The 57,671-nt window shown below is 74.6% G+C and carries 31 protein-coding genes and 4 pseudogenes (2 of these 35 cut by a window edge); 23 read left to right on the plus strand and 12 right to left on the minus strand.

Going from position 1 to position 57,671, the window contains the following annotated elements; translation table 11 throughout:
• A pseudogene (locus ACH4F6_RS15535) lies at positions 1-29 on the plus strand (IS630 family transposase); its annotated part reaches 175 nt to the left of the window's first position; the annotation flags it as partial.
• A gap of 246 nt (positions 30-275) precedes the next feature.
• On the opposite strand, the pseudogene ACH4F6_RS15540 reads toward ACH4F6_RS15535, so the two are convergent.
• Together ACH4F6_RS15540 and ACH4F6_RS15545 are read right to left on the minus strand one after the other, a co-directional pair.
• Positions 276-488: pseudogene (locus tag ACH4F6_RS15540) on the minus strand (IS5/IS1182 family transposase); the annotation flags it as partial.
• A 47-nt stretch (positions 489-535) separates the two neighbouring features.
• Positions 536-667: a hypothetical protein gene (locus ACH4F6_RS15545; RefSeq protein ID WP_397960663.1), complete on the minus strand. Its 132-nt coding sequence runs from the start codon at positions 665-667 to the stop codon at positions 536-538.
• 647 nt (positions 668-1,314) lie between these two features.
• Between ACH4F6_RS15545 and ACH4F6_RS15550 the strand changes: the two are divergent.
• Positions 1,315-1,461, plus strand: a pseudogene (locus ACH4F6_RS15550) (IS701 family transposase); the annotation flags it as partial.
• A gap of 172 nt (positions 1,462-1,633) precedes the next feature.
• On the opposite strand, the gene ACH4F6_RS15555 reads toward ACH4F6_RS15550, so the two are convergent.
• Complete coding sequence (locus tag ACH4F6_RS15555) at positions 1,634-2,278, minus strand: hypothetical protein (RefSeq protein ID WP_397960664.1); 645 nt, start codon at positions 2,276-2,278, stop codon at positions 1,634-1,636.
• A gap of 439 nt (positions 2,279-2,717) precedes the next feature.
• On the opposite strand from ACH4F6_RS15555, the gene ACH4F6_RS15560 reads away from it, so the two are divergent.
• Positions 2,718-3,824 (plus strand): hypothetical protein, encoded by a 1,107-nt coding sequence (locus ACH4F6_RS15560; protein ID WP_397960665.1) that lies wholly within the window; start codon positions 2,718-2,720, stop codon positions 3,822-3,824.
• A gap of 46 nt (positions 3,825-3,870) precedes the next feature.
• Positions 3,871-4,257 (plus strand): SRPBCC family protein, encoded by a 387-nt coding sequence (locus ACH4F6_RS15565; RefSeq protein ID WP_397960666.1) that lies wholly within the window; start codon positions 3,871-3,873, stop codon positions 4,255-4,257.
• A gap of 108 nt (positions 4,258-4,365) precedes the next feature.
• On the opposite strand, the gene ACH4F6_RS15570 is transcribed toward ACH4F6_RS15565, so the two are convergent.
• Positions 4,366-4,863 (minus strand): TspO/MBR family protein, encoded by a 498-nt coding sequence (locus ACH4F6_RS15570; protein WP_397960667.1) that lies wholly within the window; start codon positions 4,861-4,863, stop codon positions 4,366-4,368.
• A gap of 434 nt (positions 4,864-5,297) precedes the next feature.
• Positions 5,298-6,464, minus strand: a complete 1,167-nt coding sequence (locus ACH4F6_RS15575; RefSeq protein WP_397960668.1) for an NAD(P)/FAD-dependent oxidoreductase — start codon at positions 6,462-6,464, stop codon at positions 5,298-5,300.
• Positions 6,465-6,721: 257 nt separating this feature from the next.
• Here ACH4F6_RS15575 and ACH4F6_RS15580 point away from each other — a divergent pair, with 257 nt between their 5' ends.
• From ACH4F6_RS15580 to ACH4F6_RS15615, 8 genes are all read left to right on the plus strand, one after another.
• Positions 6,722-7,378, plus strand: coding sequence for a hypothetical protein (locus tag ACH4F6_RS15580; RefSeq protein ID WP_397960669.1), 657 nt, complete (start codon positions 6,722-6,724; stop codon positions 7,376-7,378).
• Between the two features lie 463 nt (positions 7,379-7,841).
• Entirely contained in the window at positions 7,842-8,372 is a 531-nt protein-coding gene (locus ACH4F6_RS15585; protein WP_397960670.1) for a 2'-5' RNA ligase family protein, read from the plus strand.
• 378 nt (positions 8,373-8,750) lie between these two features.
• On the plus strand, positions 8,751-11,303 hold the full coding sequence (locus tag ACH4F6_RS15590) for a discoidin domain-containing protein (RefSeq protein ID WP_397960671.1): 2,553 nt from the start codon (positions 8,751-8,753) through the stop codon (positions 11,301-11,303).
• Positions 11,304-11,695: 392 nt separating this feature from the next.
• Positions 11,696-16,177 (plus strand): peptidoglycan-binding protein, encoded by a 4,482-nt coding sequence (locus tag ACH4F6_RS15595; RefSeq protein WP_397960672.1) that lies wholly within the window; start codon positions 11,696-11,698, stop codon positions 16,175-16,177.
• 87 nt (positions 16,178-16,264) lie between these two features.
• Positions 16,265-20,116: a DUF6603 domain-containing protein gene (locus ACH4F6_RS15600; RefSeq protein WP_397960673.1), complete on the plus strand. Its 3,852-nt coding sequence runs from the start codon at positions 16,265-16,267 to the stop codon at positions 20,114-20,116.
• A complete protein-coding gene (locus tag ACH4F6_RS15605) occupies positions 20,113-25,170 on the plus strand; it encodes an FG-GAP repeat domain-containing protein (protein WP_397960674.1) in 5,058 nt (1,685 codons plus the stop codon). Before ACH4F6_RS15600 ends, ACH4F6_RS15605 begins: the two co-directional genes overlap by 4 nt.
• Positions 25,167-29,651: a hypothetical protein gene (locus ACH4F6_RS15610; RefSeq protein ID WP_397960675.1), complete on the plus strand. Its 4,485-nt coding sequence runs from the start codon at positions 25,167-25,169 to the stop codon at positions 29,649-29,651. Before ACH4F6_RS15605 ends, ACH4F6_RS15610 begins: the two co-directional genes overlap by 4 nt.
• A 95-nt stretch (positions 29,652-29,746) precedes the next feature.
• On the plus strand, positions 29,747-31,396 hold the full coding sequence (locus ACH4F6_RS15615; RefSeq protein WP_397960676.1) for a hypothetical protein: 1,650 nt from the start codon (positions 29,747-29,749) through the stop codon (positions 31,394-31,396).
• Positions 31,397-31,490: 94 nt separating this feature from the next.
• Here the strand turns inward: ACH4F6_RS15615 and ACH4F6_RS15620 are convergent, their stop codons facing one another.
• Together ACH4F6_RS15620 and ACH4F6_RS15625 are read right to left on the minus strand one after the other, a co-directional pair.
• Positions 31,491-32,726 carry an epoxide hydrolase family protein gene (locus ACH4F6_RS15620; RefSeq protein WP_397960677.1) on the minus strand — a complete coding sequence of 412 codons (1,236 nt, stop codon included), beginning with the start codon at positions 32,724-32,726 and terminating at the stop codon, positions 31,491-31,493.
• 84 nt (positions 32,727-32,810) lie between these two features.
• Positions 32,811-33,521, minus strand: coding sequence for an HPP family protein (locus ACH4F6_RS15625; RefSeq protein WP_397960678.1), 711 nt, complete (start codon positions 33,519-33,521; stop codon positions 32,811-32,813).
• A 909-nt stretch (positions 33,522-34,430) separates the two neighbouring features.
• Here ACH4F6_RS15625 and ACH4F6_RS15630 point away from each other — a divergent pair.
• Both ACH4F6_RS15630 and ACH4F6_RS15635 read left to right on the plus strand, forming a co-directional pair.
• The gene (locus tag ACH4F6_RS15630) at positions 34,431-34,889 is read left to right on the plus strand and encodes a hypothetical protein (RefSeq protein ID WP_397960679.1); all 459 of its coding nucleotides are present in this window, start codon (positions 34,431-34,433) and stop codon (positions 34,887-34,889) included.
• Between the two features lie 101 nt (positions 34,890-34,990).
• Positions 34,991-35,305 (plus strand): WhiB family transcriptional regulator, encoded by a 315-nt coding sequence (locus ACH4F6_RS15635; RefSeq protein ID WP_397960680.1) that lies wholly within the window; start codon positions 34,991-34,993, stop codon positions 35,303-35,305.
• Positions 35,306-35,449: 144 nt separating this feature from the next.
• On the opposite strand, the gene ACH4F6_RS15640 is transcribed toward ACH4F6_RS15635, so the two are convergent.
• Positions 35,450-37,801 carry an ABC transporter permease gene (locus ACH4F6_RS15640; protein ID WP_397960681.1) on the minus strand — a complete coding sequence of 784 codons (2,352 nt, stop codon included), beginning with the start codon at positions 37,799-37,801 and terminating at the stop codon, positions 35,450-35,452.
• Positions 37,798-38,505 (minus strand): ABC transporter ATP-binding protein, encoded by a 708-nt coding sequence (locus ACH4F6_RS15645; protein WP_397960682.1) that lies wholly within the window; start codon positions 38,503-38,505, stop codon positions 37,798-37,800. Before ACH4F6_RS15645 ends, ACH4F6_RS15640 begins: the two co-directional genes overlap by 4 nt.
• Positions 38,506-38,666: 161 nt before the next feature.
• Between ACH4F6_RS15645 and ACH4F6_RS15650 the strand changes: the two genes are divergently transcribed.
• Positions 38,667-40,037: a sensor histidine kinase gene (locus ACH4F6_RS15650; protein WP_397960683.1), complete on the plus strand. Its 1,371-nt coding sequence runs from the start codon at positions 38,667-38,669 to the stop codon at positions 40,035-40,037.
• On the plus strand, positions 40,034-40,756 hold the full coding sequence (locus tag ACH4F6_RS15655; RefSeq protein ID WP_397960684.1) for a response regulator: 723 nt from the start codon (positions 40,034-40,036) through the stop codon (positions 40,754-40,756). Before ACH4F6_RS15650 ends, ACH4F6_RS15655 begins: the two co-directional genes overlap by 4 nt.
• Before the next feature lie 74 nt (positions 40,757-40,830).
• Here the strand turns inward: ACH4F6_RS15655 and ACH4F6_RS15660 are convergent, their stop codons facing one another.
• Complete coding sequence (locus tag ACH4F6_RS15660) at positions 40,831-41,580, minus strand: AraC family transcriptional regulator (RefSeq protein WP_397960685.1); 750 nt, start codon at positions 41,578-41,580, stop codon at positions 40,831-40,833.
• A 54-nt stretch (positions 41,581-41,634) separates the two neighbouring features.
• On the opposite strand from ACH4F6_RS15660, the gene ACH4F6_RS15665 reads away from it, so the two are divergent.
• From ACH4F6_RS15665 to ACH4F6_RS15685, 5 genes are all read left to right on the plus strand, one after another.
• The gene (locus ACH4F6_RS15665) at positions 41,635-42,876 is read left to right on the plus strand and encodes an MFS transporter (protein WP_397960686.1); all 1,242 of its coding nucleotides are present in this window, start codon (positions 41,635-41,637) and stop codon (positions 42,874-42,876) included.
• Positions 42,877-43,599: 723 nt separating this feature from the next.
• On the plus strand, positions 43,600-47,916 hold the full coding sequence (locus tag ACH4F6_RS15670) for a CHAT domain-containing protein (protein WP_397960687.1): 4,317 nt from the start codon (positions 43,600-43,602) through the stop codon (positions 47,914-47,916).
• Positions 47,917-47,928: 12 nt separating this feature from the next.
• Positions 47,929-48,918, plus strand: a complete 990-nt coding sequence (locus ACH4F6_RS15675) for a hypothetical protein (protein ID WP_397960688.1) — start codon at positions 47,929-47,931, stop codon at positions 48,916-48,918.
• Positions 48,915-52,754 (plus strand): CHAT domain-containing protein, encoded by a 3,840-nt coding sequence (locus ACH4F6_RS15680; RefSeq protein ID WP_397960689.1) that lies wholly within the window; start codon positions 48,915-48,917, stop codon positions 52,752-52,754. Before ACH4F6_RS15675 ends, ACH4F6_RS15680 begins: the two co-directional genes overlap by 4 nt.
• 70 nt (positions 52,755-52,824) lie before the next feature.
• On the plus strand, positions 52,825-53,637 hold the full coding sequence (locus tag ACH4F6_RS15685; protein WP_397960690.1) for an alpha/beta fold hydrolase: 813 nt from the start codon (positions 52,825-52,827) through the stop codon (positions 53,635-53,637).
• A gap of 273 nt (positions 53,638-53,910) precedes the next feature.
• Here ACH4F6_RS15685 and ACH4F6_RS15690 read toward each other — a convergent pair.
• A pseudogene (locus ACH4F6_RS15690) lies at positions 53,911-54,282 on the minus strand (TetR family transcriptional regulator); the annotation flags it as partial.
• 112 nt (positions 54,283-54,394) lie between these two features.
• On the opposite strand from ACH4F6_RS15690, the gene ACH4F6_RS15695 reads away from it, so the two are divergent.
• Positions 54,395-55,099 carry an antibiotic biosynthesis monooxygenase gene (locus ACH4F6_RS15695; RefSeq protein ID WP_397960691.1) on the plus strand — a complete coding sequence of 235 codons (705 nt, stop codon included), beginning with the start codon at positions 54,395-54,397 and terminating at the stop codon, positions 55,097-55,099.
• A 540-nt stretch (positions 55,100-55,639) separates the two neighbouring features.
• On the opposite strand, the gene ACH4F6_RS15700 is transcribed toward ACH4F6_RS15695, so the two are convergent.
• Positions 55,640-56,542: a GNAT family N-acetyltransferase gene (locus tag ACH4F6_RS15700; protein WP_397960742.1), complete on the minus strand. Its 903-nt coding sequence runs from the start codon at positions 56,540-56,542 to the stop codon at positions 55,640-55,642.
• 334 nt (positions 56,543-56,876) lie between these two features.
• On the opposite strand from ACH4F6_RS15700, the gene ACH4F6_RS15705 reads away from it, so the two are divergent.
• Positions 56,877-57,671 carry the 5' end (the start) of a subtype B tannase gene (locus tag ACH4F6_RS15705; RefSeq protein WP_397960692.1) on the plus strand. The gene runs 945 nt beyond the window's last position, so 795 of the gene's 1,740 nt are visible here — the first part of the coding sequence; its start codon is at positions 56,877-56,879; its stop codon lies beyond the right edge, outside the window.

A 57,671-nucleotide genomic window follows, 5' to 3' on the forward strand; every position in this document is an offset into this window, starting at 1 on the left:
TGGTGCAGGCCGACGAGGGCATCGTCCGGGTCCGGACCTCGGACCAACGGCACGCCTTGATCCGGCTCGGCCGGGCAGTCCAGTTGCGGAACGCATCGGTCCTCGCCGACGAGCGGCTGCTGTCCCGAGGTGCGCCCGCTGCAGGGGAAGTTCGTGGAGATCGCTCCACCGTCGCACTTCTGACCCGTGCGGACCTGGGCCAGGTGTGGCCCGGGCGCAGCGTTCGCATGCACATCGGAGATGCCGGCTTCTCCGGAGACGAACCGCGCCCATCGTCATTCGGCTGACCGCAGCCGGACGGCAGCGGCTGTGACCGTGCCGTGGAATACGTACGCGCGCTTGTCGTGGCACGTCGCCACGGCGCGGAAGCCCTTCCGTCTGTTGGTCATCCGCTCGACTTTGTTACGGCGCTTGTACGCGGTGCGGTCGAATCCGGGTGGTTGTCCGCCCACTGAATCCCGGGCCGGTCGGCGGACGGCCTGGTCCTTCAAGGGGAGCGGAGAGCAACCGTGTCATACAATTCTTGATCCTATTTTCACCAGCACGGCTCTGCGGTGTCCCAGATGACGTTCCTCGAGTAGATCCAACCGCGGGTCCAGTTCGGATACGCGCTGACGTAGAACCACGTACTGCCGACCTCGTTGTTGTAGTAGCAGTAGATGGTCATGGGATAGTCCTTGTACAGGGTCTCCCTGGTGCCGCAGTCCGCGTACGGGCCCGGCCGCAGCGGAGCAGTGGCGTTCTGGACTTTGCCGTAGCCCCAGTCGTCGTAGGAATCGATGTTCGGTGTCCCGGTCGCCCAGCATGTCTGAGCGGTGGCGTCACCCGGGGTGGTGGCCGATGCTGTGGTCGCCGACGCAACCAGCGAAAAGGCTGCCGCCGCGACGATCGTTGCCATTCTTGGCCTGTTGAACAACCTCCGCATTGTTCCTCCCCAGCAAAACTCACCCCGGTCCTCTTTCGACCGAGTTTCCTGAACGCGGCTGCTTCGTCCGTGCATATCCTTCCCGAAGGCCGAAGGGGCGGGTAGGGCAACAATTGGCCATCGGAAGAAGAAGGAGATTCGGTCGACGTTTTTCGCCACCACCGATCGGCCGATCGCCGAGCTCGAGCTCCGTCACCGGCTGCGAGCGAGAGCCGAGGACCGTATCCGGGCCTTCTGGTACTCCAGCCGTAGAACCTGATCTTGTGGGCGGGGCGGGGCGGGGCTGGGCTGGGCTGGGCGGGGCTGGGCTGGGCTGGGCGGGGCTGGGATCGGGCGGCCGGATCGGTATCGGATCGCGTGAGGTGGTCGCCCGCTGGCACGCTGCCCCCAACGAGATCCAGCACCTGTTCACCGCACTCGTCACCCGGCCCACCCACACAGCCGCACACCGGCTCCGCTGGTCCGACTGGCGACGCCGCCATCAAGCCCGGGCCCGCACCTGCCACTACCAGCGCCAGGCCGCCCACCAACCATGAAGATCACGATCTACGGCTGGAGTACTGGTTTGACCGGCTCCACGGCCGCTCGAATTCTTCCCACACCCATCCAGCCGGTCCGAGCAACGACGTCGTCACCCCGGCGAACCCGTGCGGTCAGAGCACCAGATCACGCTGGACCAAGGTGTGCAGTTCCTCGTGCCGGCCGACGTCAGAGCCGGAACGCCGTGGTCACCTGCTCGGCGAGATCGTCTTCTGTCATCGTGGTGTCGACCCGGACGGTGCGCAGTCGGAGACGCGCGGTTTCCTCCTCGAGGCGTCTTGTGAACATGCGGTCACGTTCGGCAGTGTTGCGGCCGGCCTTCGCCGGATCACTGGTCTTCCCCACGAACCCTTCCCCCGGTACCGACCGACTGCGGAGGGCGGCCTGGCGGAAATCGGGTGTGGGAAGAAGCCAGACGGCGTGCTCAGGAGCAGCAAGCAGAGGCTTGACGAGGTGCGGCAGCAACCGGAATCCCTCGACGACGACGCACGGCTCCGGCGGCAGACGAAGGAGGTCTTCAACGATCAGACCGAAGCCCTCACCTCGAAACCAATGGAACGTCTCGAGCATGACTTCCGGAGACCGGTTCACCCATCGCTCGTCCATGTCCATGGCGATGAACTCGTGCAGAAAGGGGGCCTCCTCGGGGGTGGTCCGCCCCGCGTGATCCCGCATCACGTCGTCGGTCGCGTAGAGGCGCCAGCCGTGGCGGTCGGCCAGTCGGCGGGCGGTCGTCGACTTGCCCGCACCACTCCCGCCACCGATCCAGAAAACGTGCCGCAGCCGTGCCGGAAGTCCTGCGGTGTCGGCCACCTCTTCGTACTGTCCGGGCTGCATCTGTCTCCGATCCCATGGGATGACCAAGGCGAACCTCATGGTGGTCGTCGTCGTTGGCGGCTTTCTCCGCTTTCCCTGAAACTACCGGCCGGAGGCCGGCCAGGAAGGCCGGGCACAGCACACACGACGTCAGCGGGCACGCTCCGGGCGCACTGGGCAGCGGCGCGCTCTTCCACCGCGAGGACTGGCCGTGCTGGTGGCACAACGGCTGATTCACGCTCGGCCGGATCGGGAGAATCGATGCTCCGAGCCCGGGAGCCGGTTGTAGGATCAGCCGACTTGATGAGGCGAGTGCGACGACCGGGGGGCCAGGGGCACCGGATGTGACGGTGCGGGTCCCGCCTCGCGTCCCGGGGAGGGTCTTCTTGGCCGTCATGTCTCTGCACGCCTGCGTCTTCTCGCGGCCTGTGCGGTCGTGTCCGTGCCGTTGGTCTTCGGCCCGGCCGCCTGGACGGCGTCGGCCGACGGCGGGACGTTCGACGAGACCGTCGTCGCCCCGGCCCTGCGCGTCACACCGGGCTCCGGCTCCGTGATGAGCGTCGGCCCTTCCGGGTTCCTGCACCGCGCCACCACCCTTGACGGTCCTTCCGGACCGGAGTGGACGGGCGTGGACGGCTCGACCAGGAAGCTCGTGGGCCTGGAGCCGCGCGACCCGGAGCACTACGGGGCGGCGTCGGACGTCGTGGCGGTGCCGCCCAGCGGCGGCACCGGCGACGTACAGCTGCGGAACATGGTCACCGACGAGACCACGACGGTCACGGTTCCGGTCGGTCAGCGCTGCAACGACGTCCTCGTCCGGCTGAGCACCGGCGCGCTGCGCCTGTACGAGCCGGCCTGCGGGGCGGCGCTGAAGCCGACCACGCCGTACACGGCCCAGGACACCTCCGACAACCTCTACCGCTGCATCGGCAGGGGCAACGGCACCTTCGGCGCCCGCGTGAAGCTCTTCACCGGCTGGGGCGGGACCTGCAACGCCGTCGTCGGAGTCGGGGACATCACCGGTGACGGCAGGGCCGATCTCGTCGCCCGCGACACCGCCGGAGTGCTCTACCGACTCAACGGCACCGGTACCGGCACCTTCGGCGCGCGCGTGAAGATCGGCACCGGCCGGCAGAACTACAGGGACCTCTCCTGGAGGCGAACAGGTGAACGGTCGATCGTCCGACCGAGGCGGGCGTCAGGAGATGCGGCCGGTCCGGCCTGCCGCGATGGTGGAAGTGTCGAAGCACCGCCACCAGGACGCGACGGGAACATTGACGTGGACAAGTCGCAGCTCACCGAGATGACCGCTCGCCGTGCCGCCGATGGCTCCGACGGCCGGCAGTTCAGCGCGGACGACATCAGCCGGATCCTCGACCTGCTCTTCGGCACCGTGGAACAGGCGGGGACCATCGCCGAAGCGCTCAGGGCCCGGGAGGCCGTCACCCTCGGGAGCTTCGGAAGCTTCCAGGCCGCTGACGGCGTCACCACCTTCCGGCCGGGTATAGCCCTCACCGAATACCTGCAGGACCAGACCCGGTGACCAGCACGCGGACCGCCGGGCCGGCACGGCGGCCGCCGGAATCGTCATGGGGCACCTGACCCTCCACGCCACCGGCGCGGCCGGCCCGGAGACGGTCTGGCAGCGCTACGCCTGCGTCGACGAGTGGGCCTCGTGGTCCCCGCAGGTCAAGACCGTCCGGGCCGCCGAGCGCCGCCTGAGGGCCGGCATGCGCGGGACGGTGGAGTCGAGAGCGGGCGTGCGCGCCGCGTTCGTCGTGGAAGCCGTCGACCACGACCGCCGCACGTGGACCTGGCGGGTCCGGTGGGGGCCGGTCCTGCTCCGCCTGCACCACGTGGTGCGCGCACACGCGCGCGGCTGCACCACGAGCCTGACGATGGACGGCCCCGGACTCGCGCTCCTGGCCTATGCCCCCCTCGCACGCCTGGCCCTGCGCCGTCTCGTACGGCCCTGATGCGGCCGGCTGCCCCCCTCGCCCGGCCCGCACCCCGTGTCACCGTTCGACAGCGGCAGCACGACGGCCACGCCCCTGCGACGACACGCCACCCCGTTCCCGGCGCCGTCAGGCGTTGCGACGGGCGAGGGAAGCGTTCAGCGCCGTCGCGAACGCACACCACGCGGCGTAAGGGACCAGGACGGCTGCCGCCTGCCGGTCGACGCGAGCAGTGCGACGGATGAGATCGACGGTGCTGAGGTCCAGCAGCAGCGTCCCCGCCAGCCCCGCCCTCGGGCTGCGGTGGTGGAAGAACAGCCGGTTCCATCCCGCGTCGAGCGTCAGGTTCACCGCCAGACTCGCCGTGAGCGCAGCCCGTCGCCGCTGCGCCGGCACTCCCCACGCACGGCCGGCCGCATAGGCGATCGAGGCGTACAGCGGCGTCCACACCGCACCGAACGCCCACGACGGCGGCTGCCAGGACGGCTTGCGCAACGACCTGTACCAGGCACTGTCCGCATCGACCGCCCGCGCCCCCGTCACGGCCGAGACCGTCACCGCGGCGGCGGCGGAGCCGTAGCGCAGCCACGGCCCACCGCGTCGGCTCCTGGCGTCACGTCCACCCATCAGTCTCATGCCACACGCGTTCCCCCACCACGTCCCCGCCACCGTCGCAGGCGTCGAAAGAACGGGACGGAACCTGAAGCGTGCTGGAGAAGGCCGTGACCAGGCAGGCTGAGCGGCTCCGCGGATGATGGCAGGTCTTGTGATCGGCTTCCCGGCCCAGCCCGGCCCGGCCCGGTCGGTCCGCCGTCGAGAAGGCGGGCCGGATCGGGTCTGCGCAGGCGTCCGCCCTCCCGTGGGGAGGCCGGGAGGGGCGGCGCGGCTCCGCCCAGGTGACAGCACGCGGACGGGGCCAGGGGGCGGGAGCCTCCGCCGGGGGAGAGGAAGAGGATCACCGCGGTCACAGGATGGCACTGGATTCGGCCACGCAACAGGGTGGTGACGGGAATCGGTCGTCGGTGGGTCGGCCGTGGCGTCCGGCCGCAGAGGGCTGTCGGCTACTGCTCGCCCAGACCGGTGGCGTGTTGGTCCACCTCGATCTCCGAGCGCCGTGCGCCGGCGAACCGGGTGGGCCGGAAGGCCCGGAGGAGGTCCTGTTCCTGATCGGTGGTGAGTTCGGCCGCGACCAGGCGTCCCAGGATCGGCGCCAGGGTGATCCCGCTGTGCGAGACGAGGCAGTAGACGCGGGACCCTGCGAAGGCGTAGCCGGCGACGGTGCGGCCGTCCGCGGGCAGGGAGCGGAAGCCGACGCGCAGGTCGATCCTCGGTGGCCGGCCCGGGTCGGTCAGCAGCGCGGAGAACCGCCGTGCCAGGGTGCTCGCCAGGTCCCCGTTCACGGTCGGAGGGTCTGCCGGGTCGACGTCGGCGTTCAGGTCGAGAGCCTGCAGCACGGTGTGCCCACCGGCCGCGGGGCGGAGATTGAGACCGGGGCTGTGGATCACGCAGCGCAGGTCGAGTCGCGGGGACCGGGCGTACCCGAGCAGACCGACGGTCGGCGCTCCGCGGCCGACGTCCGTCACCAGGGGAATGTCGATCCCGGCCAGTGCGGCGAGCCGCTGTGTCCAGCGGCCTGCCGCCAGGACGGCTCGATCGCCCGTGCGGACCTCGCCGTCGGCCAGGGTGACGGCTACGTGGTCCGGCCCGTCGTCGATGGCCACGACCTCGCCGATCGCGCACGTGGCGCCGTGCTGCTCGGCATCCGTCAGCAGCTCGTTCACGAAGAGGTCCGGCAGAACGTACCCCTCGCCGGGGAAGTGCGCGAGGGAGGTGATGGTCGCCGGGATGCGGAGGTCGCCCGCGATCCGTGTCGCTTCCTCGGGCGTGACCCAGCGGGCGGGGTAGCCGAGCGACCGCAGTCGTTCCACGTTGTCGGCGAGCCGCTGCTCGTTCGCGGCGTCCGCCCACTGCAACGCCCCGCTGGGGAAGTACGACGGCGCACCGCGCAGGTGCCCGGCGAGTCTGGCGTGCTCCTCCATCCCCGCGAGGTTCAGCCGGTGGTAGTCCGCGTCGGGCTTCCGGCTGGAGTTGGTCCAGGCGAAGGTGGTCGCCGTCGTACCGGCGCCGGCCCCCCACTGATCGAGCAGGAGAACGTCCTCACCGGCGAGGGCGAGCTGCCTCGCGACGCTCACGCCCAGCACGCCGGCGCCGATGACGATGACCTTCACGCGCGTCTCCTTTCCGGCAGCGACACGCTGCCCACCTGGCGGGGACCGGAAGCTCCGGGAGGAACTCGGCGGTTCCCCGGACGGACGGGGGTGCGACCCCCTCCACGGTGCTTCCGCCGTCGGCACGCGACAACTCCCCGCGCGCCGGTGGGCCCGCGCTGCCCGTCGTGGTGCCGTGACCGCACGGGTGCGCCGGACCGCCGGGCCGGTGCATCAACCGGAGGGGCGGCTTCTTCCGGTCGCGGTACGGTCCTGCCATGTCCCGATCAGCCGATGCCGGCTTCCTCCCGCCCCCCGTCACCGCGGACGACCTCGACTTCGCCGTGCAGCTCGCTGTGGCAGTCCTTCGCGAGGCGCCCCCGACTGCCTGGGAGGGCAAGGCCGGGTCGCTGGAATGGGACTGCTGGGAAACCGTCGAGCACCTCAGCGACGACCTCTTCGCCTACGCTGCGCAACTGGGTCCCAGAACACCGCCCCTGGACGGTGAGGTGCCCTTCGTGTGGGAGAGCCGGCGGCCCGGCGGCCCGGCGAACGCCATCCACGCGAACCGTGCGGCGGGGCCCGCCGGCCTGCTGCAGGTCCTGGAAGCGAGCGGCGCGCTGCTGGTCGCCATGGTGCGCACGACGCCTCCGCGGATCCGCGCTCATCACGTCTTCGGTGTCTCGGACCCCGAGGGTTTCGCCGCGATGGGGATCGTGGAAACCCTGGTGCACACGTACGACCTGACGCAGGGGCTCGGTCTCGCATGGAGCCCGCCCGCCGATCTGTGCTCCCGGGTGCTCGCCCGCCTGTTCCCGGACGCACCGTCGTCCACGGACGCCTGGCTCACCCTCCTGTGGGCCACCGGCCGCGCCGAACTGCCCGGCCACCCTCGTCCGACCACATGGCGCTGGGACGGCACACCCCGGGCGTAGGGCTCAGGCGCCTCCGCGGCGAAGGGGAGGTCCGGCCGGGGCCGGCCGGTCGGACTGTTGCCGGGACCGGTCGGCCCCGGGGCGGGCACACCGGTGAGCGCCGGCCTGCCCTGCTTCCGCCGCCACCCCGAACCCGTCACCGGCGGACCCCTCCGCGAGCGCGCCGAGCCCCTCACGCATGCCCGGCGCGTCGAGGACCGGGGGAGTACCGGCGCCGGGAGCGGCGCACCGCGCCCGGGCCGGGGGTCGGACCGGGGTTCTCGCGGACGGCGACGGCCTGGGGGGAGGGGACGGTCCTGCGAGCTGTCGGTGGCCTGTTCTAGGCTGCTGCACATGCCCCGTCCTCGGACCGGGCCGGCCGACCCGACAGGCTCTGCTGCTCCAGGCCCGCTCCCGGTCGCGGGCCCCGGGGCCGTGTGCTGCTCGTCCGCGAACGCCTCGCGCGGCCTGCGGGGGTGAAGCGATGAACACGGTCGAGCTGCTCCTGGACCCCGGCACGGAGGACGAGGTCCGGCACGTCTGGGAGCATCTGGCCGCGCGAGGAGAGCCCAGTCAGAGGCACCACAGCCATCCGACCAACCGGCCTCATCTCACGCTGGCGGCGGCCGACGTCCTGACAGCGGCAGCACGACAGGAGCTCCGGGGGGTGCTGGAAGGCCTCGACTGTCCCGCCGTCCTCGACGGGCTCGTCCGCTTCCGCGGTCGCACGAACGTGCTGGCCTGGCGCGTCCGGCGGGTGCCCGGACTCCTCGCCGTGCACGCCGCCGTCCACGACGCGCTTCTCGCCACGGGCTGCGAACCCGACCACCCCCTGCTCCTGCCGGAGAACTGGCAGCCGCACATCACCCTCGGCCGCAGCCGCCGGCCGGCGTGGAACGTACCGGACGACCAGTTGCTCCCTCCCGGCCTGCACGAGCCCGTGCACGGCCGTTTCGTCGCCGCACGCAGCTACGACTCGCGCACCCGCACCGTCACCTCGCTCCCGGCGGAGTGACAACCGCCAGGAACGCCGCCGGACCGGGGGGCCGCGACCTCGCCCGCTCCTCCGCGGGGACGGCACCTCTCGACGTTCCCGTGCCCGGGTGGGAAGAGCCGGGCGACGTCGAGACGTGAACGCGGGCGGGCCTCAAGGGCGTCGGACGGGGGAGGGGACGCCCTGTCCGTCGGGGGAGGGCGAGGGGGTGTCGTCAACATGTCGAGGGATGCGGCGGAAAGAGGCCCGGAAAGATTTCAACTTTCCAAGGCTTGCCGAGACGTGTAACTCATCAGTTAAATCAAGATGTGAACTAAGCCTCGCGGCAGTGACCTCGGCGTGTCCCCGCGCCCGCTGCCGCGCCCTCGTCCTTTCCCGACGCACCCGCAGGGACCCTTCATGAGACTCAGATCCCTGGGTGTCGCGCTCGCCGCCACGGCAGCGCTGATCACCCTGCCCGCCGTCCGGCCACCGGCGGCCGCGGCCGCCGACGCCAACCTGTCCCAGGGCAGAACGGCGACGGCATCCTCGAGCGAGAACGCGGGCACGCCCGCGGCCCACGCGGTCGACGGCGACACCGGCACCCGGTGGTCCTCGGCCGCCACCGACGACCAGTGGCTGCAGGTCGACCTCGGAACCGGCGCCACGATCAGCCAGGTCGTCATCGACTGGGAGGCGGCCTACGGCAAGGACTACAAGATCCAGTCCTCGTCCGACGGCAGCACCTGGACCGACCTGCGCGCGGTCACCGGCGGAGACGGCGGCACCGACACCCTCGCCGTCTCCGGCCAGGGCCGTTACGTACGCCTGCAGGGCGTCCACCGGGCCACGCAGTGGGGCTACTCCGTCTGGGAGTTCCGGGTGTTCGGCACCACCGGCGGAACGCCCCAGCCCGGCACGTGCTCGACCGCCGACTCGGCGCAGGGCAAGACCGCTTCGGCGTCCTCGACGGAGAACGCCGGCACCCCCGCGGCCGCCGCGTTCGACGGCAGCGACGCCACCCGCTGGTCCAGCCAGGCCTCCGACCCGCAGTGGCTGCGCGTCGACCTGGGCTCGTCGCAGGACATCTGCAGGATCGACCTGAACTGGGAAGCCGCGTACGGCAAGGACTTCCAGCTCCAGGTCTCCGCCGACGGCCAGAACTTCACCACCCTCAAGACCGTCACCGGCGCGACCGGCGGCCGGGCCTCCTACGACGTCAGCGGCACGGGCCGCTACGTCCGCGTCCTCGGGACGGCCCGCGGGACGGGCTACGGCTACTCGCTCTGGGAGGTCGCCGTCCACACCACGTCCGGCGGCACTTCGGGCCCGGTCCAGGGCGGCGGCGACCTCGGCCCGAACGTGATCGTCGTCGACCCCTCCACGCCCGGCCTCCAGCAGAAGTTCGACCAGGTCTTCGCCCAGCAGGAGTCCGCGCAGTTCGGCTCCGGGCGCTACCAGTTCCTGCTCAAGCCGGGCACCTACAACGGCATCAACGCCCAACTCGGCTTCTACACCTCCGTCTCCGGCCTCGGCCTGAACCCCGACGACGTCCAGATCAACGGTGACATCACCGTCGACGCGGGCTGGTTCAACGGCAACGCCACGCAGAACTTCTGGCGTTCGGCGGAGAACCTGGCGATCACCCCGTCCAACGGCACCGACCGCTGGGCCGTCGCCCAGGCCGCGCCGTTCCGCCGCATCCACGTCAAGGGGGGCCTCAACCTCGCCCCCAACGGCTACGGATGGGCCTCCGGCGGCTACATCGCCGACTCCAGGATCGACGGCACGGTCGGTCCGTACTCGCAGCAGCAGTGGTACACCCGTGACAGCTCCGTGGGCGGCTGGACCAACGGCGTGTGGAACATGACGTTCACCGGCGTCCAGGGCGCCCCGGCGACCAACTTCGACACCGGGCCGTACACCACGCTGGACACCACGCCGATCTCCCGCGAGAAGCCGTTCCTCTACCTCGACGGCAACGAGTACAAGGTCTTCGTCCCCGCCAAGCGCACCAACGCGCGCGGCGTGTCCTGGCCCGCCAACGCCGGGACCTCGCTGCCGCTCAGCCAGTTCTACGTCGTCAAGCCCGGCGCGACGGCCGCCACCATCAACACCGCACTGGCCCAGGGCCTGAACCTGCTGTTCACGCCCGGCGTCTACCACCTCGACCGGACCATCGACGTCACTCGCGCGAACACCGTCGTGCTCGGCCTGGGCCTGGCCACGATCGTGCCCGACGGCGGCATCGACGCCCTGCACGTCGCGGACGTCGACGGCGTCAGGCTCGCCGGATTCCTCATCGACGCCGGCGCCACCCGGTCCGACACCCTGCTGCAGATCGGCCCCGCCGGAGCGGCCGCGGACCACTCCGCCAACCCGACCACCATGCAGGACGTGTTCATTCGCATCGGCGGCGCGGGCCCCGGCCTGGCGACGGACTCCGTCGTGGTCAACAGCGACGACGTCGTCATCGACCACACCTGGATCTGGCGCGCCGACCACGGCGAGGGCGTCGGCTGGGAGACCAACCGCGCCGACTACGGGCTGCGGGTCAACGGCGACGACGTCCTGGCCACCGGCCTGTTCGTGGAGCACTTCAACAAGTACGACGTCGTGTGGAACGGTGAGCGGGGCCGCACGATCTTCTTCCAGAACGAGAAGGCCTACGACGCCCCCGACGCCGCCGCCATCACGCACGACGGCATCGTCGGGTGGGCGGCCTACAAGGTCGCCGACACGGTCGCCGTGCACGAGGCGTGGGGTCTGGGCAGCTACTGCAACTTCACCGCCGATCCCTCGATCGTGCAGCACCACGGCTTCCAGGTGCCGGTCAAGGCGGGCGTCAAGTTGCACAGCCTCCAGGTCATCTCCCTGGGAGGCAAGGGACAGTACGCCCATGTCGTCAACGACACCGGCGCCCCGACCTCGGGGACGAACACCGTGCCGTCGAAGGTGACCTCGTTCCCGTGATCCGCGGGAGGGGCGGCGCACCGCGCCGCTGAACCCGCTGCCGGGGCCGTGAACCAGCGGTCCCGGCAGCGGGGCCGGATCCGGCGACCGTGGCCGGGCCTGAGGCCGGGGGATCGCGCCGGCTGTGCGAGGGCGAGCGCGGGGGGCCGATCGGCCCCATCTGGAATCCCTGGATTCCGCTTTTGTCAATGGAATTTGACGTTCCATCACTGAATTTCCCCGAAAACACCATGGGAATTCTGCACAGCCCTTGCAAAGCTCCGCACTCGCGGGTCATTCTCAGTCCCGGACAGCCCTCTGGGACCTTCGTGCATGGACGGGACCGGCGGGGCGGGCCTCCACGGGGGAGGCGCTCGGGGGAGCGGCCGGACGGTCGTACGGGGGGATGTGCCATGCCCGAATCGGGTCGGAGACGGAATCTACGCGCGTCGGCGGCGGCCGGAACAGCCGACGCGGCCACCACGGCGACGACCGCCGCCGTCACCGCTGCCGCGCCCGGCAAGCCCGCGCCGCCGCTGGTGGTCGCCGGGCCGCTGCTCAGGCGGGCGGAGCCGGGGTCGGTCACCGTGTTCGTGGTGACCCGGGAGGCCCGCACGGTCACCCTCGACGTGCTGCCCGGCAGCGGGCCGGCCGACGCCGCGCCGCTGCTGACCGGCAGCGCCGCGACGGTCGCGCTGGGTGCGCGGACGCACGTCGTGGCGGTCACCGCGACCGGCGGCACCCCGCTGGCCGCCGGGGCCGGGTACCGCTACCGGCTGGGCTTCACCGCCGCCGGGGGCTCCCGGCAGGACCTGCTGGAGGCGGGCGTGGCGGCGGCCGGGGCCGACGAGGCCCGCGCGCTGCTCTGCCACCCGGGGAGCGACCTGCCGGGGTTCGCGCTGCCCGGCGGCCCCGGCGACCTGCGGGTGCTGCACGGCGGGGCGCGGCTGCCGCACGCCGCCGGCCCCGATCTGCTGGCCCACGCCGACACCGTGCTGGCCGAGGCCGTCGCCGCCGCCTCGGCACCGCCGCCGGAGGGCACCCCGGCCCCGCCCGCCCGGCCGCACCTGCTCCTGCTGCACGGCGACCAGTCTCCCGCCGACGACGTGTCCGCCACCCTGCTCGCCGTGGTCCGCTCCGCCGTCGCCACCCTGGGCATCCCGGACGACAAGCTGCCCGGTGCGGCCGACGCGGAACAGCCCGGGGTGCTCGGTCCCGGCGGGCGGGCCGCGCTGTGCGACGGGGCGAAGATGCCCGGCACCTGGCCGAACCACCTGCTCTCCTTCGCCGAGTACACCGCCGCGCAACTGCTGCTGTGGAGCGACACGCTGTGGCCCGCCGCGCTGCCCGCCGTGGAGGCCGTGCACCCCGACCCGCGCTGGGCGTCCTTCCCGGCCGCGCTGCGCACCGCCGTCCTCGCCCGGTCGCCCTACACCGCCACCGAGGCCCAGGCGCCGCTGGTGGCCTGGCTGGAGGCGTGGCGGGACGAGAGCGCGCGGCTGGCCGCGTTACGGGCCGGGCTGCCCGCCGTGCGACGGCTGCTGGCCAACGTCCCGGTGCTGATGGGCCTGGGCGGGCAGGACGTCACCCGGGGGTGGAACGGCGGCGCCGCCGAGACCACCGCCCTGCTGGGGAACCCCACCGGACGCCGGGTGGTGCAGAACGCGCTGGCCGCCCACGCGGTGCTGCGCGCCTGGGGCAACACCCCCGACCGGTTCGCGGCGGCCGGCTCGCCCGGCCGGACGCTGCTGAACGAGCTGGCCGCCTGGCTGACGGCCGCCGTCCCCGGCGAGGACGCCCACTGCGCCGCCGTCGCCGAGCGGGTAGGGCTGCCCGGCCCCGGGCTGGTCCGCCCGGCGGGCGCGCTGGACTACCACTTCCTGGTCGCCGGCGCCCGCTGGCACCTGCTGGTGCTGGACACCGCGACCCGCCGTTCGCCGGCCGTGCCCGGCGGCCAGGACCGCCGCCCGGTGGGCGACGCCGACCTGGACGCCATGCTCGACCTGCTGCCCGAGGCCCGCCCGGACACCCTGACCCTGGTGGCCTCGGCGGTGCCCCTGCACCGGGTGGCCACCGCCGTCACCGAGGGCACCGAACCGGCGGTGGACCAGTCGGACTCCTGGGCCGCCGACACCGCCGGGTACCACTGGGCGCTCAACCGCCTGGCCACCCGCGGGGCCCCGGCGGGCGGCGACCGCGTCCGGCGCCGCACACTGGTGCTGCTCGCGGGCGGGGCGGGCCACTCCTACGGCGACGTGGTGCGGTTCTCCGCCGAGCACGCCTACCGCGTCCAGGGCACTCCGGCCGGCACCCCGGTGAAGGCCGAGTCGGTGCTGCTGCACCTGACGGCGGGCGCCCTGCGCGGCACCGGCCCCGACGACCAGGCGCTGCACCTGCGGGGGCGGCGCTCCGGACCGACCCGCCAGACCCGGGTGGTGGGCTGGGACGCCCCGGTGACCGCCGTGCAGGCCGGGACCCAGCTGCGGCCGGGCGACCAGCCGCCGGTGCCCTGGCAGTTGGGCGGCGGGCCCCCGCAGACGGGCACCCTCTCCCCGGACCGCCGCCTGAACCTGCGCCCGGACTGGTTCCTCGGCCTGACCGCCGCCGAGCACGACCCGTTCGGCCGCGGGGCGGGCCTGCGGCCGGGGCGGCCGCTGGACGTGGACCCGGACGACGGCGTGCCGCCGGCCTACGACCCGGACGGCTTCGACCTGGCCGAGCTTCCCTCACTGGGTCTGCGGCAGTACGTCAACGCGCTGACCAACCACCGGGAGATGCTGCTCCACTGGGCCAGCGGCACCTCCGTGGTCGGCGTCAACGCGCTGTCCGACTTCACCGCGGATTTCGCCGCCGAACTCCGGCTGGCCCGGCAGAGCGTCCACTTCCTGCTGGAGGAGGGCGGCCAGGTCCGCCCGTTCACCGACTTCGCGCTGCCCGCCGCGCCCGGCCCGAGCATGTACGTGGACCGCCTGTACGCCAACCTGTCGCTCAAGCGCGGCGACCACGACCCGGGCGCCACGGGAGCCGTGTACGCGGGAGTCGCGACCGCCGGCGGCGGCACCCATGTCCGCGACCTCCAGCGGGACCTGGCCGAGCTGGGCTTCGCGGTGGTGGCCGGTGACCCGGCGGGCGTCTTCGGTCCGCACACCGAGTGGGGCGTGCGGGAGTTCCAGGCGTACGCCCGCGACAGCCGGATCGCCCGCCAGACGGCCCAGGTCCCGCCGCCCGCCCGCTGGGCGGAGCGCCTGGAGCGCGCCTGGTGCCCGGAGGAGGACCGCTACGCCGGACCGGCCAGCGGCGTGGTCAACGCCCAGACCCGGTTCGCCCTCGCGCTGTGGAAGCGGGAGCGCTACCGCTGCCCGGTGGTGATCGAGGCGTTCACCTCGGCGGGAGCCCCGGTCGCCGGGATGGACAACCTGTGGCGGCACACCCAGCCGGGCGTCGCCACCCACACCATGTACGCCACCGACTTCCGCGACTACTACGACATCCCCGAGGCGCACCAGGAGGCCCAGCCGGGCGGGGTGCCCGCCGGGGTGCCCCGGGTCCCGGTGGGCACGTGGCACCTCTACCGCCAGACCTACAAGCACAAGACCGACACGGCCCCGGTGGTGACCCGGGGCGCGCGGGTGGTCTTCGAGGGCGGCCTGCGGACCACCGCCGCGTCGAGCTGGCGCCCGGACAGCGAGGTCGTCCCGGAGACCCTGCTCCCGGCCCGGGCTCCCGCCACGGCCCCGCCCACGCTGGCCGAACTGGTCGCCGCCTCCGACGCCGACCCCGACGACGGGCGGCTGTCCACCTTCAAGGTGATCCGGTCGGTGGCGGAGGTCGAGGCCTACGGCTTCTTCGACGTGCTCAACTGCTACGACAGCGCCTTCATCTCCGGCGGGCTCTACCACTGGACCGCAGGCCCCACCCGGGTGCCGTCCCACACCTTCCCGGTCGCCAACCCCGTTCCGCCGACCGACGACTCCCCCCTGTGGCCGTTGCAGCCGGTGCAGGACACCTGGGGCGTCCGCGGCGGCGAGCTGTGGGGCCTGCTGGCGCTGCTCAAGTCCCGTTATCCGCAGGCGTTCCGGCACCACTTCTCCGCCTACGGCATCGACGTCCAGCACGCCTGGCACACCAACGCGATCTGGGACGGCTCCAACCGCGTCTACGCCGGCACCGCCACCCAGGAGACCGAGGGCGCGCCGACCGTGATGCCGGCGACCGTGCGGGAGTTCAACCGGTTCCGCGGCTGGCACTGGGGCTACCGGCTGGCCATGGCCTTCCGGGTGGAGCCGGACTTCCGGCGCGCGATGTGGGACCTGGCCCGGCAGCGCCTCTTCGACGTGCTGCGGCTGCGCTGGCCCGACCGGGAGGCGGCTCCCGCCCAGGGCAACTTCGAACTGGACGACGTGGACACCGGCACCGGCGCCCGCCGACCGCTGGTGAGCGAGGTGTTCACCTCCGAGAAGGCCGTCGCCATGATCCTGCGCTGGCACGTCAACAAGCCGGGCGAGATGGTCACCGACCGGCGGGCCGGGACGATGCTGCGCGAGGCGCTGAAGTGGGCCAGGCAGCCCCCCGCCCCCGGCGCCCCCGCCGCGGACCTGCTCCAGCCGGTCACCGCCTGGGGCGAAGCCGAGGAGGCCCGGCTGCTGGAGGGCCTGGTCCAGGTGTGCAAGGACCCCGCACTGAAGGCCAGCGTGAAGCGGGCCCGGGACTGGCCGTCGTGGAACCTCACCACACCCGGCCAGAACCCGGCCGGCTTCACCCTGCCGCTGGGCGACCTCCCTCTGGCGGACCCCGCCGCGGCCCCGCCGCGTGCCGTCAGCGAGCGCCAGCTGCGCTCCGACCGGAACAGCTTCCGGCTCGACGACGTCGGCCTGCCCTGGCCCGAGAGCCACTGATCCTCGCCACGCGCCCCGCCGCGCACGCGTGTTCTCCCCCCACACCACTCCTTCCCATCTCCGACACGCCGTCAGGACGGTATTGCCATGGGCGAGAGCCGGGCACCAGACCCACGCCGCGAACACGATCTGCTCACCCGCCTCTGGCAGCAACTCGACGTGCTCGTAAGGCCGTTGCTGGCAGCGGGCGGCGATCCGGGACGCCGCCGGGCGCTCGCCGAGGAGCTGGGCTGGGACCTGGCGGCGCTCGGCGAACAGCTCAAGATCGGTGATCCGGCCCAGCTCGAACAGAGCCTGGACCAGTGGATCTCGGCCGTCTCCACCGCCTACGCCGAGCTGCGCGCCCAGGTGGCCGCCGGACTGCCGGACTCGCTGGAGGCCGTCAAGGCCCGCGCCCAGCAGGCCGGGAAGGCCGCCGGGGTGCTCAAGGCGCTGCCGCCGGTGTGGCAGGCCAAGGCCCCCGACCCGTGGCTGCTGCCGGCCCTCGCCGAGGACCTCGCCGACCTTCTGGGCACCCGCTACCTGCGGTCCGAGGTCCCGGCGCTGTACCGGCTGCTGGTGCTGCTCGGGGTGATCGAGCCGGCCGGGCCGCAGGCCGTCCGCGATCCGGTGCCCGCTCCTCCGCAGACGCCGGTGCGGCTGGCGGTCTCCCGCGACCGGCTGCGCCCGGACCGGCTGCGGCGGCTGCTGAGCGAGCCCGAGGCACTGCTGTCCGAGCTGTACGCCTGGCATGCCGAGCCCACCGCCGAACAGGCCGACATCACGGCCGGGCTGCTCTTCCCCCGCCTGGCCGACCTGTTCCGGACGCTGGGCCTGCGGGCCGGGTACGGCACGCCCGAGGGGGTGGGGCCGGCCCAGGACGCGCCCGGCGCGGAGCTGGCCGCCCACGCCCTGACGCTGATCGGCGGGGCGGAGGACGGAGCCCTGGAGGGCGGCTGGGGCGCGGGTCTCGTGCTGTCGCCGGACGAGCGCGGCGGCATGGGGCTGGTGGTGCTGCCCTGGGGCGCGGTCGAGGTGTCCACGGCGGCCGGCCCGTGGAACCTGGCGCTGGCGCTGAGCGGCACCCCGGGCGGTTTCGCCTGGGGGCCGCGCGGGCTGCTGCTGCCGGACGGGGCGGACACCGAGGTCCGGTTCTCGCTGGCCGCCGACCGGCGCGCCGCCCAGTCCGCCCCGGCCTGGACCTTCGGGGCGCCGAACGGCACCCGGGTGGAGCTGGACCGGCTGTCGTTCTCGGCGTTCGCGCGGTTCGGCGCCAAGGAGGCGGACTGGGGGGTGGCCGCGGAGGCCGCCGGCGGAACGGTCCGCATCCAGCCGGGCGGCGGCGACGGCGACTCCTTCCTGCGGCGCATCCTGCCCGCGCAGGGTCTGACCGTGCCGTTCCGGGCGGGCCTGGGCTGGACCCGCCGCTCCGGACTGTCCTTCACCGGGCAGGCGGGCATGGAGGCCGACCTGCCGCTGCACCTGCCGCTCGGCCCGCTCACGATCGACCGGCTCCACCTGGGAGTGCGGGCGGGCACGCCGGACGGCGGCCCGGCCGCCCCGGTCGCCGCCGTCGAGGCGTCGCTCAGCGCCCGGCTCGCGCTGGGCCCGGTCACCGCCTCCGTGGAACGCCTGGGCCTGGCGGTGACGGCGGCCTTCCCGCCCGGCGGCGGCAACGCCGGCCCGATGCAGGTGTCCACCGCCTTCAAGCTGCCCACCGGCATCGCGCTGTCGGTCGACAGCGACCTGGTCTCCGGCGGCGGCTACCTCTCCATCGACCAGGAACGCGGCCAGTACGCCGGGGCCGCCCAACTCGCCCTCGCCGCCTACCGGCTGACCGCCGTCGGAATACTGACGACCCGTCAGGCGGACGGCGGCCCCCTGCGCGACAAGGCCGGACGCGACATCTACTCCCTGCTGGTGATCGCCACCGGCACCGCGCCCGCCCCGCCCAGCCCCGGCTTCGCCCTGGAGGGCCTGGGCGTCCTGGTCGGCCTGCACCGGGCCGCCGACGCGGAGGCGCTGCGCGCCGGGGTGCGCACCAAGGCCCTGGACAACGTGCTGTTCCCCGCCGACCCGGTGGCGTCCGGGCCGCAACTGGCGGCCTCGCTGTCCAAGCTGTTCCCCGTCGCGCCCGACCGGTACCTGCTGGGCCTGATGGCCCGGATCACCTGGGGCCCGCGCACCCCCGACCCGAGGAACCCGTCCGCCGGCGCCAAGGCCCTGGCCACCGCCGACCTGGCGCTCTTCGTCGAACTGCCCGCCCCGGTGCGGATCGGCCTGCTGGCCCGGGTGTCCCTCACCCTGCCCGCCCCGGCCGCGCCGGTGGTGGTGCTGCGGATGGACGCGGTCGGCCTGGTGGACCTCGGCACGAAGGAAGCCTCGCTGGACGCCTCGCTGGTGGAGTCCTCGGTGGCGGGCTTCCCGGTCACCGGCGACATGGCGCTGCGCGCCTCGTGGGGAGCCAGGCGGCAGTTCACCCTCTCCATCGGCGGCTTCCACCCGCGTTTCACCGACCGCCCCGAGGGGTTCCCCGAACTGCGCCGGGTGGCCATCTCGCTGACCAAGGGCGACAACCCCCGAGTGCGGGTGGAGGGTTACCTCGCCGTCACCTCCAACACCGTCCAGCACGGCGCGCTGGTGGACGTACGGGTGGAGAAGGCCGGGTTCACCGTGCTGGGGCGCCTCGGCTACGACGCGCTGATCCAGTTCGCGCCGTTCGGCTTCGTGGTGGACATCTTCGCCTCCGCCTCGGTCAAGCGCGGCTCGCGGACCCTGCTGGCGGTGGACCTCGCGCTCCAGCTCTCCGGGCCGAGCCCGTGGCACGCCAAGGGCCACGCGCGCTTCAAGCTCTGGTTCATCTCGGTCTCCGTCGGCTTCGAGATCACCGCGGGCCGCGACGGGAAGAAGGTGCTGCCCGCGCCCGTGGACCCCAGCGCGGCCCTGCTGGCGGCCCTGGCCGACCCGGCCGGCTGGTCCTCGCTGCCGCCGGGCGGGCAGTCGGTGGTCACCCTGCGCGAGGTCACCGCCCGGCCCGGCGAACTGCTGGCCCACCCGCTGGGCGGGCTCACGGTGGCCCAGCGGCTGCTGCCGCTGGGCGTCACGGTCCGCCGCATGGGCCCCGACCCGCTGCCCGCCCCGGCCGTCTTCGACATCGCCCAGGTCCGCTACGGCTCCGGGTCCACCGCCCGCCCCGGGACGCTGGGCGCGCAGGTCAAGGACTGGTTCGCGCCCGCCCAGTACAAGGACATGGCGGACGCCGCCAAGCTGAGCAGCCCCTCCTTCGACCTGCTGAAGGCGGGCACCGAACTGGCCGTCGGCGCACTGACCGCGCCGTCCGGCAGGAGCGCCGACGGCACCGAGCTGACCACCTTCGCCGAACTGGGCTACGAGCCCATCGTGGTGGACGAGCCCCTGGCCGCCACCGCCGCCTCGTCCCTGGCGGTGCGCACCGGCGCCGGGGCGGCGGCCGAAGCGCCCCGGACGGCGTCGGACCGGATCGCGGCGGTGGAGGCGGCGGCCGCGCGGCGGACCGCCGCGGCAGCCGAGGCGCCGTCCGGCGCCGTGTCGAAGAGCCTCGCGGCGGCCCCGGCACGGCGGTTCGAGACCGTGCCCGCCGCACTCCTGAACGCCCTGGCCGCCGCCGGTCCCGCGGGCCGGACGGCCCGGGGCTCCCGCTGCACGACGGCCGGGGTCGCGGTCCGCCCGCACACCTGGCGGGTCGCCGCGCCGGCGGACCGGGCGGAAGGCCCGGCGCGCGCCGCCGGGACCCGCGCCGCCGCGCCGCACCCCGCCCACCTCGCCGAAACCCACACGGAGGCATGGGAGATGGCCACCGCACTGCACGAGTCCCGGCCCCCGGCCGGCGCGACCGAGGTCCGGGCGCCGGGACGCCCGCCCCGGATCCACGCCGCCCCCTTCGCCGACGTGGACGCCCCGGCGGCGGGAGGCGCCCGATGAGCGGCCTGCGCTTCCTGCCCTGGGTCCGCGACGGCCTCGCCGGCGGACTGCCCGCCGCCCCCTCCGGCGCCGCCCGCGCCGCCGTCGAGGTCGGCCTGACGGTCAGCCGGGGGACCGACCTGCTGCAGGTCGCCCCCGTCACCGTCACCCTGCTCGGTCCCGGCGACGTCACCGGCGTGGACCCCGGGCAGATCATCCGCACCTTCCCCGCCCCCGACGCCACCGGGGTGGAGACCACCGGCTTCGCCGCCGTCGAGTTCGACCGGCCCGACCTGCCGTGGATGTTCTCCCCCGGCGGACCCGACGGGCGCGGACGGCTGCGGCCCTGGCTGGTGCTGGTGGTGGTGCCCGAGGCCGACGCCCGGCTCACCGCCGCCGACGGCGCCGGCGTCGCGCCCGCCGTGCTGAACTGCCCCGCCGACGCGCTGCCCGACCTCGCCCAGTCCTGGGCGTGGGCGCACGCCCAGCTCGTCGCCGCCCCCGACGAGGACCCGCTGACCGTGCTGGAGCAGGCGCCCGAGCGGTCGCTGTCGCGGATCGTCTGTCCCACCGTCACCGACGACCGCACCCGCTACCTGGCCGCCCTGGTCCCGGCCTACGAGGCCGGGCGGCTCGCCGGGCTCGGCCTGCCGCAGCCCGACGCCACCGGTCTCGCCCCGGCCTGGCAGTCCGGGGCCGGCGGCCGGATCACCCTGCCCGTCTACCACTCCTGGCGCTTCACCACCGGCCTGGACGGCGACTTCGAGAGCCTGGCCCGACAGCTCGAGGGCCGCCCGATCACCGGCGTCGGCGCCCGTGCGCTGGACCTGGCGGACGCCGGCGTCCTGCCGCTGGCCTCGGGCACCCCGGAGGCCACCGCCTGGCTGGGCAGCGCCCTGCGCACCCCCGGCACCGGCCCGCTCTGGCCGGCGGCCACCCGCACCGCGTGGCGGGCCGCGATGCGGGCCAGGTTCGCGCCCGGCGCCGACCGGCTGCCGCCGCCGCTGTACGGAGGCGCCTACGGCGGCACGCCCGACGGCGCCCCGCCCGCCGAGGGCGCCGAACCGGCCTGGCTGGCGGCCGTCAACCTGGAACCGCAGCACCGGGCGGCGGCGGCGCTGGGCGCCCGGGTGGTCCAGGACCACCAGGAGGACCTGGTGGCCGCCGTCCAGGAGCAGGCGGCCGACCTGCGCGAGGCCAACGCCCTGCTGTCCTTCGCCCGGCTCGCCCGGAGCACCGGGTCCGCCCTGCACCGGCGGCGGTTCGCGCCCCCGGCGGCGGGCGCCACCACGCCCGCCACCACGCCCGCCACCGTCGCGCCCACCGGTGCCGAACCGACGGCCGCCGCCGCGGGCGCTTCGCCCGAGCCGGCGACGGCGACGGCCGCCGCGGGCGCCTCCCGTGCCCTGAGCGACGCCCAGCTCCTCGCCGTCACCCGGCCGGTGCACGACCTGGTGCCGCTGCCCCCGTCCACCGCCTTCGCGGCGTCCGGCCCGCAGGACGAGGTCCGGGCCGAAACGTCCGGGCGGGCCGCCGCCCCGCTCGCCCGCGCCGCCGCGACCGTCGCCGACCTGGTGGACGGCAACCCCGGGGTGGCCGCCGCCACCACGGCCGCGTTCCGCCGCGCCACCCGGGGCGGCGCCGCCGGCGGCGACCGGCTGGGCGCCTCCGCCGCCGCCACGGTGGCCGCGCTGGCCGGGGGCCTCGCCTCGCCCGTTCCCCCCGCCAAGCTGCCCGCCGGAGCCGTGCCGGACACCCTGCTGCGGGACGCCCAGGGCAACCCGATCACCCTGGAGCAGCTCACCGCCGCGTTCCTGTCCTCGGCCGACCCCTGGTGGCTGACCCCGCCGCCCCCGCCGCCCGCCGGCTGGCTCGAGCTGCCGCAGAAGGCCGTGACCGCCCCCGTGGTGACCTCCGACGGACGGCTGTTCCTGCTCGCCGCGGCCGACCCGGGCTTCGGCCGGCCCACCGGGAGCCTGTACGAGCAGGTGCCCGACCCCTCCGGCGGCCCGGGCCCGTGGCGCAACCACGGCGCGCCCGAGGGCTTCGGCCGGGCCGGCCTGGTGGGCAACCTCGCCGTGGCGCCCGGCAGCGGCGGGCCGCGGATCTTCGCCCTCCACACCGTGGGCTGGGTGCAGGAACTGGTGGAGCGCCGCTGGGTGACCGACCGCTGGATCTGGGAGACCCACCCGCTGCCGAACGGCGGCTATCCGGGCAACGGCAGCGACCCGGTGGTGGCGGCCGGCGGGGTCTGGGTGGTCTCGGGGCAGGAGACCCTGTGCCGGATGGACCTGGCCGCCGGCACCTGGAGCGACTACGGCACCCCCGCCACCGGGTTGCTGAACCGGCTCTCCGGGCCGCTCGCCGTCTCCCCCGACGGCACGCACGTCTTCGCCACGACCATCCACGGCGCCCTGGCCGAGTGGCGGCCCAACGCCGGCGCCGGCACCTGGACCCTGCTCAACGCCCCCGGCCTGCACGGCCCGGGCGTCGCCGCCGGACCCGCCGACGTGCGCGCCGTCTCCACCAACGGCGAGCTGTACGACCACCGCTACGGCCGCACCCCGGCCTGGCGCAACCTCGGCAAGCCGCTGGGCCGCGCGCTGGCCGCGCTGTCGCCGTCCACCGGCGACGTCCAGCACGCCATCGCCGCCGACGGCACCCTGCTGCGCGGCACCGGCGTCGCGGGCACCGCCCCCGCCTGGAGGGCGTGGACGCTGCCCGCCGGGCACACCCCCAAGCCGGCCGTCGCCCCGGTGGCCGACCCCTACGACGCGAACGCCGCGTTCGTGCTGACCGCCGAGGGCCGGGTGCTGCGGGCGGTGTTCAGCGGATCGTCGGTCACCTGCACCGACCGGGGCACCGCCACCGACCCCGGCGGCCAGGGCGGCTGGCTGGACTGGCCCACGCCCGACCGCCGCCGCTACGCGCCCAGGGTCGGCCTGTTCGCCTCGGTGCTGGTCAGCCAGCTCGACGTGTCCGCCGCCGCCCCCGCCTCCCCCGTCGTACGGCACGCCACCGGCCGCGACCTCGGTTTCGACGGCGCCCCCCGGGCGGGCTGGGTGCCGGGCCCGGGCGTCGACGCCCAGTTCAACGCCTACACGAAAGGGGTGGGCACGGCGGTCGCCGACCTGACCGGCAACGGCAGGCCGGACCTGGTGGTGCTCTCGGTGGACCACGCCGGGGGCTACGGCCGGATCGGCTACCGGGTCGGCTTCGACCTCGACAAGGACGGTGTGCCGGCGAGCGGTTGGGGCCCGATGCAGTACGCACCGGAATTGGTCGGGGCGGTGGCGGACGTGGACATCGCCCTGTCCGACCTCGACGGCGACGGCCGCCCCGAACTGGTCGTCGCCTACGCCAAGGCCGAGGGCGCGGGCGGGCGGGTGTCCTGGCGGATCGGCTGGCGGCTGGACGCCACCGGCCGGGCCACCGGCGGCTGGGGCCTGACCCAGACGCTGCCCGCGACCACCGGCCCGCTGGCCGCCCTCGGGGTGGACGTGGTGGACGTCACCGACGACGACACCCCCGACCTGGTGCTGGTGACCGCCGAACGCGGCCCTCAGCGGGACGTCGTCAGCCACCGGATCGGCCGGTCGGTCAACCGGCGCGGCCTGGTCACCGGCGGCTGGAGCGAGCCGGTGCCGTTCGGCGGGCCGGCCGACGCCGGGGCCGCCCGGCTGTCCGGGCTCTCGGTGGCCGCCGTGGACCTGACCGGCACCCGCCGTGCCGACCTGCTGTTCCTGCGGTCCTGTCCGTCCGGCGGCGTGCACCGCCCGGTGCTGTCCGCCGCCTTCGACCTGGACCCGGCCGGGGTGCCGGCCGTCTGGGGCGACACCGCGGTCACCGCGCCGCAGCCGCAGTGCGCCGCGGTGGCCGGGGCCTCCCTGGCCGTCATCGACCTGGACCCGGCGCTGACCGAGCGGCGGGCCGCCATGGGCAGCCGGTTCGTGGAGGCGGCGATGCGCCACCAGAGCGTGGTGGCCGCCGCCCAGCGGCTCACCCGGCAGACCGCGCCGCCCACCGTCCCGGTCGCCCCCACCGCGGCGGCGCTGCGGGCCGCCCTGGACCCGCTGGCCACCGTGCCCGAACGGGCGCTGTCCCGGATCGGAGTGGACGGGCTGCCGCTCGCCGACACCCTGCCGCCCGACGCCGATCCGCTGCGCTCCCTGGTGACCGGCGTGGAGTTCCCCGAGCCGGTGTACGAGCTGCTGCGCGCCCTGTCGCCGGAACACCTGCTGGGCGGCGCGGAGAACGTGCCGGCCGACACCGTGGGCCTGCTGGAGACCGACCCCGCGTTCCTGGAGGCGTTCCTGCTGGGCCTCAACACCGAGCTGGGCCGTGAACTGCTGTGGCGGGAGGTCCCGGTGGACCCGTCCACCACCTACTTCCGGCAGTTCTGGGACACCCGGGGCGCCGCCCCGGACGGCAGCCGCCCGCCCGGCTCCCCGCTGCCCGACATCCCCCCGGTCGGCGAGTGGGGCGGCGGCGCCCTGGGCTCCCACACCACCGGCGTGGGAGCGGCGGGCGAGGGCGTGCTCGTCCTGGTGGTGCGCGGCGAACTGCTGCGCCGCTACCCGGACGCGGCGGTGACCGCCCGCAAGGCGAGCTGGACCACTCCGGCCCGGGTGGCGCGCACGGTCCAGGAGGGCGGCACCGAACTGCTGCCGCTGTTCTCCGCCCGGTTCGACCCCGACCTGCGGCTGTTCTGCTTCCCGCTGACCCGTGCCCGGGCGGTCGGCGAGGGCGGCGACGCCGGGTGGTTCTTCTGCTTCCGGGAGCAGCCCTCCGGACTCCGCTTCGGCCTGGACGAGGGCGAGCAGCCCCCGGCCGACCCGTACAACTCGGCGCACTACGCGAGCCGGGTGCTGCAGCGTCCGGTGTTCGTGGCGCTCCACGCGGACGACCTGCTGCCCGCCGGCTCCGCCACCGCCCCGCCCGGCGGACCGGGCACCGCGACGGCGGGCACCGCGGGCGTCCGGCCCGCGACCGGAGGGAGCACCGCCGCAGAGCACACCACCGAAGAGAGCGCGACCGGACCGGCCGCGACGGACCCGTCGGAGGCCGACCAGTGACCGCCCCCACCACCACGCCCGCGACCGCGAACACCGCCGTGACGGCCGCCGCGGGCGCCGACAACGCCCAGCCGCCCGTCTGGACGCTGGCCACCTCCCATCCCCTCGCGCTGCTCCCCGTGCGGCTGGAGACCCGGTTCTCCGGACCGGGCCACGAGCGCCTGCTGGTCCGGATCTTCCCCGACGCCGTCCACGTGGACAGCCACGAACCGGAACTGACCCCGGACGAGGTCGCCTCGGGCGCCGACTACTGGCGCGCGGTGTGGCGGGCCGCCCGCCACACCGACCGCGAACAGGCCGCCTGGGAACGGCTCGTCGCCGCCGTCGGGGCGAACCGGGCGACCTGGGTGGCCCGGGTGATGGAGCCGGATCCGGACGGGCGTCCGCAGAAGCCGATCCCCGACGACGCGCCGCTGCCCGAGAAGCTGCCGCGCTTCCCCGACCCACTGGAGAAGACCGCCGCCTGGACCCGGGCGGCGGTGGCCCGCGCCCTGCCGACCCGCTGGGTGGTGACCGCCTCCTGCGGAACGGTGGTGGTGCGCGGGGTCGGCGGGGAGATCCGTCCCGAACTGGTGGTCGGCCCCGACCCGGCGGCCGACGTGTCCGCCGTGCCGGACCACCTGCCGCCGGTGGGCCCCTCCACCGCCTGGCTCACCGACTTCGAGGCCGCGCGGGCGGCCGGGATGGCGGTGGTCCTCGACCTGCCGGCCGGTCCCGCCCGGGGCCACCTGGACCGGGTGCTGGTCTACGGCGTCGGCGAGAAGGCGGGACCCGAGGCCGCCGCCGAGGACCTGGCGTCGCTGCTGGAGGCGCACGCCGCCACCGAGGGCCTGTCCTGGCTGCCGCCGGGCACCCCGACCAACAACACCGACGACCTGCCCTCGGGCTTCACCACCGCCGTCCCGCCCGCCCGGGTCACCCACGCCGACGCCGCGCCCGCCGACGCCACCTCCGCCGGGCGCGCCGCGCTCGCCCTCGGCCTGCGCACGGAGTCCGGCGACGGCGGCCCGCTGGCCGCCGTCCGCGGTCTGCCACCGCGGCCGGGCGCACCCACGGCGGCGGCCCGCGCCGCCCACGCCGACGACGACGAGGACGCCCCGGCCCGGCTGGTCCAGGAGGCGCTGTGGCCGGCCGGACTCGGCTACCACCTGCGCCACATGATGGCGGGCAGCGTGGACGAGGCCCACCTCGCCCGGATCCGCGACCACTACCTGCGGTGGGTGCGGGCCGAGGGCCCGCTGCCCGCGTTCCGGGTGGGCGCCCAGCCGTACGGCATCCTGCCGGTGATGGAGGCCGGGCGCTGGCGGCCGCTGCCCGGCGAACCGGACGACTCGCCCGGCCTCCGCCTGCTCAGCCGCCTGCACTCCCGCGTGTGGAAGCCCTCGGTACGGACGCTGCCGCGCATCGGCGTGCTGCCCGTGCCGGGCGCTCCGGCGCAGACGCCGGAGCAGAACCTGGTGCGGATCCTGGGCGCCGACGCCCGCACCCGGGAGGTCCGTGCCCGCAGCGTGCTGGGCGGGGAGTACGTGGTGTGGCTGTGGCGGTTCCTGCGGCTGCGGCTGGGCGCCGAATGGCGGCAGAGCGCCTTCGCCGAGGGCACCGAGTTGCTGCGCGGCCTGGGCCTGCCCGACGACGTGCCGCTGGCCACCGCCGTGTTCGCCACCGGATCCTTCCGGCTGGGCACGCCCCTGGTGACCGGGCCGGACGGCACCCTCGGCCACCTCGCGGCGCTGGCCGCTGCCGGGCGGACCCCCGCCCAGCTCGCCGCGGCCGCCGACCCCGGCGGCGGTCCGACCCCGCTGCTGTACCGGCTGGCCAGGGCGGGCCTGCTGGCCGAGGTGTCCCGGGCGGCGCACGCGCTGGGCGCGCCGGAGCCGGTCGAACCGCAGTTGCCGGACGTCGAGGACGGCGCCGTCACCGACACCCTCTGGCGCCGGCTGGCCCGCCCGGCGCCCGCCGACCCGGCCCGCACCCTCGGCGACTACCTCGCGGACCCGCCGGCCTCCGACCCCGCCACCGCCGCCCTGCGTTCCTACCGCTCCGTCCTGTCCGCCCTGGCGCAACTGCCCGTGGAGACCGCGGAGCGGCACACCGCCGGAGCGCTCGGCCTGGCCGCCCACCGGCTGGACGCCTGGACCACGTCGTTCGCCGCCAAACGCCTGGCGACGCTGCGCGCGACCCGGCCCACCGGCGTCCACCTGGGCGCGTACGGCTGGGTCACCGATCTGCGGGCGGCTCCCGAACGGACGCCGGTCGCCAGACCCCCGAAGGACGAGGACGATCCCGCCCGCCCGCTGGTGAGCGCCGCCTCCGGCACCGGCTACGTACTGGCGCCCTCGGTCGGCCAGGCCGCCACCGCCGCGGTGCTGCGCAGCGCGCAGCGCTCGCACGGCGGGGCGGGCGGCGGGCCGCTGGCGCTGGACCTGTCGTCGCGCCGGGTGCGCACCGCCCAGGCGCTGCTGGAGGGCGCCAGGGCCGGGCTGCCGCTGAACGCCCAGCTCGGTTACCGCTTCGAGCGCGGGGTGCACGAGAGCCCGCGCGGTCTGCTGGACCGGTTCCTGCCCGCGTTCCGGGCGCTGGCCCCGGCCGCCGCCACCGTCCTCGGCCCGGACGGCTCGACGGCCACCGGCACGCTGCCGTCCTCGGTCTGCGACGGCCTGGAGCTGTTCGCGCGGCACCGGGACGGCAGGCTGCCGTGGGGCAGCGCCGGTCTGCCCGCCGCGGGCAGCCCCGACCAGCTCGCGCTGGCCGCGGTGCTGGACACCCTGAGCGACGCGGTGGACGCGCTGCACGACGCGCTGCTCGCGGAGGGCGTCCACCAGGTGGTGCAGGGCCGTCCGGAACGGGCGGGCGCGGCCCTCGACGCCCTGTCGCGCGGTGAGACCACCCCGCCGGAGCTGGAGTTCCCGCGCACCCCGCGCGCCGCTTCGGCGGTCACCCACCGGCTGCTGCTGGTCGGCAACGTCCGCACCGCCGACCGGGGGGCGTGGGGCGCGGCCGTGGGCCGGCAGCCCAGGATCGTGGCGGCCGCGCACACCGACGCGGTGGCCTCGGCGCTGCTGCCCGTGCCGTACCGCGTGTTCTGCCGGCTGCGCTGGGTCCCGCCGGGCGGCGGGACACCGGTGACCGGCCAGATCTCGCTGGACCACCTCCAGATCGGCGCCGTGGACTACGTGGCCATGCCGCCGCGCGGACCGGCGCCGTGCGGCGCGGAGCTGGAGCAGCGCATCGCGCTGGCCGCGTGGCAGAGCGCCAAGCCGGCCGCCGCTGACCACGGCTGGACGCTGGAGCTGGACTTCGGACGGGCCGCCGAATGGCCGGTCGACCGGCTGTCGATCACCGAGTTCCTGGCGGCGGTGGCGGCGGTACGGCGGCTGTTCGACCACGGCAGGCCGCTGACCGCCGCCGACCTGACCGAGCAGAACACCGAACCGGCCCACGGGCTCCACCCGCAGGACGCGATCAACCGGGCGGCGTTCACCCTGGGCCATGTCAACGACACCCTGACGGCGCTGGCCGCCGCGGCCGCCTCCGGCGGCGACCCGCTGCGCTCGGCCCTGCTGAAGGCGGCCGGAGCGGGCGTGCCCGGGGCCGTGCCGCCGCCCCGCGGGGCGGCGGGGGAGGCCGCGCTGCTGACGGAGGCCGCCGCCTCGGCCGAGCGCGAGCTGCGTTCCCGGCTGGCCGCCCACGACCGGCTGACGGCCGCCTGGGCCGAGGAGCACCCGGCCGGTTCCCCGGCCCCCTCCGCCCCGGAGGTCTCCGCCCACCACCAGGCCCGGATCAGGGCGCTGCTGGGCGAGGACCTGCCCCTGCTCGCCTCGTTCCTGCCCCCGGCCGAACCCGCGGGCACCGGACTGGCGGCCTCGCTGGCGGTGACCGCCGCCCTCCAGGGCGCCCCGGGCGAGGGCCGCCGCTGGCTGCGGCAGACCGGCCGGGTCCGGGGCGGCGCCGGGCGCCTCCAGGAGGTCTTCGACCTGGCGGCGGCCCTGGACGCGCCGGTGGCGACCGGCACCGACCTGGTCCGGGTGGCCCAGCTCCCGCACGTGCCCGGCGACCGCTGGTGGGGCGCGCGGCGCCCGGCGGACGCGCCGGAGGGCGGGCGGCTGTCCCTGGTCCTGGGCGTGCTGCCGGGAGCGGCGCTGGACCTGTCCTCGCCGGTGTACGGACTGGCCGTGGACGAGTGGGTGGAGACGGTGCCGGACGCCGTCCACACCGCCGCCGCGGCGCTGGAGTTCGACGCTCCCGCCGCCGTGCCGCCGCAGACCGTGCTGCTGGCGGTGCCCGCCGTGCCGGAGGACGCCGTGTGGACGCCACGAGGGGTGGAACTGCTGCTCCACCAGACCCTGGACCGGGCCAGGACCCGGCTGGTGGACACGGACGCCCTCGGCGGGGCGGGCCAGTTCCTGCCCGGCCTCCACCTCGGCCTCAACACCGACAACCGGGCCGTCTCCACGGACTTCCGCCCCGACGCCGCGCCCTGACCCGCGTGTCCCGACGCCGCGCCTCGACCCCCGTGTCCTGACCGGCCCCACGCACCGTCGCCCAGCCGCCCGCCCAGCCGACCGGAGACCACACCGTGCCGCAGGAACCCTCCATCACCTCATGGACCCGCCTCGAACCGCGCACCCGCGCGGCCGACATGTCGCCCGGCCTCCAGGCCCGCACCGCCGACCCCCTGTGGCTGCTGGGGCGCCAGTGGCAGGTCGGGGAGTTCCAGGGCGAGGACGCCGGCTCGCCGGTCTCCGTCCGGCTGCGCGCCGAGTCCGCCCGGCTCACCCGCTACCAGGGCGGCGCCGACCCCTCACCCGTCCCCCTCGACACCGACCTGCCGCTGGAGGCGGTGGTGGAGCGCGACACCCCCGCCGCCACCCTGGACCGCCGCACGGCCGCCCAGCTCGGCCTGGAATACCTGCGGCTGCTCCGCGACGAGGGCGCCGGGACGGTCGCCTCGGCGCTGGCCGCGGCCTACCCGATCAGCGCCGCGCCGGGCGCCGTCGCCGACGACGCCACCACCGGCTACCTCGCCGCCGTCGCCGGGCGGGCCCCCGACGGGCTGGCGCTGGCCGCCGAACTCGCCCCGGCCCAGGGCACCCCGCGCGACACGCCCTCCCGGGTCACCGTGCCCGCCGCGCTGACCGCGGCCGTCACCCGGGCGACCGCCGCCTGGCGCCGGGTGCTCGGACTGCCGGTCACCGCCCCGGCCGGCGGCGGCGCCTGGATTCCCCAGCGCCTCGAGCACGGCTTCTCCGTCGCGGCCCGCCACACCGAGGCCGAGACGGTGCTGTCCGCCGCCGAGTACCCGGGCGGGCGGCTGGACTGGTTCGCCTTCGACCACCGCCCCGGCGCCACCCTCGGCGCCCCCTCGAACGCGCCGCAGCAGGTGGTCCGCACGGTGCTGCCGACCGTCGCCTCCTACCCCGGGATGCCCGCCACCCGCTGGTGGGAGATGGAGGACGCCCGCGTCCACTGGGGCGGCCTGACCGCCGAACGCACCGACCTGGCCCGGCTGCTGCTGGCCGAGTACGCCACCTCGTACGCCAACGACTACTTCCTCGTCCCGCTGGAACTGCCCGCCGGCACGGTCACCCGGGTGACCTCGGTGGTGGTCACCGACACCTTCGGCGAGCGCGTGCTGCTGCCGCCCGCGCCCCAGGACTGGAGCCTGTTCCGCCCCAGTGTCCTCGGCGTCTCAGGGGCCGCCGACCTGCTGCTGCTCCTGCCGGGCGCGGTGGACGCGCTGGAGGGCGAGCCGGTGGAGGAGGTGCTGTTCCTGCGCGACGAGGGCGCCAACCTGGCCTGGGCCGTGGAGCAGGCGGTCGCCGGGGCCGCCGGCCACCGGGTGGACCGCCACCGGCTGGCCGCCGTGGACGGAGCCCTGACGCCCGCCCCCGTGCCGACGGGCCAGGGCGTGATGCGCCGCTACCGCCTCCAGACGGCCGTGCCCGACCACTGGGTCCCGCTGGCGCCGGTCCCCGACCCGGCGGCCCCCGGACGGACCCTGCTCCACCGGTACGGGGCCGGGGCCAGGGGACAGATCCTCCAGCCGGGCACCGTCCTGCGGTTCCCCTCGGAGGAGGTGCCCCGCGAGGGCGTCCGGGTCACCCGCCGGTGGCAGCTCGCCCGCACCGCGGCGGGCGACACCGCGCTGTGGTCCTCCCGCGCCACCCTGCCCGGCCGCGGCGAGGGCTCCAGCGGCCTGCGCTTCGACACCTCGGACCCCGCCTGAGGTCCTTCCTCCGGGTCGGGCCGGCCGGTCGACGCGCACGCCCCCGCCGGGCAGCGTTCGCCCGGCCCGTTGCCCGGCGGGCCCGCGGGGTCGTTCAGGGCCTGCGGCCGCGGAAGGTGCGGCGCAGGTCGCTCACCCAGGCGTCGGGGTTCTCCCAGGGGACGAAGTGGCCGCCGCGGTCGTGGGCGTTGACGTTGACGTGGTTGAACCAGTCGGCCTGCGGGCCGGTCCTGAACGCCCGGACGCGTTCGTCGGCGGTGTGGATGCCGGGCGGGTTCTCGTACGTGACGAAGGTGAGGCCGACCGGGGCCTGCACGACCGGGGTGCGGTCGTGGGCGGGGGTCCAGGGGTAGCGGTTGGCGTTGGCGTAGTAACGCATCGACGTGGCGATGGAGTTGTTCACCCAGTAGATCGTGGCGTGGGTGAGCAGGTCGTCCTTGGTGAAGACGGACTCGAGGTCGCCGCCGTTGTCGCTCCAGGCGTTCCAGCGCTCCAGCAGCCAGGCGAGCAGCCCGGCGGGTGAGTCGCTCAGCCCGTGGGCCAGGGTGGCGCCGTCGAGCATGTGCACGGCGAGGTGGGACGCCCAGCGGTGGTCCCGCTCGACGACGCGGGCGCGGACGTCGGCGGGCTGGTCGTCGGTCAGGGGCCGGTTCCGGGCGAAGTCCCAGGCGCGGGGGCCGCTGAAGAAGTCGAGCGGCAGCCCGGAGCCGATGTGGATGCCGTACAGCTCGTCGGCGTACTTGTGGCCGAGCCGGCTGGAGACGATCCCGCCGATGTCGCAGCCCCCGGCGGCGTACTTCTCGTATCCCAGGGTCTCGGTCATCAGGGTGTGCCAGAGGTCGGAGACCTTCCAGAAGTTGACGTCCGGAAAGCCGGTGAGCGGGCCGGAGAAACCGAAGCCGGGCAGGGACGGCACGATGACGTCGAACGCGTCGGCGGGGTCGCCGCCGAACGCGGCCGGGTCGGCGAGCGGGTCGATCACCTTCGACCAGTGCCAGAACGTCCACGGCCAGCCGTGGGTGAGGATCAACGGGATCGGACGGGGGCCGCGGCCGGGCTTGCGCATGAAGTGCACCGGGACGCCGGCGACGCTCACCCGGTAGTGCTCGTGGACGTTGATGGCGGCCTCGGCCTTGCGCCAGTCGTAGCCGTCCCGCCAGTGGGCGACCAGCTCACGGAGACAGCTGTCCGGGACGCCGTAGGACCAGTCCTCGTTCCCCTCGTCCAGCGGCGGACGGGTCAGTGCGAGACGGGCGCGCAGGTCGTCGAGGGCCTCGTCGGGCACATGGATCGGGGTGGGTTCCAGGGGGAAGGCGTGCGGGATGGTCATGCCGTGATTCCTTACCGGAGAGGGGGAAACGGTGCCGTCGGCCTGTCGGGCGGGCGGGTGGGCGGCGAGCCGGGCCGTGGAGCGTCATCGGCGATGCCGGATGCCCACCAGCACGCCCAGTCCCAAAGCGGTGAGCCAGCCGAAGAAGAACCATTGCACGCCGGTCGGAGGCCCGGCCAGCACGATGTACGCCGTCGCGACGGCCGGCGGGGCCAGGCACAGCCACGTGATGAGGACGGGGGCTGCGAAGCCCCCGTGGAGCGTCAGGGCGGCCACCGCCACTCCCAGGACCGTCCAGCCGACGGTCAGCCCCCAGAGCAGCGAGGACTGGGAGGGGGCGATATACGTTTCGGTGTGGCCACCCGCCTCCATCCGCGTCACGGCGCCGTCCCACAGGCGCAGCTCGACCGGGTCCCCGAAGCCCACGTCGCGGTAGGTCTTCTCCTTCACCCTCAAGACGTCGGTGCCCTGCGGATGACGCACCACGAGGTCGTACCGGTTGGCACAGGACGAGGTGGTGCCGTCATGGCTGCAGACCCACTGTTTCCACTTGTCGATGACGTGTGCCGTGCTCTGCTGGATGCAGGTGTCCGCCCCATGACTCGGTGCGTGCCCGGCCGGGCAGACGGAGGCGTTCCTGTACGCCGCCGTCTCGTGGTACTGCTCCTCGACCCAGGAGAAGCAGCGGACCAGACCGTACGCCGCGGCCGCGAGGACCAGAACGCTCACCACCACGACCGACCATTCGATCCGCCTGCCGGGCCTCGGTGCGTGCGGACGAGTCCGTGCCCCCATCGCCAACTCCTCCACCGGGCCGCCATGCTGCCCAGGCTAGAAATCGCTCCCGGTACCCGGCAGTCGATTTCCCGCACATCTCGGCCGCATGTCGCTTCGCCGTTCCCGTAGAGGGCGTATCGCGGTCAGCGGGCACCGCTTCCGCTGCCGGAGGCAGGCCTGACGGCCACCGCCTCGACGGCCACCGCCACGGCGGTAGCCGGCCTTCAGCACGCAGCCGGCGACGGTGCCGATCGGTCCGACACCGGCGGCGCCGGCATGCGCTGAACATCGGACGCCCGCCCGAGCGCGATCCGCGCGGGATCATGAACGCGATCCTGTCCGTGGACCGCGCCGGGGTGCGGTGGCGCTCCCTGCCGCGCAGGACACCGTCTTCACCAGCCCCACCGGTCCGGGAAGCGGGTCAGGGGCAAGGTCCGCCGTCCCGTCTCCTCCGCAGTGGTCCTGGCCGGGATCGCCGGCTCCCTCGCCTCTCCGCAGACGCTGCTGCCGAGCCACTGCGACACCACCGGCGTGCCGCGCCCGGTCGCAGCGACCACCGCTGCGTACGGTCGACCGGTGCGAGACCGCCCAGCGCGTCACCCCGGCGGACCGGTCCCCCCGTGTCACGGCCACCGCTCCAGCGCGGGCCGGGGCAGCCGCGGAGAACCGGAGCAGCAGGCTGCGCCCCGCCGCCCGCATCGCCCGAGCCACCCGTCACCGGAGCACCCGGCGACGTTCGCTCTTCCCGGCAGCCGGGACGGAACGCAGCCCTTCAGCCGTCGCCGGAGCGGCCTGCGAGTACCGCCCGGGCCTCGCCTTCGGCTCGCGCTCGAGCTCGTGGACGAAGAAACGTGATGTCTGCGCCGCCCGTTCGGGGAACCCGGACGCCGGCCCGAGTCATGAAGTTCTCCGGAAGGACGGTTGTCGATGCACACGAACGGTGATGGGCCGGACGCCGAACACCAGCGCCCCGACGGTGTCACCGACGCCACGGTCGAAGCGCTCGGATCTCTGTCGAAGGCCCTGGAAACGACCGAGCGAGCCCGCGGCCACCTCTACTCCTTCCACCAACTGACCGGAAGCGCCGATCTGGAGCTGGACCGGGCGGTGAGCCTTTTGCGCGAGGCCGGCCATGAAAGCTGGGCCGACCGCGTGCAGCAGGAGATCCTGGGCCGCAACGTCATCCCCGGGCGGTGGACCTTCCAGATCATCGAGGAGTACAACCGCACCTACTACGAGCCGTTCAAACAGGTGGAACGGCAGGCCCTGGACGACCTGGCCGACGGCAGGGACCACCTGTACGAGGCGGAGATGAAGGAAGCCCGGCGCACCGTCGGCCACCCCGACCACACCGCCCGTCCCGACAGCCCCTCCACCGGTCGGTAGCCACGGCGCTCTAGTATGGGAGGAGCAACCTCTGCCGGGCCTGCGGCAGTGCCATGCCGCAGCCACGTGTCGGCTCAGCCGGCACCATGCGGAGGTGCGCCGTGCCCGACGAACGCTCGTCCCGTCACCACGACACCGACATCGCGGCCGGGAACGCCGCTCGGAAATGGCTACGGGAAGCCGCCTGCGTCAGCGAAGACCCGGAACTGTTCTTCCCGCCGGCCGAGCGGGAGACCGATCCCCAGGTCGCCCGGGCCCGAGCGGTGTGCCGACGGTGCCGCGTCCTGCTCGCCTGCCGTTCCTGGGCCATAGAGCAGGGCGAGGACGCCGGCATCTGGGGCGCGACCACCGCCAGGCAGCGCCGCGCCATCAGCCGGGAGATGCACAGCACGATCGTCAGGCGCCCTGCGCCCTGACGCGACCGGGCGGCCCCACCGCGCGAGCCGGCCACCTGCCCGCCTCGCACTCGGTCATCGCCACGTCGGTGACCGCCCGGACCGGTCCCCATCGCTGCTCGCGGTGGGGACCGGGGGAGGGGGACGAGCTCTGAACCCGACCTGTTATTCGGTGCGCAGGGCCGTGGCTGTTCGGGCCCTGGCCGCCCAGCCGGCGGGCAGGAGCGCGCCCAGGGCGGCGATGAGCAGGCCGCCGAGTGCGAGCGGGAGCAGTTCGGCCCAGTCGTAGACGGCGATGACGGAACCGGGGAGGCGGAGTCCCACGCTGTCGCCCATCGCGGGGACGACCCAGCCGTGCAGGGCCACGCCGAGCGGCACGCCCAGGGCGCCGGCGACCAGTCCGGTCACGACGACCGAGGTGATGACCATGGCGACGGTCTGTCGCGGGGTCATGCCGAGCGCCTTGTGGACACCGATCTCCCGGACGCGCTCGCGGGTGTCGAGCAGCACGCCGTTGAGGACGCCGAGCGCGGCGACGGCGACGAGCATGAGCGTGAGGGTCGCGGACAGCGCGTTGAGCGTGACGACCATGTCGCTGCCGTCGTCGAGCCCGCCGGCCCGAGCGGTGACGCCCAGCGGGGCCAGGTCCTTGTTCAGCGCGTCGACGTAGCCGGCGACGTCGGTGCCCGGCGTGACCGCGATGTGGTGGCTCGTCTCCGTCACGTCGGGTCGTGCGGACGTGAGGGTCGAGGCGTCGGTGAAGACCTGCATGCCGTCGTTGCGGGGGTCGAGGACCTCGCCGACGATCCGGACCGTGACCGGCTCGGCCAGGCCGTTCAGGGTGACGGTGTCACCGACGCGGGTGCCGGTGGCGGCGAGGAAGGGGGTCGGGACCACGGCCTCGCCGGGCCCGTCGATCCAGCGGCCCGAGACCATCGTGTAGCCGCCCCAGGAGGCGTCGCCGGTGAAGGCGTTCACGTCGATGGTGCCGGTCGAGCCGGACACGGTCGCCCGTACCGTCGCGACGCCGTAGTGCTTCCCGGTTCCGGCGGCGGCCTCGACGGCCGCGGCGACGGCTGCGGGATCGACCGCGGGCTGCTTCTCGGAGCCGGGGTCTCGGGGCCCGGAGTCCGGCAAGGGCGCGGGCACGACGACATCGGCGGCATCGTGGGCCCTGGCCTTCACCACCTGGCCGAGCGAGGCGGCCATCCCCACGGTGAACGTGACGGCGACGGCGCCGAACAGGAGCCCCGTGCCCATGGCCAGCGCGCGGGCGGGCCGCGCGAAGGGCCGGGCCAGGCCCAGGGCCACCGGCTGCGGCAGCGGCAGCCGGCCGGCCAGGCGGGCCGCCCACCGGCCGCGCCCCGCCGAAGCCGTACGCCCGACGGCGAGTGCGTCGACCGTACGCAGCCGCCCGGCTCGCCAGGCACCCGCCCACGCGGTCAGCGCCACCAGGCCGAGCACCCCGGCGACCACCGCCAGGTCGACCCGGGGGTCGACGGCCAGGGACGGGGCGCCGTACACCTCCTCGGTCTCGGTCAGGACGGGGACGGCGAGCAGGTGGCCGGCGAGGACGCCGAGGGCCGTGCCGGCGGCGGCCGGGATCAGCGCCTGGCCGAGGTAGGCCCGCACGACCTGGGCCGGGGTGAAGCCGACGGCCTTGAGGACGCCGATGCGGCGCGTCGCCGAGCCGACGGCCGACGCGACGACGTTGCCGACGACGAGCACGGACATGACCAGGCCCAGGGCGCCGAACGCGATGAGGAACGGGACGTAGAGGGCGGTGTCGCGCTCGGCGGTCCTCTTGACGGTGAGCCATGACTGTTCGCCGACGGCCGCTCCTGGCGGCAGGGACCCGGTCACGGCCTTGCCGCCCGCGGTGATCTGCGCGGCGGTGACCGCGGCGGTGAAGCGGTAGAGCATCTGGTAGCCGCCGCTGCCGGGCGTGGTGAGCGCCGGCACCTGGGACGGAACCACCCAGCCGTCGGCGGTCCGGGTGACCGAGCGGGCCACACCGACCACCGTCAGGGTCGGACCGTCGGACAGCTCGGGGAAGGTGATCTTCATGCCCCTGGCCGGGAGGAGCGGGGAGTCGGCGGACAGCGCGATCTCGCCGGGGTGCGTGGGCCACCGCCCCTCGAGCAGTGCCACCTCGTCCACGTCCCGGCCGGGATCGCGCCGGCCGACCACGGTCATCGGCCACTCGGGGCCGTGCCTCCCGTCCGACCGCGGGGTGACCGTCGCCGTACGGAACGGCCCGGCCGCGCTGCTCACCCCTTCGGCGTCCTTGGTCCTCGACAGGTGCCCGGCACTCACCTCGCCCGCGTCGAACTGCACGGACAGGTGCGCGCCGTGCTGCCTCGCGAAGGCGTCGTCGAAGGGCGCGCCGGACACCACCAGCAGTGTTCCGCCGAGGACGGAGGCGGCCACCGCCATCATCGTGGCGAGCCCGATCACCAGCGTCTGCACCCGGCGTCGTCCCACTCCCGAGCGCACCACCTCGCCGAGCGCGCTCATCGGACCGCCTCCGCGGCGGTGGTCCGGGACCGGACGTCCTCGGTGATCCGGCCGTCGGCGATCCGGACCGTACGGTTCGTGCAGGACCGGGCCAGAGCCAGGTCGTGGGTGACCACGACGATGGTCTGCCCCTCGGCATTGAGGTCGGTGAGCAGTCCGCTGACGTCCTGTCCGGCGGCCGTGTCCAGGGCCCCGGTCGGCTCGTCGGCCAGGAGCAGAGCCGGCCGGTTCATCAAGGCCCGGGCCACCGCGACGCGTTGCCGCTCGCCGCCGGACAGCCGCCCCGGGTAGGCGTGGGCGTGCCGGTCGATGCCGAGGATCTCCAGGAGTTCCGCCGCCCGGCGGTCGGCCCCGCCGCGTGCCGCACCCGCGAGCCGCGCCGGAAGGACGACGTTGTCGGCGACGGTCAGGTCGTCGAGGAGGTGGAAGAACTGGAAGACCATGCCGATCTTCGATCGCCGGTATCTCGCCGATCCGGCTTCGCCCAGCTGGTCCACCCGCACCCCGTCCACGGTGACGGTTCCCGAATCCGGCCGGTCCAGGCCCGCGATCAGATGGAGCAGCGTGGACTTGCCGCTGCCGGAAGGGCCGAGGACCGCGACGGCCTCGCCGCTCCGCACGGTCAGCGACGCCTCGTGCAGGGCGGGCGGGCCGTCGTCGTAGCGGCGGCTCACCTCGCGCAGTTCGATCACCGGCATGGTCATGAAAGTCTCCCCGGGTATGGGTGGTCGGCTGCGTGAACGCTAGGAGCGGGCCCGGCGCGCACGCGTCGCCCGCCCGGACCCCTTGCGGTACCGCTCCGGGCCGGGCCCCCGCGAACGTCATCCCTGCGATGTAGGCGGGTGGTGTATCCGGTACGGCGGGAATGGTCACCGGGACGGACTCCGCGGGTCCGCGCGGCGGCGAGAATGATCCGGTGACGGACGGACGTACGACGCTGCAGCGACTGCGGGAAGCGGCCCGCCGGACGGTCCGCGGCGCCTGGCTCCGGAGCGGTCCACCGCTGCGGCCCACCCGGCGCGCCCGGCAGTTCGACGTACTCGTGGCACTGGTGCTCGGCGTCGTCACCGTCTACTACGGCATCGACAACGCCGATGTCGTCGTGGTGCGTGAGATCGCACCCGGCGTCGAGTACGTCGTGCCGCGCCCGTCCGGTCCCGGCGGCCTGGCCCTCATGGTGACCCTCGCGGCCGTCGCCTCGGGTGCCCTGGCGCTGCGCCGCCGCTGCCCGCTCGCCGTGCTGTGCGTCGTGACGGCCGCGACACTGGCGACACCGCAGAGCGTCCTGCGGCTGACCTTCTACGCGTTCGTCATCGCCGTCTACAGCGCCGCCGTGTACAGCCCGTACCGGGCGGCGACCCTGGCGGCACTGCCGGTGTCGGTCGTCCTGGTCGGCGCCTCGGGGAACTCGGTGACCCCGATCGTCCCCAACCAGTACATCGCGCTGCTGATCCTGATCCCGATGGCCGTGGCCGCCGTCGGCCTGCGCACCTGGAAACTCCGGACCGATGAGGGCCGCACCCGGCTCCTGGCCCTGGAACGCGAACAGGCCGAGGCGCTGCGCCGGGCCGTCGAGCACGAGCGGGCCAGGATCGCCCGCGAACTGCACGACGTCGTCACGCACAACGTCAGCGTGATGATCATCCAGGCGGGTGCCGCCCGCAAGATCATGACAGCCTCCCCCGAGGAGGCCGACGAGGCGCTGCTCGCCGTCGAGGCGGGCGGCCGGGCGGCCATGACCGAGCTGCGCCACGTCATGGGACTGCTCACCATGGCGGACGAGGACGAGGACGAGGGGACGGGCGGCTGTGCGGACCCGGCCGGCCCGGCGGCGGAGCTGACCCCGCAACCCGGCCTGGACCAGCTGGAAACGCTGGTCGGACGGGTCCGGGACACCGGCCTGCCCGTCGACCTGACCGTGACGGGTCCGCCCCGTCCCCTTCCGCCCGGCCTCGAACTCGCCGCCTACCGCGTCGTCCAGGAAGCGTTGACCAACACCGTGAAGCACGCGTCCGGCGCCACCGCCGCCGTGACCGTCGCCTACGGCCCGGAACGGCTCCGGGTGGAAGTCACCGACACCGGTGGACACCCGGGCGCGGACGCGCCCACCGGAAACGGCCGGGGTCTGATCGGCCTGCGCGAGCGCCTCGCCGTCCACGGCGGAACCCTGAGCACCGGCCGACGCCTGACCGGCGGCTACCGTGTGGAGGCCCTGATCCCCTTGGAGACACCGTGACCGAGCCGCTGCGGGTGCTCCTCGCCGACGACCAGACCCTGGTCCGCACCGGATTCCGGTTGATCCTCCGCGCCGACGGCATCGACGTCGTCGCCGAGGCCACCAACGGAACCGAAGCGGTCGAGGCGGTCCGCCGCACCCGGCCCGACGTGGTCCTGATGGATGTCCGGATGCCCGAGACGGACGGTCTGGAGGCCACCCGCCGCATCCTCACCGGCGCCGCCGACGGCCCCCGCGTCATCATCCTGACCACCTTCGACCTCGACCGGTACGTCTACGCGGCACTGTCCGCCGGGGCCAGCGGCTTCCTCCTCAAGGACGTCACCCCCGAGCAGCTGACCGCGGCCGTCCGCACGGTTCGCACCGGCGACGCTCTCCTCGCACCCGCCATCACCCGCCGCCTCGTGCGGCGTTTCGCCGGCGGCGGACATCGGCACAGCACCCGGCGCGACGACGACACCGCCGCCCTCCACCGCGACCTCGCCTCGCTCACCCCGCGCGAACGGGAGGTCCTCGGTCTGCTGGCCCGAGGACTGAGCAACGCCGAACTCGCGGCCCGTCTCCACCTGGCCGAGGCGACCGTCAAAACGCACGTCGCCCGCATCCTCGCCAAGCTCGGACTCCGTGACCGTGTCCAGGCCGTCATCGTCGCCTACGAGACAGGGCTGGTCAGCGCCGGCGAACGCGAGGCCGCCCGGTGGTCCGCCGAGCAGACGTAGATCGACGCCGGGGCTTGGGCGGCCCTTCCGCCACGGGTCCCTGTCCCCGTCGGCCTGAGGTGGGAAAAGGTTCATCACCTCAGGCCCGTCCGGTGGGAGCCCGGGGTGTGGCCGAAGGCGCGGCGGAAGGCGTCGATGAAGGCGCTGGTGGACGACCAGCCGCACTGATGGGCCACCGCGGTCACCGGCGTCCGTCCGGTCAGGAGGACCGACGCGTGGTGGAGACGAAGCTGTGTGCGCCACTGCGGGAAGGTCATGCCGAGGTCACTGCGGAACAGCCGGGACAGGGTGCGGTCGCTCGCCCCGACTTCGCGGCCGAGTTCGGCGAGCGTGCGGCCGTCGCCCGGGTCGGCTCGCAGGATGTCGCACAGGGCGCGCAGCAGGGGAGCGGTGGGAGTGGGCAGGTGCAGCGGCTGCTGGGGGGAGGCCCGCAGCTGATCGAGGAGCACCGCGCGAAGGCGGGCCCGTTCGGGACTGTCGTCGTCCTCCGCGCCCGTGTAGGCGATGATCAGTTCACGCAGCAGTGGGCTGACAGCCAGCACGGTCGGTGCGTCGAGGCCGAGCGGGTTCTCGGTGGCGGGCAGACCCACCAGGTGGAGGTCGAGTTCGCCGTAGGCCCGGTGCGCGTGCACGGTGCCGGCGGGCACCCAGATGGCGCGCGTGCCCGGGGCGACCCAGGATCCCTCGCTGGTCGTGACAGCCAGCACCCCGCGGCCCGCGTAGACGATCTGGTGGTCGTCGTGCCGGTGGGCGTCGACCGAGCCGCCGGGCGCCAGCCACTGGGTGCGGGTCGGGGCCACGGGGTCGTGGCGGCTTTCCCTCATCACGTGGCAGATTATCGGAAGCGCGACATGGTGCCGGGACCGGAACATGACGCGATGCGAAGGAGCACATCGATCGTTCTGCTGTCCGCGGGCCACGCCTGTGTCGACATCTACCAGGGCTGCGTGGCGGCCCTGGTGCCGTTCTTCATCGCCGAGCGTGCCTACACCTACGCGGTCGCCTCGGGCATCGTGCTGGCCGCCTCACTGCTGTCCTCGGTGGCGCAGCCGGTGTTCGGCGCGCTCACCGACCGCTGGGCCATGCCCTGGCTGCTGCCGGTCAGCACGCTGCTCGGCGGTGTCGGCATCGCGCTGAGCGGCCTGAACGGCTCTTACCCGCTCACCCTCGCATGCGTCGCGATGTCGGGGATCGGCGTGGCCGCCTACCACCCCGAATCCGCCCGCGTCGCCCGCATCGCCGGCCGGGGCAGCCACCGGGCCATGGGCTGGTTCTCCACGGGCGGCACCATCGGCTTCGCACTGGCCCCGCTCATGGTCACCGCCGTGGTGACCACCGGAGGACTGCGCTGGACGCCCCTGCTGGTACTGCCGGCCCTCGTCGGTGCCGCGATGTGCCTGCCCGTGGTGCGCGCCCTGCAGCAGCGGCAGGCCGCCGGACCCCGTACGACGGTGCCGGCCGGGAGGGACGACATCGCCTCCTTCGTGAAACTGTCACTGGCCGTGGTCTTCCGATCGATCGCGTTCATCGGTCTGAGCACCTTCCTCTCGCTGTACGTCCGCCAGCGCCCGGGCGGCAGCGCGGCCGCGGGCACCGCGGCCCTGTCCGTGCTCTACCTCGGCGGTGCGATCGGCTCGGTGCTCGGCGGGTCCCTGGCCGCCCGGTGGGACCGGGTGACGGTCTCGCGCTGGTCGTACCTGATCACGACCGCGGCGATCGCGGGTGTGGTGTGGGTGCCCGGACCGGCCGTCCACCTGTTCGTGGCACTGACCTCGGCCGGCCTGTACGTGCCCTTCTCGCTGCAGGTCACGCTCGGCCAGGACTACCTGCCCTCCCGTGTCGGCACCGCCGGCGGGATCACCCTCGGCCTGACCGTCAGCATCGGAGGCCTGACCAGCCCCGTCATCGGCAGCCTCGCCGACGCCACGTCCCTGCGGACCGCCCTGGCGCCGCTCGTCCTGATGCCCGTGCTGAGCTGGCTGCTCTTTCGCACCCTGCCCGAACCGAGCGTGCCGCGGCCTCGGACGGCGGCGCCTGTGAAGGGAGACGACACCGGTGCCCGCCCTCAGTCCCACCCCTGCCGACCACCAGCCCCCGATGACCGCCGCTTCCCGAGCTGAGAGCGCGAGTTCGACCCTCGTCACCCGCTCCCCGAAGAAGGCCCGGGTCAGAGACCCGGGCCTTCTTCGTCGCCAAGGGCTCTCCTCGCACGCGTGGGTGCTTCCACGGCTCCCGGAGCGCGTCGAAGAGCTGTCCGTGCCGGGCAGGCTGGGAGCGGCAGCCGGTTCAGGCCACGGTGTACTCCGCGTCCCCGAAGTCCGCGACCACGCGCAGCCGGCCTCCGAGTGCTTCCGCACAGGGCCCTGAGCGTGGCCACCCCGGCCCGGTCCAGCCCGCCGTGCTCGATCATGGAGACGCGAGGAGCCGAGACTCCCGTAGCCGCGGTGGCCTGGCGCTGGGGCAAGGCCTGTTCGCGTCGGATCTCCGCAAGCTTGTGGGTGCGCACCTCGGCGACCGGGATGGTGACGCCGTACCGACGCTGCCGGTTTCCGGCCTTGTCGCCGGCCACCAGCAGTACCGCCCGGCGCACCGGATCGAAGGCGAAGAGGATCCGGATCTCACTGCTTTCGGAGGAACCCGGTCTCGGCTCCTTCGAGTGATGACCGTCGACACCCTTGATGATGGCGGCACGGGCCCCCCGCCCCCGCACCGGAGCCGGCCGGCCGGGCCGCCCGAGCCACCGCGGCAACAGGTCCAGCCACTTCCGAACAGGCCTGGCACCGCAACGGTCGGATCCGGACGTCCCCTTGCCGCGCGCGGCGGACGCGAGCGACGCTTGCCCGATGGGGACGGGCAGCGGGGCCGCAGGCGGGGGCGAGGACGCGCCGTCGGGGGAGGGGCAAGTTCCGGACGCGGCACGGGAGTTCGCCGCCCGGTCGCGCCGGCACGGCGGCCCGCCCGAGCAGGTGTGGGACGAACTCGCCGACGCGTACGGGGCGGAGTTCGGGCGGCGCCAGGAGAGGGGACTCGCCGAGGCGGCGGTGGTGGCCCGCCTGCGGGCGCTGGACCTGACGCCGCACGACCACCCGGACCGCGGCCGCCGGCTGGAGGACCTCGCGCGGGACGCCCTCGAGGCGTACGAACGGTTCGCCGAGCCGAAGCACGGGCACCTCGCCCTGGCGGCGGTGCGCAGCGCCCTGACCGTGGCGGACAGCGGGCGGGAGTCCCTCCACGAGTTGGCCGGACACGTCCTGCTCGCACGATTCGAGTTCGCGCACGGCCCGGGGGACGGCGAACCCGCCGAGCGACGGCCCGAAGGGCTGCTCGCCGGGTCCCGTACGGCGGACCTGATCGCGTACCTCCGCACGTCCGGCCCGGAGGAGCCGGGCCCGGCGGGGGCCCGGGACGTGCGGGACGCCCGCGACCTCGCGGAAGCGTTGCGGCACTACCGCCGGGCGGCCGACCTGGCGGGGGCCGGCCCGGCACAGGCCCGGTACCTCGGCGGCCTGGGCAACGCCCTGCTGTTCGCGTACGAGCACGGAGGTGAGGAGGACACCCTCGAGGAGGCGGTGCGCAGCCTGGCGGGCGCCGCCGAACGGACACCGGCCGACGCCCCCGCGCGCCACGCCGTGACCGGCAACTACGCCAACGCGCTGTGCACGCGTTTCGGACGGTACGGCGATCCGGCGGACCTGGACCGGGCGTACGGCGCCATCGCGGAGGCGTACCGGCTGACCGGACCGGACCATCCGGCCGGCCCGCTGTGGGCCACCGTCCTCGGCAACGTCCTGGTGATGCGGTTCGGGGAGCGCGGCCGTCCGGAGGACCTGCGGGAGGGGGTGAAGGTCCTCGCGGAGGCGGTGGAGCGCACTCCGGACGACCACCCGGACCTGGCCATGCGGCTGCGCCACCTCGGCGTGGCGTACGCGGAGGCCTTCTGGCTCGACGGGGAGCCGAACCTCCTCGACCAGGCGGTCGACACCCTGCGCCGCGCCGTCGGCGCGGCCGCCCCCGGTCATCCGGAGGCCGCGACGCTCGACGGGAGCCTCGGCAACAGCCTGCTGCTGCGGTTCCAGCGGCGGGGCCGGGCGCAGGACCTCGACGAGGCGGTGGCGCACCTGCGCCGGGCCACCGTCCTCGGCCCGCCGGGCGACCCGCACCGGGACCTGTGGACCGGCAACCTGGCCTCCGCCCTGGAACAGCGTTTCGGGCTGACCGGCGACCCCGCGGACCTGGACGAGGCCGTCGACGGCCACCGGCGGGCCGTCGAGGCCGCCGCCGACGGGCACCGTGACACCGCGGTCCGCAGAGCGCACCTCGGGCTCGTCATGGTGCTGCGCTTCGAGGTCCACGGCGCGTTCACGGATCTGGACGCGGGCGTCCGCCTGATGTCCGAGGCGCTGGGCGACCTGCCTCCCAGCGGACTCGTACGCGGCCAGTACCACGCCAACCTCGCGACCGCGCTGCACACCCGCTTCGTCCACCTGGGACAGGGGCCCGACCTGGAAGCGGCGCTCCGGCACACCGAAGCGGCCCTGACCCTGCTGCCCGCCGGCTCCGCGGACCGGGTCGGCTGCCTCAACAACCAGGCCACGCTGCTCACCACCCGGTACGCGCACACCGGAGACACCGTCGAGCTCACCCGCGCCGCAGCCGTACTCGACGAAGCCCTCGGCTCGCTCGCAGACGGCGAGACGGCCAGGGCGGCGCTCGCCCGGAACCGGGCCCAGGCGCTGTTGCAGGCGCACCTCGCCGGGGCGCGGGAGACGTCCGGGGACACCGCCCTGCTGGACCGGGCCTGGGCCGACCTGGAGACCGCCCTCGCGGTCGAGGGCCGCACGGCACCCGACCGCGCGATGACACTCGAACTGCAGGGAACCGTACTGCTCCAGCGCTACGCGGTGCGGGCCGACCCCGACGACCTCCGCCGCGCCGAGGAGGTGCTCGAGCGGGCCCTCGCCCGGCTCGGCGACACCCTCGGAGACACCCGGCGGACCCTGGTACGGCACCGGCTCGCGGTGGCCCAGCGCGCCCGGGGCAAGCACGCGCTCAGCCGTGCCACCGGGTTGAGCATGCTGGCCGACCGGTCCTGGGACGTGCTGCTGCAGTCCGGGACGGACGACGGACTGCGGGCCGCCCGGCGGGCGGCCCGGACCGCCGGCCAGGTCCTGCACTGGTGCCTGGAGGACCACGCGGCGCGGGACGCGGTGGCCGCGGCCGAGTCCGCGCGGGCGCTCGTGCTGTCCGCGGGCACCGCGTCCGCCACCGTGCCGCAGCTGCTGGACGAGGCCGGTGAGCCCGGACTCGCCGAAGCGTGGCGGCAGGCTTCCCGGCGGAACACGGCCCGCAGATTCGTCCGCCTCCCGCCGCACGGTGCGGGATCCCAGGCCGACGGCCTCGCCTTGGCGGGAGCGGGAGCAGGACCGGGAGGAGACGCGGGCGCGGGAGCGAGTGGCCTCCCCGGCTCGCGCGGCGACGGCACGGCCACTCCCGGCGTCGTCCCGATCACCCCCGGCGTCGTCCCGATCGTTCCCGGCGCCGCCTCTCCGGGGGACCTGCCCGGCGTTCCCGACGACCTGCGGCACCGGGCGCTGGAGGTCCTGTACCGCCGCGGCGGCGGTGAGGTGAGGGCGCCGCTGGTCCGTGTCCCCTCCCGCACCCTCATCGGCAAGGCACTCGCGCAGCTCGGCGCGGACGGGCTGGTCTACCTCGTCGCCGGTGAGCAGGACGGCTCCGGGTGGGCACTGCTCGTACGGCCCGACGGAAGCGGCCGCGTCCTCCCCCTGCGGCAACTCGTCCGCTCGGGACCGCTCGCCGCGTTCCTGGCCGCACACGACGCCCACGTGGCCGCCGCGACGGACGGCGACCGCTCCCGGTCGAGGGCCGCGTGGCGCTCCGCCCTGCACGCGGTGTGCGACTGGGCCTGGCCCGCCGTCGTGAACCCGGTCCTCGAGGAGTTCGGTCTGCGACGCGACGGAAACCGCGCACCGTGTGCCGGTCGTACCGGCGCCCCGGCGGAGGGGAGCTGCCCCCGGCTCTACCTGGTTCCCACCGGCCCGCTCGGACTCGTGCCGTGGCACGCCGCGCGGAGACCGGACACCGGCAGGCCCGGGCAGTACCGGTACGCGGTGCAGGACGCGGCCTTCTCGTACGCCGCCTCCGGGCGCGAGCTGATCCAGGCAGCCGACCGGCCGTGCGCCGGAGCGGACGCCGCCGCCGTCGTCGTACGAGACCCCACCGGGGACCTGGAGCACGCCCGCCGGGAGGCCGAGGGCGTCCGGGCGGGCTGGCCCGGGCCCGCCACACTCCTGGGCGGCAAAGGCACACCGGACGCGTACCCGGCCACACCGAACCGCGTCCTGTCGGCGCTCCCCGGCCGGAACTCCGTCCCCTGCGCTCTGCTGCATCTGGCCTGCCACGGAGCCCTCGTCCAGCCGCCGACCGCCTCCCATCTGCTGCTCGCGGGCGGACAGCGGCTGACCGTCCGCCGCCTCCTCACGCCCCTGCCCCGGCGCCCCGAGCAGGGCGGACAGGAACCCGGGCCCCTGGCCGTCCTGTCCGCCTGCGCCACGGGGGTGCCCTCCGGGGACCACGACGAGGCGCTGAGCCTGGCCACCGCCTTCCTCGCCGCCGGAGCCTCCGCCGTCGTCGGCTCCCTCTGGCTCGTCGACGACCGGCGGACCGCCGACCTCATGCTGGACTTCCACCGGCGGTTGCGGGAGCGGGACCTGGCGGCCGCCGACGCCCTGCGCGAGGCACAGCTCGCCGCGCTGCGCACGCCCCGCGACGCGTCCCCGACGACCGCGGAAGGGCGCGGCTCAGGAAAGGAAGGCGACGGGAACGACGACACCGACCCTGCCGACCCCTACGTCTGGGCAGCCTTCATCCACCACGGCCGAGGAGAACTCATGGCACCGGACCGCGCGACGGAGCCGCACGAAGACGAACCGGCGCAGAGCCCCGACGACGACACCGCGCCGACCACCGGGTCCGCCCCGGGAGAGCGGATCTTCCCGATCCGGCGCGCCCCGGCGGAGACGGAGCACTGGCAGTGCCCGGACCCCCTGTGCACGCACCGGGCGCCGGGCGACGACGAAGGTCCGTTCGAGGACGAGTGCTGTCCCGTCCACCCCGCCCTGGCCCTCGAACGCAGGCCATGAGCCGGGCCGGCCATGGGAGACCTCGCGAAAGGACTCGTCGAACCGCTCGCCCGCCGATGGAGCAGGGCCATGGGCGGTGCGGTGGTGTGCTTCTGGCTGGTGGGCGTCGTCCTCCACCTGGTCCGCACACCGCCGGGCCGACTCGACTGCGGCCGTGACGACGCCCCGGGAGCGGACCTCGTCTGCCTGGTGACGCGGCACGGTGGCTTCGGCGTCGGGGTCGCCACCACCGTCGCCCTGGGCGTCGTCGTCGTGTCCGCCCTGCTCACCGTGTGGTGCGCGCCCGGGGTGCTCAACCTGCTCAGCGGTGCCTGGCCGGACGTGCCCCCGCTGCGCCGGTGGGCGCGGCGGCGTGTCGAGGCCCACCGTGAACGACGCAGGAAGCTGGTCGAAGCCATGCTGCCCACGACGAACGACGTCCTCGCGGTCCGCCGTGCCGCAACCGCCTCCGTCGCCCGGCGCCACTACCCCAAGGGCAGCGCGACCCTCCAGCCCACCCGGATCGGAAACGCCCTGGCCGCCACCGAACAACGGGTGGAGGAGCGGCACGGGCTGGATCTGGAGCTGTGCTGGCGGCCCCTCGTCCAGGTCGTCGACCAGACCGCACGGACGCGTCTGGAGACCGCGTCCAGCCTGATCGTCGCCCGGGCACAGGCCGTACCGTTCGCCGCGGGACTGCTGCTGTGGACACCGCTCCTGCCCACCTGGCGGGCCCGGGGCGCGTACGCGGCCGGCTGTCTGCTCCTCGTGCTGCTGGCCTGCCGTGCGGTCGCGGAGGCGGTCGACGCGTACTGCGACGCCGCGGAGGACACCTTCCTCGTCCACCGGACCGGCCTCTACCGCGCGCTGGGCTTCCCGCTCCCGACCACGACCGGGCACGAGCGCGACCAGGGCCGGGAACTGAGCAAGTACCTGGCGAAGCGCAGCCTGGCACCCGTCACCTTCGACTGGCCCGACCCCCCGCTGCCGTCCCCGCCGCCCGCCGCACCGGGGCAGCCGTGACCCCGCAGGAGGACGGGGTCCCGGGCCGGCCCTGGGAACGGGAGACCGTCACCGCCCCGGCCGGCGACGGTCTCGACGACGCGATCCGCGCCCTGCTGGACGCCCTGGCCACCGCGCCCCACCCGTCCGTCGAGCGCGCGGACGCCCTGAGGAACCTGGGCAACGCCCTGCTCGCCCGCTTCGAACGGTCCCCGTCACACCGGGCGCCCCGCCGGGCGGAAGCCCTCGGCACCGCCGTCGACCTCTACGCGGCGGCCTGGGACGCGGGCCCCGCGGACGCCGCCACCCGCGCCGGGTACGCCTCCAACCACGCGGTCGCCCTGCTGACACGCTTCCGGACGTTCGGCCGGACGGAGGACCTCGCCCTCGCCGAGGAGCGGTCCCGCACGGCCGTGGACCTCACTCCGTCCGGTCATCCCGCCCGGCCAGGCCGCCTCCACACCCTCGCGAACATCCGCGCCCGGCGCGCCCGGAGCCTCGGCGACGCCGGCCTGCTCGACGACGCCGTCCGGCTGCACGCCGAGGCCGTCGGCGCGCTGGGCGCGGACAGCCCGCACCGCGTCGCCGTGGTCAGCGGGTTCGGCAACGGACTGCACCAGAGGTACCGGCTGCGCGGCCACGCCGCCGATCTCACGCAGGCCGTGACCTGCCACGAGGTGGCGCTCGCCGCGTGCGGGAACGGCCATCCGGCACGGGCCGCCTGCCTGGGCAACCTGGGCGACTGCCTGCTCACCCGGTTCCGCGCGACCCGGGACCCGGGTGATCTCGAGGCGGCGGTCGAACGGCTCGAAGAAGCCTTGGCGGCGACCGGCCCGGCCGACCCCGACCGCCCGACCCGGATGAGCAACCTCGCCCACGCCCTGCGAACGCGGTACGACGAGCACGGCGCCCCCGCCGACCTGGACCACGCCGTGTCGCTCGGTACGGAGGCGCTCTCGGTGACGCCGCCGGCCCATCCGGAGCGTCCCGCCGTCCAGGGCAACCTGGGCGCGGCCCTGCACACCCGGTACAAGCACCGCGGCGACGCACACGACCTGGCCGCGGCGGAAAGGACGCTGCGGGAAGCCGTACGGTCGCTGCCCGCCACCTCCGAGGACCGCCCGCTGTGGCTCAACAACCTGGGAAACGTCCTGTTCTCCCGCTTCGAACGGTGCGGGACACGGACCGTCGTCGACGAGGCCGCCGGCTGCCTGACCCAGGCCGTCGACGGCACCCCGGACGGGCACCCCGCCCGCAGTACCCGCCTGCACAACCTCGCCTCCGTGCACCGGGCGCGCTTCGACCGGTTCCACCGGCTCGCCGACCTCGACCGTGCGATCGCCGGCGAGCGGGCGGCCGTGACGGCCGCCGCACCGGGAACGCGGGCGGAGGCGGTCGCGCTCGGAGGACTGGGCAGCGCGCTGCGCGTCCGCTTCCGCGTCCGGGGCGTCCGCGCGGATCTCGACGCGGCCGTCGACGCCGTACGGCAGGCCGTCTCCCTCGCCGGCGCGTCCGACCCGGACCGCCCGACGTGGCTCTCCCAGCTCGGTGACGCGCTGGCCGAGCGCCACCGTCTCGGCACCGGGGGCGCGGACGCCGACGACGCCGTCGGTGTGCTGGTCGAGGCCGTGGCGGCGACCGGGCCCGAGCATCCGCAGTACGTCCGGCGGCTGCTGAACCTGGCCGAGGCGCTGCGGCTGCGCGCCGCCGAGCCGGCCGCCCCGGCATCGGCCGGCGGCATCCGGGAGCGGAGCGATCTCGACCACGCCCTCGGCTGCTGCCGAGCGGCGGTACGGGGAGCCGGGCACGGGCACCCCGACCGGGCCCCGGCCCTGCACCAGCTCGGCGGAACCCTGCTCACCCGCTACCGCCGCGACCACCGGGCGGCGGACCTGCGCCACGGCATCCGGGCACAGCAGTGGGCGCTGGCACTCATGCCGGCCGACCAGCCCGAACGGCCCGTCGTGCAGCGCGGCCTGGCGTACGGGCTGCGGCTGCGTCACCAGCGCACCGAAGACCTCGGTGACATCCGCCGGGCCGTCCGCCTCGCCCGTGAGGCGGCCGCGGGCCGGGGTCCGGAGGCGGAACCCGTGTCGCCGGCCACCGTCGCGGAACTCGCGCGCTGTCTGCGGGCCCTGGCCGACGCGCTGGACGCGGCGCCGGAGGGCGGGCAGGAAGCGGCGAGGTACCGGGACGAAGCGCGTGCGGAGGGCCGGCGCGCTCTGGAACTCCATGTGCGCGACGTGCTGGTCCAGTCACCGCAGTCCGCCCTGGCGACCGCCCGCGGTGCCCGCGCGCACACGGCCGAGGTGGCCCGCTGGTGCCTCGCGGACCAGCGGCCCGAGGAGGCGGCCGGGGTGCTCGAACTGGGCCGCGGACTCGTCGTGCACGCCGTGATGCTCTCCGGGTCGGTCGGTGAACGGCTGCGCGAGGCGGGCCGGCCGGACCTGGCGGACGACTGGGACGCGGCCGACGCCGGGGCGCTGCGCAGTCGCCGGCGGACGGTGCCGGAGGATCTCAGGCACCAGGTCATCACCGCCCTCGCGGCCGGCCGCACCCGCCCGGAGATCCTGGACCCGCCCCCCACGGGCGAGACCCGGCAGGCACTGGAGACGACCGGAAGCGACGCGCTGGTGTACGTGGTGACGGGCACCCGGCGCGCGCCGGGGTACGCGCTGCTCGTGCCGCGGACCGGTCGGCCCACGGGGCTGGAACTGCCGGATCTGCGCGCGGTGCCCGGCAACCCGCTCGCCCGCTACGTGGACGCGTACAACCGTCATCTGGTGGCCTCGGACGCGCGGGCATCGGCCGAGGCCACGGAACAGGGAGCGGCCCTGCGCGGGGCCCGCGAGGAGAGCCACCGGGCCTGGCGTGCCTGGACCCGCGCCCTCGACAGGCTGTGCGACTGGGCGTGGGACGCACTGGCCGGGCCGTTGCTCGAGGCGGTTCAGGAGCTTCGACCGGTCCAGCAGGTCCAGCGGGTTGGGTGGGCCGAGTCGGCCGAGTCGCTCAAATCGGCCGACTCGGCCCAGGAGGACCGGCGTGTCCGGGCGTCCCGCCCCGCCAAGCCCCGGCTCGTGCTCGTCCCGAGCGGACACGCCGCGGTGGTGCCGTGGCACGCGGCACGGCGGCCCGGCACCGCCGGGCCGCCCCGCTACGCGCTGCACGAGGCGACCTTCTCCTACGCCGCCTCGGCTCGCGCGCTCCACGCCGTCGCGGGACGGCAGCCGGCGGCGTACGACGGCCGCGCGCTTCTCGTGGGCAACCCGACCTCGGACCTGGAGCACGCCGACGAGGAGGCGGACCGTCTGCGCGCGCTCTACCCCCGCGCCGAGCGCCTGGGGGCGTCCGGTGTGCCCGGGACGGCCCCGGCCGTGCCGGGGCGCGTGCTCGCCGCGCTCCCCGGTCCGGGGGGCGACGGCCTCCCCGTGCTCCACCTCGCCTGCCACGCCAGGTTCGAGAACGACCCGACCACGTCCCGGCTGCTGCTGGCCAACGGGCAGAGCCTGACGGTGAGCCGTCTGCTCGCCCACGGCGGTCGGCGCGTCACCGCCGCCGGCCCGCTGGTCGTGCTGTCCGCCTGTACCTCGGCCCTCACCGCGGACGACTTCGACGAGGCGCTCACCCTGTCCACGGCCTTCCTGACGGCCGGGGCGGCCACCGCCGTGGGATCCCTGTGGACGGTGGACGACAGGAGGACCCCCGACCTGATGGAGGAGTTCCACCGGATCATGATCAGGGGCGGGTCCTCTCCGGCCGAGGCGCTGGCAGAGGCACAGGCCCGCATGGCGGCCGCCGCGGAGGACGGGGCCGGGTCCCCCTACTACTGGGCGGCCTTCTCGCACCAGGGCCGGTGAGCCGGAGCATGGTTGGCATGCCGCACCCGACGGGCAGACTCTCGAAGGAACCGCGGAGGGAGGCCGGCCGATGGGACGGTACGTGCGCGCCGGTGGGCTGGACATCTGGACCGAGCAGACCGGCACCGGCCCGGACGTGCTGCTGATCGGAGGGCTCGGCGACACCGTCGAGTCCTGGCAGTTCCAGCTCGACGGGCTGGCCGACCGCTACCGGCTGACCGCCTTCGACAACCGGGGAGCGGGCCGGACCGCCATGCCCGAGGGCCCGGTCTCGGTCGAAGCGATGGCCGACGACGCCGCCGCGCTGCTCCGGGCCCTGGACATCCCGTCCGCCCACGTCGCCGGCTTCTCCGGTGGCAGCGTCATCGGCCAGGAGCTGGCTCTTCGCCACCCCCGGCCGGTACGCAGCCTGGTCCTGCAGAGCACCTGGTCGGCGCCGGATCCCTACCTGCGCCGGTGGGGCCTGTTCGTCCGTTGGCTGGTCGAGGCCGCACCGGACGAACGCGCCTTCCTCGAGAGCTTCTTCCTGGACATCTACACGGCCCGGGCGCACAACGACGGCACGGTCGACCGGTTCATCGAGGACGCGCTCGCCTTCCCGCACAAGCAGACGACCGAGAACCTGAAGCGTTTCCTCGATGCCGTCCTCGACCACGACACGACGAAACGTCTGCCGGACATCGACGTGCCGACGCTGGTACTCGCCGGCGGCCGGGACACCACCAGCCGCCCCGAACTCTGCCGCGCGGTCGCCGACGCGATCCCCGGCGCCCGGTTCGCCGTGATGGAGGAGGAGGCACACCAGCCCTTCCAGGAGGTCCCCGACGCGTGGAACGCCCGCGTCGACGCGTTCTGGCGCGAGACCGGAACTCGCACCGCCTGACTGCCGAGCCGGCCGTGCGGGGGCCGCCGACCGCCGTCATGGCCGATGACCACACGCGTCACTTCAACGGGACAGGCCGGCTCACGGTCTTCACCGGTACGGACACGGTGATCGGCCGGACCGTGGACGTGGACGCCTGGGACGAGGCAACGGGCCGGGCCGGTTCGCCTGTCCGGTGTCAGGAACCGCAGGGGCCTTCGTCGCCGTGAGGCCGTTCCTGGACACCTTCGCCTGATCGCGTCGATCCGGCCCGGCCGCCGCACCGGACCGCGGTCACGTATCACTGCGGTTCTCACGGCGCAGGAGTGCCAGTTGCTGACGGACGGCGGCGGTCACCCGCTGTTCGTCGTCGGTGGCGAGAAGGTCGAGCAGCGCCCCTCGCAGTACCGCCAGCATCAGGGTGCGGCGGGCGACGCCTTCCTCGCTGTCGCGTTCCGGCGCCGACTGGCATGTGGCCAGGACGTCGAGCCAGTCGTCCACGGTGGTCCTGGCGAACCCGGCCCAGGGTCCGTCGGGCTCGACGAGGGAGCGGGCGTACGCCTCGGCCCACAGCCGCAGCAGCGGGCGGTGCTCGTCGGCGGCGAGCCACGTCCACACCTGTTCGGCTGCGACAACCAGGCCGGCCGGGCGGTCGGCCTGGCGGAGGTCCGCTCAGGGCCCCTTCCGCACGCCGCTCCCCGCGAGGACTTGACCTCAACCTTGGTCGAGGTCGGAAGGTGGTGGGCGCACCGAACGACCCCGATCACTGGAGGACGGCATGACCCGACGCACCGACACCCATCCCGACCTCGGCCTTCCGGACGTCCGGGCACCCTTCTTCAGCACCTGGCGCGTGGGCACCCCCGAGCGGCAGCGGCAGGCCGTCGAGGCGATCGCCCGCACCTGGGAGCGCCGCCCCTGGCCCACCGGTGACCTGCGGAGCTACCACCTCTACACCGGCCACGACGGCAGCACCCTGCTGCACCACTCGCAGTGGGCGAGCGAAGCGGCGTACGAGGCGTTCGTGAAGACCCACCGGCAGGAGCGCGTCGACGAGATCGACACCGCGGTGCCCGGCATCGAACGGCTGCACCTCGGACGGTACCGCTACTACCGCGGCGACACCCGGCGGAACGGGACCGCGCCCGTCCCCGGGTGCATCGTGATCGTGGACATCGAGTTCGAAGGGCCCGACCCCGAGCGGCAGCGTGCTTGGGTGGACGCCGTCTTCGAGGCATTGGCGAGCGAACCGGAGCCCCACCCCGGGGGTATCTCCGCCCACTTCCACCTCAGCACCGACGGCACCCGGGTCCTCAACTACGCCGAGTGGGAGAGCGCCCGGGACCACGTCGACGCCCTCGCCGCGCCGGGCGACGGCGTCGGCTCGGCGACGGCGCAGTGGGAACGGGTGCAGAACTGGCCCGGACTGAAGAGCAGTTCGGTCAACCGCTACGATCACGCCCTCGGCCTCGTACCGGACTGAACCCGCTCACACCGCCGGCCTCACTGCTCCGTTCAGAACGAGTCGGTGTTCGGCACTTGGCAGTCGGGCTTGCTGTTCGTGTCGGGATGATGCTCGCTGAGGGCTGGTGCTCGACGTCCCGGTCGGCGGGGTGCCCGGGGTACGAACTGCTCCGCGCTGACCTGCTGGGCCCGGACGACCGTGCCGTGGACGGCTCGCACGTCCGGGCCCTCAAAAAAAGGGGATCACGTCAGCGCCTCGCCCGTCGGTACACCGCGCCGATCGACACGACCGGCGGCGGACGGTTCCGGCGACTCACCGTGCGCCTTCCCCCGGCCTGCGCGCAGCGCCTGTTCGACGCCCGCGAGGCCGGGGCCGGGCGGTAAGCCACGGCTCGATGGCGTCGCTGTGACGGCGGAGCCTCGCCGTCAGCCCCCGCAGCGGCCCGGACTCCGTGACGCGCCGGGCGGCGCACCGCTGGACCGCGAACACCGCACCGCCGACCTGGAAGTGTGCCCGAACCAGAGGGAAGCAGGGGAACGGGTCCAGACCGTCGCCAGGTCAAGCGGGCGGCTTGCGGTATCGCACGTACTCGTTCTGCCGCCGGAACCCCACGCTCTCGTAAAGGTCGTAGGACCGGTGCGGATTCGCCGTGCCCGAGTACAGCCTGGCGGTCGTTGCACCCCGCCCGTGAAGGCTTCGCGGCCCGTCCAGCAGCAGGGCCCGGCCGATCCCGAGGCGGCGCTGGTCCGCTCGGACACCCAGCTCTTCGACCTCGCCCACGGTGCGGTCGTGACGGCGGAGGGAGCAGAGGGCCACGCCGAGCATGTCCTGCCCGTTCCACGCAGCTCTCCAGCATGCCGGGTCGGCGGTGTCGACGAAGCCCTGGAAGGACCATTTCTGAGTGAAACCGGTGTGCGCACACGAATCGACGACCGTCCTCCAGGCTGCACGGTAGTGGCTGGTCCCGATCGGCCCCGTCCGTGTCCCGGCCGGCAGTTCGCCGGCCGGATCGGGCAACTGCTGCAGATCGCCCAGCTCCAGCTCGACCAGGCTGAAGGCACGTCGGTAGCCGGCTGCGAGCAGAAGCGCCGTGGCGTCCTGCTCGGAGACCGTGGCGTTCGCGCCGATCACTGCGGTCCGCGCCGTTCCCTGTTCCTCGACGAGCTGGCGGATCCGCTCTTCGGCCCAGCTCGGCATGGCTGACCCGATGCCCTGGTGGCGATGCTCGGGCAAGAGGTGGCCGCGGTGCAGGTGGAGCCACGTATCGTCCCGCTCCTGCCACCACCGGATCGTCGCGTAGCCGACGACGCTCCCGTCGTACGCCACCAGGATCTGGTTCTTGGACGGCTCCTCCAGCTCGGCGGAGGCTTCGGCGATCTCGGCCGCTGTCGGGAGCCCTTCCACAACCGAACGGGCGTCGACCCGGTCCCGTTCGGCACACCCCAGCCGCACCGCGGCCAGGGGGCCGTGGTCTTCGTCGCCGCGGTACGGCCGGAACCCGGCCGGCGAGCGCTCCGCCGGGGCTGTACGGAGCCCGCCGGCGGCGAAGGCGCTGCGGCGGTCGCACGCGGGACGAGGGGCAGGAGCCCTGTCCGGCGCCGCACACGCGCCCGTAAAAATGTCTGCGAGATTGCTGTCTGTATTGTTAACAATCTTGTAGCGTGCGTCACGCTTCGGCCCCACGGCCCTGGGCGAAGCATTCGATGCTCGATGAGGGAGACCCATGCAGAAGCTCTCTGCGTCTTTCGGACGCGGTGCACTCACTCACCCGGCGGGTACGGGCTCAGGAAGCCCTGTGACCCGCGGCCGCCTCCTGAGCGGCATGGCGATCGCGAGTTCTCTCGTTCTCGCTGCCGTCGCGGTGCCGACCTCCGTCGCGGCGGCCGCTTCGGGAGCGGCCCCCTCCAAGAGCAGCGGCCATGTCGCGGACCCCCAGGACTCCGCGCTGGACTTCGACTCCGCCGCCTACACGACGATCACCGTCACCGTGGACGGCCGGCCGATGAACGTGCGCTGGTACAAGGAGATCTGCTACGTCGCCCACCCGGTCGCGGCGGCGGCCCAGCAGCCCGGCGGCCCCGGCGGCGGCACCACCACGATCCCCAACACCGCCTGCGGCTACCAGAGCATGAACGTGTTCGTCCCTGAGAGCGCCTTCGGCGACCAGCGGACGCCGCTCTACTTCGCGGTGAACAACAGTGGCTGGAAGGCCAGTTACCTCAGGGCGAGCGTGACCGACGGCACCTCCTACAACAGCTCGACGAGCAACGTCGGCGCCGCGCTGAAGGCGGGGTACGTCTTCGTCGACGTCGCCAACCGCAGCCGCGGACTGGTCGGCGCCGACGGCTCGTCCCCCGGCAAGGCCCCCGCGGCGGTGGTCGACGCCAAGGCCGCCGTGCGCTACCTGCGCCTCAACGACGCCACGATGCCCGGCAGCGCGGAGCGGATCGTCATCAACGGCACCAGCGGCGGCGGCGCACTGGTGTCGATCCTGGGCGCTTCCGGCAACAGCGCCGAGTACACCCCGTACCTCGCCGCGATCGGCGCCGCCGGGATCGACGCCAAGGGCCGCAGCACCCTGCGCGACGAC

Source organism: Streptomyces sp. NPDC017936 (genome assembly GCF_044328485.1).
Classification (GTDB): Bacteria; Actinomycetota; Actinomycetes; order Streptomycetales; family Streptomycetaceae; genus Streptomyces.

Excerpts from the sequence above, each read along its gene's own strand:
- ACH4F6_RS15545 (WP_397960663.1), bottom strand. The coding sequence starts at position 667 with ATGACCATCTACTGCTACTACAACAACGAGGTCGGCAGTACGTGGTTC.
- ACH4F6_RS15565 (WP_397960666.1), top strand. The coding sequence starts at position 3,871 with ATGGGGCACCTGACCCTCCACGCCACCGGCGCGGCCGGCCCGGAGACG.
- ACH4F6_RS15570 (WP_397960667.1), bottom strand. The coding sequence starts at position 4,863 with ATGGGTGGACGTGACGCCAGGAGCCGACGCGGTGGGCCGTGGCTGCGC.
- ACH4F6_RS15580 (WP_397960669.1), top strand. The coding sequence starts at position 6,722 with ATGTCCCGATCAGCCGATGCCGGCTTCCTCCCGCCCCCCGTCACCGCG.
- ACH4F6_RS15585 (WP_397960670.1), top strand. The coding sequence starts at position 7,842 with ATGAACACGGTCGAGCTGCTCCTGGACCCCGGCACGGAGGACGAGGTC.
- ACH4F6_RS15590 (WP_397960671.1), top strand. The coding sequence starts at position 8,751 with ATGAGACTCAGATCCCTGGGTGTCGCGCTCGCCGCCACGGCAGCGCTG.
- ACH4F6_RS15595 (WP_397960672.1), top strand. The coding sequence starts at position 11,696 with ATGCCCGAATCGGGTCGGAGACGGAATCTACGCGCGTCGGCGGCGGCC.
- ACH4F6_RS15600 (WP_397960673.1), top strand. The coding sequence starts at position 16,265 with ATGGGCGAGAGCCGGGCACCAGACCCACGCCGCGAACACGATCTGCTC.
- ACH4F6_RS15605 (WP_397960674.1), top strand. The coding sequence starts at position 20,113 with ATGAGCGGCCTGCGCTTCCTGCCCTGGGTCCGCGACGGCCTCGCCGGC.
- ACH4F6_RS15620 (WP_397960677.1), bottom strand. The coding sequence starts at position 32,726 with ATGACCATCCCGCACGCCTTCCCCCTGGAACCCACCCCGATCCATGTG.
- ACH4F6_RS15625 (WP_397960678.1), bottom strand. The coding sequence starts at position 33,521 with ATGGGGGCACGGACTCGTCCGCACGCACCGAGGCCCGGCAGGCGGATC.
- ACH4F6_RS15630 (WP_397960679.1), top strand. The coding sequence starts at position 34,431 with ATGCACACGAACGGTGATGGGCCGGACGCCGAACACCAGCGCCCCGAC.
- ACH4F6_RS15640 (WP_397960681.1), bottom strand. The coding sequence starts at position 37,801 with ATGAGCGCGCTCGGCGAGGTGGTGCGCTCGGGAGTGGGACGACGCCGG.
- ACH4F6_RS15645 (WP_397960682.1), bottom strand. The coding sequence starts at position 38,505 with ATGACCATGCCGGTGATCGAACTGCGCGAGGTGAGCCGCCGCTACGAC.
- ACH4F6_RS15650 (WP_397960683.1), top strand. The coding sequence starts at position 38,667 with ATGGTCACCGGGACGGACTCCGCGGGTCCGCGCGGCGGCGAGAATGAT.
- ACH4F6_RS15660 (WP_397960685.1), bottom strand. The coding sequence starts at position 41,580 with ATGAGGGAAAGCCGCCACGACCCCGTGGCCCCGACCCGCACCCAGTGG.
- ACH4F6_RS15665 (WP_397960686.1), top strand. The coding sequence starts at position 41,635 with ATGCGAAGGAGCACATCGATCGTTCTGCTGTCCGCGGGCCACGCCTGT.
- ACH4F6_RS15670 (WP_397960687.1), top strand. The coding sequence starts at position 43,600 with ATGGGGACGGGCAGCGGGGCCGCAGGCGGGGGCGAGGACGCGCCGTCG.
- ACH4F6_RS15675 (WP_397960688.1), top strand. The coding sequence starts at position 47,929 with ATGGGAGACCTCGCGAAAGGACTCGTCGAACCGCTCGCCCGCCGATGG.
- ACH4F6_RS15685 (WP_397960690.1), top strand. The coding sequence starts at position 52,825 with ATGGGACGGTACGTGCGCGCCGGTGGGCTGGACATCTGGACCGAGCAG.
- ACH4F6_RS15695 (WP_397960691.1), top strand. The coding sequence starts at position 54,395 with ATGACCCGACGCACCGACACCCATCCCGACCTCGGCCTTCCGGACGTC.